Origin of the sequence: Paenibacillus allorhizosphaerae, assembly GCF_042659105.1 — a bacterium.
In the GTDB taxonomy this organism is placed as follows: domain Bacteria; phylum Bacillota; class Bacilli; order Paenibacillales; family NBRC-103111; genus Paenibacillus_G; species Paenibacillus_G allorhizosphaerae.
Genome location: NZ_JBHSRV010000002.1, coordinates 115,344 through 173,014, shown reverse-complemented (window position 1 = coordinate 173,014; position 57,671 = coordinate 115,344). Strand labels below are relative to the sequence as shown.

The 57,671-nt window shown below is 51.3% G+C and carries 41 protein-coding genes (1 of these 41 only partly in view); 15 read left to right on the top strand and 26 right to left on the bottom strand.

Features of this window, described 5'->3' with window-relative positions; translation table 11 throughout:
* The 8 genes from ACFQI7_RS09430 to ACFQI7_RS09395 all read right to left on the bottom strand — a co-directional run.
* Window positions 1-432, bottom strand: the start of a protein-coding gene (locus ACFQI7_RS09430; RefSeq protein ID WP_218099514.1) for a polysaccharide lyase 6 family protein. It extends 798 nt beyond the left edge of the window; 432 of the gene's 1,230 nt are visible here — the first part of the coding sequence; it begins with the start codon at window positions 430-432; its stop codon lies off the left edge, out of view.
* A gap of 189 nt (window positions 433-621) precedes the next feature.
* Window positions 622-2,037 carry an MFS transporter gene (locus tag ACFQI7_RS09425; protein ID WP_377516770.1) on the bottom strand — a complete coding sequence of 472 codons (1,416 nt, stop codon included), beginning with the start codon at window positions 2,035-2,037 and terminating at the stop codon, window positions 622-624.
* A 22-nt stretch (window positions 2,038-2,059) separates the two neighbouring features.
* Window positions 2,060-2,965, bottom strand: coding sequence for a Gfo/Idh/MocA family protein (locus ACFQI7_RS09420; protein WP_218099512.1), 906 nt, complete (start codon window positions 2,963-2,965; stop codon window positions 2,060-2,062).
* A gap of 205 nt (window positions 2,966-3,170) precedes the next feature.
* On the bottom strand, window positions 3,171-4,199 hold the full coding sequence (locus ACFQI7_RS09415; RefSeq protein ID WP_218099511.1) for a Gfo/Idh/MocA family protein: 1,029 nt from the start codon (window positions 4,197-4,199) through the stop codon (window positions 3,171-3,173).
* Window positions 4,200-4,209: 10 nt separating this feature from the next.
* Window positions 4,210-5,196, bottom strand: a complete 987-nt coding sequence (locus ACFQI7_RS09410; RefSeq protein WP_218099510.1) for a Gfo/Idh/MocA family protein — start codon at window positions 5,194-5,196, stop codon at window positions 4,210-4,212.
* A gap of 21 nt (window positions 5,197-5,217) precedes the next feature.
* A complete protein-coding gene (locus ACFQI7_RS09405; protein ID WP_218099509.1) occupies window positions 5,218-6,744 on the bottom strand; it encodes an extracellular solute-binding protein in 1,527 nt (508 codons plus the stop codon).
* A 74-nt stretch (window positions 6,745-6,818) separates the two neighbouring features.
* Window positions 6,819-7,685 (bottom strand): carbohydrate ABC transporter permease, encoded by an 867-nt coding sequence (locus tag ACFQI7_RS09400; protein WP_230415013.1) that lies wholly within the window; start codon window positions 7,683-7,685, stop codon window positions 6,819-6,821.
* Between the two features lie 18 nt (window positions 7,686-7,703).
* Window positions 7,704-8,675 carry an ABC transporter permease gene (locus ACFQI7_RS09395; RefSeq protein WP_218099508.1) on the bottom strand — a complete coding sequence of 324 codons (972 nt, stop codon included), beginning with the start codon at window positions 8,673-8,675 and terminating at the stop codon, window positions 7,704-7,706.
* A gap of 246 nt (window positions 8,676-8,921) precedes the next feature.
* On the opposite strand from ACFQI7_RS09395, the gene ACFQI7_RS09390 reads away from it, so the two are divergent.
* The 4 genes from ACFQI7_RS09390 to ACFQI7_RS09375 all read left to right on the top strand — a co-directional run bounded on the left by ACFQI7_RS09390 (window position 8,922) and on the right by ACFQI7_RS09375 (window position 15,084).
* Window positions 8,922-11,195 carry a helix-turn-helix domain-containing protein gene (locus ACFQI7_RS09390; protein WP_218099507.1) on the top strand — a complete coding sequence of 758 codons (2,274 nt, stop codon included), beginning with the start codon at window positions 8,922-8,924 and terminating at the stop codon, window positions 11,193-11,195.
* Window positions 11,196-11,409: 214 nt separating this feature from the next.
* A complete protein-coding gene (locus tag ACFQI7_RS09385; protein ID WP_218099506.1) occupies window positions 11,410-12,105 on the top strand; it encodes a response regulator transcription factor in 696 nt (231 codons plus the stop codon).
* Window positions 12,083-14,287, top strand: a complete 2,205-nt coding sequence (locus ACFQI7_RS09380; RefSeq protein ID WP_218099505.1) for a sensor histidine kinase — start codon at window positions 12,083-12,085, stop codon at window positions 14,285-14,287. The genes ACFQI7_RS09385 and ACFQI7_RS09380 overlap by 23 nt, the downstream gene beginning before the upstream one ends.
* Window positions 14,288-14,463: 176 nt before the next feature.
* Window positions 14,464-15,084: a hypothetical protein gene (locus tag ACFQI7_RS09375; protein ID WP_218099504.1), complete on the top strand. Its 621-nt coding sequence runs from the start codon at window positions 14,464-14,466 to the stop codon at window positions 15,082-15,084.
* A gap of 117 nt (window positions 15,085-15,201) precedes the next feature.
* Here the strand turns inward: ACFQI7_RS09375 and ACFQI7_RS09370 are convergent, their stop codons facing one another.
* Window positions 15,202-16,524: an ABC transporter substrate-binding protein gene (locus tag ACFQI7_RS09370; protein WP_218099503.1), complete on the bottom strand. Its 1,323-nt coding sequence runs from the start codon at window positions 16,522-16,524 to the stop codon at window positions 15,202-15,204.
* A gap of 402 nt (window positions 16,525-16,926) precedes the next feature.
* Here ACFQI7_RS09370 and ACFQI7_RS09365 point away from each other — a divergent pair, with 402 nt between their 5' ends.
* Entirely contained in the window at window positions 16,927-17,952 is a 1,026-nt protein-coding gene (locus ACFQI7_RS09365; RefSeq protein WP_218099502.1) for a LacI family DNA-binding transcriptional regulator, read from the top strand.
* A 4-nt stretch (window positions 17,953-17,956) separates the two neighbouring features.
* Here ACFQI7_RS09365 and ACFQI7_RS09360 read toward each other — a convergent pair whose 3' ends face one another.
* Window positions 17,957-18,847, bottom strand: coding sequence for an AraC family transcriptional regulator (locus ACFQI7_RS09360; protein WP_218099501.1), 891 nt, complete (start codon window positions 18,845-18,847; stop codon window positions 17,957-17,959).
* Between the two features lie 254 nt (window positions 18,848-19,101).
* On the opposite strand from ACFQI7_RS09360, the gene ACFQI7_RS09355 reads away from it, so the two are divergent.
* The 6 genes from ACFQI7_RS09355 to ACFQI7_RS09330 all read left to right on the top strand — a co-directional run bounded on the left by ACFQI7_RS09355 (window position 19,102) and on the right by ACFQI7_RS09330 (window position 26,425).
* Window positions 19,102-20,238: a Gfo/Idh/MocA family protein gene (locus tag ACFQI7_RS09355; RefSeq protein WP_218099500.1), complete on the top strand. Its 1,137-nt coding sequence runs from the start codon at window positions 19,102-19,104 to the stop codon at window positions 20,236-20,238.
* A gap of 31 nt (window positions 20,239-20,269) precedes the next feature.
* Window positions 20,270-21,589, top strand: a complete 1,320-nt coding sequence (locus tag ACFQI7_RS09350; protein ID WP_218099499.1) for a phosphodiester glycosidase family protein — start codon at window positions 20,270-20,272, stop codon at window positions 21,587-21,589.
* Between the two features lie 46 nt (window positions 21,590-21,635).
* Window positions 21,636-22,982: an ABC transporter substrate-binding protein gene (locus ACFQI7_RS09345; RefSeq protein ID WP_218099498.1), complete on the top strand. Its 1,347-nt coding sequence runs from the start codon at window positions 21,636-21,638 to the stop codon at window positions 22,980-22,982.
* Window positions 22,983-23,112: 130 nt separating this feature from the next.
* Window positions 23,113-24,585: an arylsulfatase gene (locus ACFQI7_RS09340; RefSeq protein ID WP_230415011.1), complete on the top strand. Its 1,473-nt coding sequence runs from the start codon at window positions 23,113-23,115 to the stop codon at window positions 24,583-24,585.
* A 188-nt stretch (window positions 24,586-24,773) separates the two neighbouring features.
* A complete protein-coding gene (locus tag ACFQI7_RS09335) occupies window positions 24,774-25,106 on the top strand; it encodes a PadR family transcriptional regulator (protein WP_218099496.1) in 333 nt (110 codons plus the stop codon).
* A complete protein-coding gene (locus ACFQI7_RS09330; RefSeq protein ID WP_218099495.1) occupies window positions 25,103-26,425 on the top strand; it encodes an FtsW/RodA/SpoVE family cell cycle protein in 1,323 nt (440 codons plus the stop codon). The genes ACFQI7_RS09335 and ACFQI7_RS09330 overlap by 4 nt, the downstream gene beginning before the upstream one ends.
* Window positions 26,426-26,449: 24 nt before the next feature.
* Here ACFQI7_RS09330 and ACFQI7_RS09325 read toward each other — a convergent pair whose 3' ends face one another.
* The 9 genes from ACFQI7_RS09325 to ACFQI7_RS09285 all read right to left on the bottom strand — a co-directional run bounded on the left by ACFQI7_RS09325 (window position 26,450) and on the right by ACFQI7_RS09285 (window position 37,721).
* Window positions 26,450-27,109, bottom strand: a complete 660-nt coding sequence (locus ACFQI7_RS09325) for a GTP pyrophosphokinase (RefSeq protein WP_218099494.1) — start codon at window positions 27,107-27,109, stop codon at window positions 26,450-26,452.
* 92 nt (window positions 27,110-27,201) lie between these two features.
* On the bottom strand, window positions 27,202-28,200 hold the full coding sequence (locus ACFQI7_RS09320; protein ID WP_218099493.1) for an SPFH domain-containing protein: 999 nt from the start codon (window positions 28,198-28,200) through the stop codon (window positions 27,202-27,204).
* A 20-nt stretch (window positions 28,201-28,220) separates the two neighbouring features.
* A complete protein-coding gene (locus ACFQI7_RS09315; protein WP_377516768.1) occupies window positions 28,221-29,021 on the bottom strand; it encodes a TPM domain-containing protein in 801 nt (266 codons plus the stop codon).
* Window positions 29,018-30,049, bottom strand: a complete 1,032-nt coding sequence (locus tag ACFQI7_RS09310) for a TFIIB-type zinc ribbon-containing protein (RefSeq protein WP_218099492.1) — start codon at window positions 30,047-30,049, stop codon at window positions 29,018-29,020. Before ACFQI7_RS09310 ends, ACFQI7_RS09315 begins: the two co-directional genes overlap by 4 nt.
* Before the next feature lie 27 nt (window positions 30,050-30,076).
* Entirely contained in the window at window positions 30,077-30,754 is a 678-nt protein-coding gene (locus tag ACFQI7_RS09305) for a PspA/IM30 family protein (protein WP_218099491.1), read from the bottom strand.
* 194 nt (window positions 30,755-30,948) lie between these two features.
* A complete protein-coding gene (locus ACFQI7_RS09300) occupies window positions 30,949-32,688 on the bottom strand; it encodes a hypothetical protein (protein WP_218099490.1) in 1,740 nt (579 codons plus the stop codon).
* Between the two features lie 34 nt (window positions 32,689-32,722).
* Window positions 32,723-33,979, bottom strand: a complete 1,257-nt coding sequence (locus ACFQI7_RS09295) for an efflux RND transporter periplasmic adaptor subunit (protein WP_218099489.1) — start codon at window positions 33,977-33,979, stop codon at window positions 32,723-32,725.
* A 47-nt stretch (window positions 33,980-34,026) separates the two neighbouring features.
* Window positions 34,027-37,143: an efflux RND transporter permease subunit gene (locus ACFQI7_RS09290; RefSeq protein ID WP_218099488.1), complete on the bottom strand. Its 3,117-nt coding sequence runs from the start codon at window positions 37,141-37,143 to the stop codon at window positions 34,027-34,029.
* A 29-nt stretch (window positions 37,144-37,172) separates the two neighbouring features.
* Window positions 37,173-37,721, bottom strand: coding sequence for a GbsR/MarR family transcriptional regulator (locus tag ACFQI7_RS09285; RefSeq protein WP_218099487.1), 549 nt, complete (start codon window positions 37,719-37,721; stop codon window positions 37,173-37,175).
* 244 nt (window positions 37,722-37,965) lie between these two features.
* Between ACFQI7_RS09285 and ACFQI7_RS09280 the strand changes: the two genes are divergently transcribed.
* Window positions 37,966-38,853 carry a TetR/AcrR family transcriptional regulator gene (locus ACFQI7_RS09280; protein WP_218099486.1) on the top strand — a complete coding sequence of 296 codons (888 nt, stop codon included), beginning with the start codon at window positions 37,966-37,968 and terminating at the stop codon, window positions 38,851-38,853.
* A gap of 81 nt (window positions 38,854-38,934) precedes the next feature.
* Here ACFQI7_RS09280 and ACFQI7_RS09275 read toward each other — a convergent pair whose 3' ends face one another.
* Complete coding sequence (locus ACFQI7_RS09275) at window positions 38,935-41,232, bottom strand: helix-turn-helix domain-containing protein (RefSeq protein WP_230415038.1); 2,298 nt, start codon at window positions 41,230-41,232, stop codon at window positions 38,935-38,937.
* A 226-nt stretch (window positions 41,233-41,458) separates the two neighbouring features.
* On the opposite strand from ACFQI7_RS09275, the gene ACFQI7_RS09270 reads away from it, so the two are divergent.
* From ACFQI7_RS09270 to ACFQI7_RS09260, 3 genes are all read left to right on the top strand, one after another.
* A complete protein-coding gene (locus ACFQI7_RS09270; protein WP_218099484.1) occupies window positions 41,459-42,799 on the top strand; it encodes an ABC transporter substrate-binding protein in 1,341 nt (446 codons plus the stop codon).
* A 216-nt stretch (window positions 42,800-43,015) separates the two neighbouring features.
* Window positions 43,016-44,536: an extracellular solute-binding protein gene (locus ACFQI7_RS09265; protein ID WP_218099483.1), complete on the top strand. Its 1,521-nt coding sequence runs from the start codon at window positions 43,016-43,018 to the stop codon at window positions 44,534-44,536.
* 101 nt (window positions 44,537-44,637) lie between these two features.
* Window positions 44,638-45,636, top strand: a complete 999-nt coding sequence (locus ACFQI7_RS09260; protein WP_218099482.1) for a DUF6528 family protein — start codon at window positions 44,638-44,640, stop codon at window positions 45,634-45,636.
* A gap of 64 nt (window positions 45,637-45,700) precedes the next feature.
* Here ACFQI7_RS09260 and ACFQI7_RS09255 read toward each other — a convergent pair whose 3' ends face one another.
* From ACFQI7_RS09255 to ACFQI7_RS09230, 6 genes are all read right to left on the bottom strand, one after another.
* Window positions 45,701-47,320, bottom strand: coding sequence for a type 2 periplasmic-binding domain-containing protein (locus ACFQI7_RS09255; protein WP_218099481.1), 1,620 nt, complete (start codon window positions 47,318-47,320; stop codon window positions 45,701-45,703).
* Window positions 47,321-47,356: 36 nt separating this feature from the next.
* On the bottom strand, window positions 47,357-48,244 hold the full coding sequence (locus tag ACFQI7_RS09250; protein WP_218099480.1) for a carbohydrate ABC transporter permease: 888 nt from the start codon (window positions 48,242-48,244) through the stop codon (window positions 47,357-47,359).
* Window positions 48,245-48,260: 16 nt separating this feature from the next.
* The gene (locus ACFQI7_RS09245) at window positions 48,261-49,226 is read right to left on the bottom strand and encodes an ABC transporter permease (RefSeq protein ID WP_377516766.1); all 966 of its coding nucleotides are present in this window, start codon (window positions 49,224-49,226) and stop codon (window positions 48,261-48,263) included.
* 211 nt (window positions 49,227-49,437) lie between these two features.
* Window positions 49,438-51,714: a helix-turn-helix domain-containing protein gene (locus ACFQI7_RS09240; RefSeq protein WP_218099479.1), complete on the bottom strand. Its 2,277-nt coding sequence runs from the start codon at window positions 51,712-51,714 to the stop codon at window positions 49,438-49,440.
* Between the two features lie 173 nt (window positions 51,715-51,887).
* Window positions 51,888-55,760, bottom strand: coding sequence for an S-layer homology domain-containing protein (locus ACFQI7_RS09235; RefSeq protein ID WP_218099478.1), 3,873 nt, complete (start codon window positions 55,758-55,760; stop codon window positions 51,888-51,890).
* A 129-nt stretch (window positions 55,761-55,889) separates the two neighbouring features.
* A complete protein-coding gene (locus ACFQI7_RS09230) occupies window positions 55,890-57,185 on the bottom strand; it encodes a hypothetical protein (RefSeq protein WP_218099477.1) in 1,296 nt (431 codons plus the stop codon).
* Between the last annotated feature and the right edge of the window lie 486 nt (window positions 57,186-57,671).

Sequence of the window (57,671 nt, the reverse complement as noted above, 5' to 3'; positions counted from 1 at the left end):
ATCGACCCAGTGATGGTGACTGTCCGCACCGCTGATGAGCAGCCACTTGAGCTCGGTTCCATCCTCCCGAAGCGCAAACGTGTTGCGGGTCAGACGGATATGATGACAGTTGTTCAAGTGAACGGCGCTATGCCCCGTATTCGCGAATGTTAGTCCTTCAATCATGACATAAGCCGATTCCTGAAGCTCGATACGCGCCTCTCCCGTGATGACAGCTTTGCCCCGGTTCGCTGCTTTTACCGTAATCGGCGCATCAATCGTCGCTTTGGCCCGAATCTTGAACGGTTCGGAGCCGTCATACTCGCCAGTCGCCATAATAATCGTTGTGCCGGGAACCGCGTTGCTGCATGCTTCAGCTAATTGCTGCGAATCGGATACATGAACGATGCCCGGGCCTTCCCGCGGTTCTTTTTCCCATCGATACGGATTCATAAGACCACTCCCTGTCTGGCTAACTTTTCCATGGCTTCATGATAACGCTTGCCGGGAGATGTTGTAAACGATGAGTATCGGACGAAAGTTGAGTTTCGGGCAAATTTGCAATGTTCGTTTCCGAAGGCTTTAACCCGCGTACGATGACGAGATATTTTATAGCTTCCAAATATCGGTTCGCTTGCCGGCTCACGTAGCTTTCGAGCTCGGATGATTCGTTCGCGCATCCGATAACTTCGGGGTCGGTCTCCTTCGGAGCAGCCCGATCGCTACCGCTCCGAGGCAGAGCAGGAAGCACACGCTGAACAACAGCCGGACCCAGGGGGTCACCGCCTCTGCGCTGACGACGGAACCTCCCATGTCGCCTACGAGCAGTGCTACGAGCGCTACCCCGCCGATCATGCCGAGATACCGGATTAAAGCGAGCAGGCTTCCGGTCAAGCTGACCTTGGACGACGGAGCGGCGCTCATCATTTCGGCGTTATTTGTTGCTTGAAAAAGCCCCATGCCGATGCCATACAGAGTAAGATGCAGCACGATGCCGGTCAGCGACACCGTCTGCGGCAGCACCATCCACAGCATGGACGCCGCGCAAAGCGCAGGCCCGAGCAGCAGCGGCGCCAACGCCCCGCGTCGGTCTCTATACCAGCCGGCCAAAGGCGCGGTGATGCCCATCGCCAGAGGCTGAAGCGCCAAGTACAGGCCCGTTTGTGAAGGCGCGAAGCCGAGCACTTGCTGCATATAAAACGTCAGCGGGAGCAGGCCGGCCATCTGCGCCAAATGGATAATAAAAGCGGATGCATTGCCGGTCCATATGGGCCGGATCGCAAAAAGCCGCCGGTCCAGCACACCGTAATCGATCCGGCTTTCGTACCAAAGGAAAAGGACAAGCAGGAATGCGCCTATGACCGCCGGTCCTGCCGCTCCCCATGATCCGCTTTGAAATCCGGTATCCGTGGTCGCCATCATCAGCAGAGCGACTGCGACGGAGAGCAATAAAGCTCCTCCGTAGTCCAGCCTCTGCTTGCCTCCTCCTGCTTCCGACTTTGGGAACCACCGCATCCCCAGTACCACAGCGGCCGCGCCGATCGGCACGTTCATCCAGAACAAAGCCGGCCAACCTGTCACGCCCATTAGCAGCCCGCCCAACGCAGGCCCGGACAAGGTGCCGATCGAGATGACAACGGCGTTCATGCCGAGTGCTCTGCCCCGTTCATTGTCAGGAAACACTTGCCGAACCATCGCCTGGCTGTTCGCCATAATCATGGCTGCGCCGAAGCCCTGCACGCAGCGGGACGCCAGCATGACCGCCATGCCGCCGGATACGGCCACCATAAACGAGCCGACGCCGAATACAAGAAAGCCGAGGCTATAAACGCGGTGCCTGCCGATTTTGTCCGAGACGAGCCCCAAAACGGGCAAAGCCGCCACCAGTATCAAAAGATACGAGGTGACGACCCATTGAACGATCGATAAGGGCGCTCCAAACTGGTCGGCCATCGCGGGCAGCGATACGTTGACGATGCCGACATCAAGCGTCGACATGAACGTGCCTGCATTGACGATGTGGATTATTTTCCAACGGTGCGGATTCGCCGTTTCCATCAGCCGTTCACATCCTCCGATTTTATATGGGGACCCGCTTTCCGGTGCTTCTGCTTTCATTGGCCGCTTCCATGAAACGGATGATTTCCACCGTCTCTTCCAGGTCGATGCCCGGCTGTCCCGTGCGGAACATCTCCATCACTTGCTCAAGAAGGCTCGCATAATAAGGCTTCGGATTGGCGTAAACGTCGATATAATCGGTACGCTTCACCCGATGCACGACACCGCCGAATTTATTGTTGCCCTTCCGGTTGCCGCGGATCGTTCCGATCCGGCCGTCCTTCCAGAAGCCGGTAATGACGTCGTGATCCTCCTGCGTCGCCGCGATGACTTCCACGCAGCCGCCGCCCATGATTTGATAAAGCATATCGACGGTATGTACACCGTACCAGAACAATCCCGGCTGCGTCGGCTGCAGCGCCAGCGGCCCGTAAAAGTCGGCGCCGATCACGTCGCCTTGATCCGTTACGCGCTTCGCGTCCTGCAGCGCTTCGGCAAACCGCAGCGCCGATGCACTCATCACCGGCACGCCGTGCTCACGCGACAGCTTGGCGATTTGTCTGGCATCCTCCGAGCTGACGGCAAACGGTTTATCGATGAAAACCGGTTTGCCGTACGGCGCGATTCGCCGAAATTGCTCCAGGTGCACCCGCCCGTCCACCGATTCCAGCAGGATGGCGTCGCAGCGTTCCGCCACCTGTTCAGGCGACTCGACGATTTGCACGCCGTATTTATCCCGCAATTCGTTCGTGTACCCTTCTACACGTGAGATGCTAAGTTCAAAGTCCGCCGATCCGCCCGGAAAGGCTACGACCACCTGGCCTCCGGGGATGTGGTATGGCGCTTCGGAATCGTTCAATAGCTTTGTAAAAGCGGGGACATGGGATGTATCCAGTCCGATCATGCCGATTTTTAATATGTTGTTCATGGTTTTAACCTCCTAAGAGCTTTCCTTTGGAAAGCTGGCATCGTAAGCATTTGCTGAGTTTTCCTTTGGAAAACTAGCATCGTAAGCATTAGCCGAGCTTTCCTTTGGAAAGCTGGCTTCGTAAGCATTAGCTGAACTTCGCTGGGGAAGCATGCATCATAAGCGCATACAGCGCCTTCCATCGAAATGCTGGCTTCCTAGCGCTTTACGCCAAAAAGACTTCCTTGCCGGTACGCGCCGACTCGTAAATCGCAAGAATGAGATCGACCGATTTTTTCGCCTCTTTGCCCGAAATGAGCGGCTCCCGGTCTTCGCGGATCGCTTGAATCAAATCCTCGCACAGCACATAATGGCCGCTGTCGGCAATTTTGCTCGGATCGCTGCTGGAGCTCACGAAAGCGCCCGCGTCCGGGGCGGCTTCGTCGCTGTTCGCGAATTTCCATTGCTTGATGCCGCTGTCGGCAAAGATGATCGAGCCGTTCTCCCCGTGAAGCTCGAAGCGGGTTTCCAGCCCCGGGTAAACGGAGGTCGTCCCCTGGATGACGCCAAAAGCGCCGCATTTGTATTTAACGACCGCGACCGCCGTATCCTCCACTTCGATATCGCGCACAAGCGCCGCCGACCGCGCGAAGACGGACTCGACGTCGCCCATAAGCCACTGGATCAGGTCGATGCCGTGAACGCCCTGGTTCATCAGCGCGCCGCCGCCGTCCAGAGCCCACGTGCCGCGCCAACCGGCGCTGCGGTAATATTCCGGGCTGCGGTAATATTTCAAGTAAGCGTCGCCCAGCACCAGCTTGCCCAGCTTGCCCTCCTCCACCGCCTTCTTGACGACAAGCGACGAAGGCATGACGCGCCGTTGGAACACGCAGCCCAGCTTCACGTTATATTGCTCGGCGGCACTGATCATCTGCTGCATCTTCGCCGAAGTAATCTCCAGCGGCTTTTCGCAGAAAATGTGCTTGCCCGCCTGCGCCGCTGCAATGGCGACTTCTCCGTGCAGGCCGCTCGGCGTGCAGACGCTGACGACGTCGATGTCCTCGTTCTTCAGCATCTGCTCATATTCGGCATAGACCGTCCCGACGCCGTGTTCCCCGGCCAGCTTGTTCGCTTTCGCCGGCTCCACATCCGCAATCGCCACCAGCTCGGCGTTCGGGTTATTCGTAATCGCTTTCGCATGGAACGGAGCGATCACGCCGGCCCCGACGATCGCGAATCTTAATTTATCCGCCATTCGATTCACCTCATTTACCGTTTTGTACGATGCAATACGACTTCTGTTCATGAGAACGATAAATCGCTTCCGTTACGGCGACAACGCTGCGCGCATAATCCAGTCCGCATTCCGGTTCCATACCTGTATCGATGTAGCGTGCCAAGTCCTCAAACTGCAGCACAAAAGGCGCTGCCTGCGGATCAACCGGGACTTTTCGGTATTCCCCGCCGTCGCTGATCCAGAGACTTTGCCCCGTCGCCACTCGAAGCATGCCTCTTGTAAACACAAATTCCGTCTCATTCCTTGAGGCACCCGGGTAGCCGGATTGGGCAATCGTCGCCGGGACGCCGGCGTCCGTATCCATAAAGACGAGCCCGCTGCCTTCCACGTCGCCCCTTGGACCGTAATGGGACAGCACCGCTTTGACCCCGGTAATCCGGATGGACGAAAGCCACTGGATTTTGTCAATCGAATGCGATCCGAGATTGAAGAGGATTCCGCCTCCCGCCTTCTCTTTCTCCAGAAACCAGCCCGGACGGTCATCCCGGTAATAATGAATATGACGCGTATCGTTAATCATGACTAGCGCGCCTAAATCGCCTTGCTCGATCAGCTGCTTCGCCTTCCGGTTCTCGGCGATATAGTGCTGCGTGTGGCCTACCAGCAGACGGACGCCGCTGCGCCTTACCGCCTCGGCAATATCGTCGCATTCCGCAAGCGTCAAAGCCAGCGGCTTCTCGAGCAGCATGTGGCAGCCCCGCTCCGCGCAGAAGACAGCGGCTTCCTTGTGCAGGAAATGGGGAAGCGTGATGACCGCAATATCCGGCTTTTCCCGTTCGATCATTTCCTTGTAATCGGTATAGGGCCCAATGCCGTACTGGGCCGACAGCTTCTCGACTTTGTCCCGGTCCAGATCGGCGGCGGAAACGGACCGAAACCGGTCCGTCTTCGCGAGCGCCTCCAGATGCCTGGCGGCAATGCCTCCTGCCCCTACCAATGCAACGCGGTAACTCATGGCCGAAGAACTCCTTTCCTGCTACTTCAGACTAACGTTCGACGTGCGGTCGTAGGCGGTTTTGTACGTGTCGAGCAGCTGCTGAAGTCCGAGCTTCTTGACGCCATCCACGTATTTGTCCCATTCGTCCATGCTCTTCGTTCCGAGAATGAACTTGGAAATCGTCTCCAGCCGGTTCTTATCGATCGCTTGACCGATCGTCGAGATCGTTTCCAGCTCCTTCTCGTTGAAAGCAGGCTTTTGGTTGTAAGGGCCGTCATATTTCCGCGACTCCGTGTAAGCCGCTTGAAGCTCCTTGGAAGCCAGAGACAAATGCGCGTCGTAATCGATCCATTGGTAAGCGCCGTTCGTTGCGAGCCCCGTCTTTTTGCGCAGGTCGGCGATATCAATGAACTCGGACTTGATCTTCTTCTTGCCATTTTCTACCGTATAGGTTACACCTTCTTGGCCCCAGCTGGCAATATCTCTTCCATTTTCCGTATAATAAAAGTCAATAAATTTCATGATGTCTTTAATATTTTTCGAGGTGGAAGAGACCGTCATCCCCGATTCGAGGTAACTGGTGAACGCGTTCACCTGCTTGCCGCCCGGCGATCCGGCCGGTGGCGCCATTAAGTTAATCGTAAATTCGGGATTATCTTTGCGCAGCGATGCGTTGAAGAAATCGATCCGGCTGATGTAATCGACCGTGACGAACGATTTGTTCGTTGACATAATATCTTGCCACTGCTTCGTATCCATCGTCAGCCAATCGGCCGGCATCAGTCCGTCTTTGTAAAACTTGGCGAGATACTCCACCATCTTCTTGTAGCCGTCCTCGATCGGTCCGTATTTGACCGCTTTCGTTTTCGGATCGACATAAAAGCCTTCATTCGTATCGAAATTGGCGGACAAGTTTTTCATCAAGGCCAGATCCATGCCGAAACGGGTGCTGAACGGGTACGTATTCGGATACAGCTGCTTCAACTTTTTAAGCGTCTCGTACAGCTCATCGTAGTTGGCGGGAACCTTCAAATTGTTCTTCTTGAAAATATCTTCCCGGTACAGCCATACCATCCGGTTCGTTTCGCCGAAGCCCTGGTTCGGGAACATGTACATTTTGCCGTCGGCGGCGATGGCCGAGCGGGTGTCGTCCGGATATTGGGCCATCCATTTTTTAAAGTTCGGCATCTGATCCGTATACTCCAAAATGTTGACGAGCGCGCCCTGCTGACCGAATTTGTTCGCCTGTCCGCGGTCGAGCATGAACATAATGTCCGGCATGTTGCCGGAAGCGACGTTCAGGTTGATGGTATCGGCCAGCTTGCCTGACGGCACCTGCATATTCAGCGTGACGCCCGTCTTCTCTTCAATCAGCTTCCAGATCAGCCAGTCTTTGTTGTACGGCCAGCTCGGATGCGATTCCGTCAGCATAGTGAAGGTCTTCTTGGTATTGGCCCCTCCGCTATCGCCTCCCGCTGCCTGCGGCGCCTTATCGCCCCCGCTGCAACCGACAACCGCTCCCAGCGCAAGCACTACCGATGCGGATGCGAATATCCCCTTTTTCATCCCAATCTCTCCTTTTTTTTGGCGGATTTATGTTCAAAGCTTTCAACACGGAATTTCCCCCACAGCACCAGGGCTTACCCTTTGACCGCGCCGATCATGACGCCTTTCACGAAATATTTTTGGAGCAGCGGATAGACGATGAGGATCGGTACCGTCGATACCATAATGGTCGCGAACTTGAGCGATTCCTCCACGACCATATTGTCGCCTCCGATGCTGCTCGCTTCCGCCGAGTTGATTTGGCCGGCCAATACGATGTTGCGCAGGATGACTTGCAGCGGGAACATATTCGGGTCCCGCAAGTAAAGCAGCGGAAGCATGAAATTGTTCCACATCGCCACGGCATAGAACAAACCGATGGTGGCGAAAACCGCCTTGGACAACGGGATGACGATTCGCCAAAAGATGCCTAGGTCGTTCAAACCGTCCATCCGGCCCGACTCTTCCAGCTCCGCCGGAATGCCGAGGAAAAAGGTGCGCATGACGAGCAAATTCCAAGTGCTGACCGCTCCGGGAAGCACCATCGCCCATATCGTGTCCATCAGCCCGTACGATTTGACGATCAGGAACGTCGGAATCATCCCGCCGCTGAAAAACATCGTAAATATTATCATCAGCGTAAAACCGCGGTGAAAAATCATCGTTTTTTTCGATAGCGCGTACGCCCCTGCGGAAGTGACCGCCAGCGAGATCGCCGTGCCGACCACCGTGTATACGATCGTATTGAGATAGGACTGGAAGATGCGCGGATCTTTCAGCACCAACTTGTACATATCCACATTGAACCCTTTCGGATACCATGTGACGAGGCCCTTCATCACGTAGACGTCTTTACTCAAAGACACGGCCGCCATATAAAGAAACGGGTATAAAGTGACGACGACGACGCCCAGCAGGATCAATCCGTTCACCACGCCGAATAAAGTCCATTTTCGTTTCACGCATCGTTCACCTCCTTCTCACCACAAGCTTGTTTCGGACAGCTTCCGGCTGAGATAATTCGCCGAGCAGATGAATATAAGGCTGACAACGCCGGTGAACAGGTCGATCGCCGCCGCATAGCTGAAATTGCCCTGCAGTAGCCCGATGCGATACACATAGGTACTCAAAATATCGGCGGTTTCATACGTTGCGGGGGTATACAGCAAGAACACCTTCTCGAACCCGATCTCCAGCACCTTACCGACGTTGAGCACAAACAAGATGACGATGGCCGGTGCGATGCCCGGCAATGTGACGTGCAGCAGCTTCTTGAAGCGCCCCGCTCCGTCCATCTCCGCCGCTTCGTACAGCATCGAATCGATCGACGTCAGCGCCGCCAAATAAATGATCGTTTCCCAGCCGATATGCTGCCATATTTCGGACGCTACATAGATGGAACGGAACAGCTCGGGCAGCACCAGGAAGTTGATCGGCTCCGTGCCGAACGCTCCGAGCAGCCGGTTCACGAGTCCGCCGGACGGCGACAGGAACATGACGACCATGCTGGCGATGACGACATTGGATATAAAATGCGGCAAATAGCTCGCCGTCTGCACAAACCGCTTGAAAAAGGCATGCTTGACTTCGTTCAACATGAGCGCGAGCACGATCGGCGCCGGAAAGCCGAAGATCAGCTTATACAGCCCGAGCAGAAACGTGTTGCGCAATAAAACGAAAAAATCGGGATTGGCAAAAAACATCTTGTAATATTTCAAGCCTACCCAGTCGCTCCCCCAAATGCCTTTATACAAGTTGTAATTTTTGAAGGAGATGACGATGCCGAACATCGGCATGTATTTGAATAAGATGAAGTACACCAAACAGGGCAGAAACAGCAGCAGCAAATATTTGCTTTTCTTGATTTTTTTCCAACCGGCCGCAAATGCGCTCCGGTTGCGAATTGTCGTTCTACGCGAATCGTCTACCTGAACACTTTCCGTGCCTGCCATAGCATATCCTCCTCCCTCCCCTTTTTTTGTGCAGCGATGTTTCCTGCTATGGGCCTATCATAAGCCGCAAAAGGGTTCGTCGCCTATCGCCATGTCTTGCAAACATTAGCCGTATTACGAAAACTTAAAAAATCGGTAACTAGTTAAAAAAATGGAGATCGGCCGATTGCGGCAAAACGGTTCCTCTGGCGAAAGCCCGGTGGTATAATTTTATTAATCGAAAGGACAGGATGAGGAGGGGCTCGGATGATCCAGGAGACGATACAGCGAACAGCCGCCAGCCGTTCTTTGTTTTTCAAACTGCTGACCAGCTTCATCGTCATCATTGTACTGCTCGTCTCTTTCAACTTCGTGTCGTACCGTTTTTTTCTAACCAACATCCAGGGTGAAATTATTAAGAACAACAGCCTCAACCTGAATGCGACGGTGAACAATTACGAGAAGCATCTGAACCTCGTACGGAATTTGGGACTCAGCCTTTATTTTAACGACAAAGCGCCGATTCTCAGCAGCGGTCAGGCGGATGGAACGTTCTACGACGTCGTCTACCAGGTGCGCAAAGATTTGCAGCAAATGCTCCAGAACCCGCTGCTGTTTTTGAACAATATGATTTATTTTTTTTCAGACCGGTCCGTTGTTATTGAGAAGGACGGTAGCAGCAGCACCGAGGCCATGTTTACCAAATTTTACAAATCGGATCAATATACGCCCGATTTCTGGAAGGCAGAGATCGGCAAGCCGCTCAGCTTCAAAGTTTATCCGTCGGCGACCTTTGTGGAACAAGGCTTGGAGAACCAGGTCGTCAAAGGCACCTTCATGCCTCTCCTGATCAAGAACTCCTACAACAGCCAGTTTGCCATTATCGCCTTTCTGGACAGCGCCAAGCTGTACGACGCGTTTTTCCAGCCGTCCCTGGGGAACCGGTTTTTTATTAGCAACAGCGACGGGCAGCTGCTGTTCAGCGCCTCCGGCGAGACAGACAGCCTTTCGTTCCCTTCGCTTCCCGACCATCAGGGCTTTGTAAAGAAAGGGAACAATTATTATTTTTACCAAAAAGGGGTCGAGAGCGGCTTCACGTATTTGAGCATTATTCCGAACGAACGGATCGCTTCCCAAATTGTGCGCATGAACATCCTGCTCGCCATGCTGCTCGTTGCCGCTATTGTCATCAGCATCGGCGTCTCCATCGTGTTCAGTCTGAAAGTAAACAACCCGATCGCCAATATCGTCAGGTCGATTCAGCAGCTCAATTTCTCGGCTTCGCCGCGCAGCCGGATCAAGGAATTCGATCTCATCAGCGATCAGCTCAGCGATATGTTCAAGCGAAATCAAGACATTAACACGGATTTGAACCAGAAAAATTCTTTCCTCAAGTACTACGCCTATATCAACAAAATCAAAATGATCCACACGCAGATGGGCGACGGAAAGCTGCAGCCCGAGCCGAACAAGCCGTTCATGCTCGTCCTGTTCCAGCTCAGCTTCCTGCAGCGGTTTCAGGAAGAGCTCGAGGTCGAACAAAACCGCGCGTCCTACTACATTCGCGAGTTCATCCAATCGCATTTCGCGGAGTATTACAAAGACTGTCTCACCTTTCAAGTGGAACGGGATCAAATATTGACGATGATTTTCCCCGAAGACGCCGGCGGACGCGATGTGACGGAAATTTTGCAGTTTTTCAAGCAAGTGTTCGATATGGACAAAAAATATTGCCTCATTACCGTCGCATTCAGTCCGGTTCATCGGGATTCCTCCGAGTTTACGGATGCATACGAATATTTGCTGCACCGGATCAAGCTGAGGAAACTGGGTGAAGAAACGCAAATCATTACCGAGGAGGACATCGTCCCGGAAAAGACCGGCTGGAGCCCGCAAGAGGAACAGGAGTTTACCGCCAATCTGCTCGCCGGGAACGAAAACGGCGTACTGCAGCTGGTGAAGCGGACGCTCCATTCCATGCACCGCAAGGGGGCGACCGCCGCTCAATTCGCCGGGTACGCCGCAGAGGTCATTCAGAAGGTCGACCGCGCCTTCGATTCGCTGCGGCTGGAGATGGAGACAGCCTTTCCTTCCTATTCCCCGTACGATCAAATTCGGGACTGCTATCAATTCGAGCATTATGAGCGGTTTATGTCTTACTTCCTGGCTTCGGCCTCCGCACTGATCAAGAAGAAGAAAGCGGAAACCGACTATATTACCGGCTTCGTTATTGAGTATGTAGAAGCGCACTACCGGGAGGATTTGTCTTTGGACCTGCTGGCCGACAAGCTTAATATTTCGCCCGCTTATTTGTCCACTTACTTCAAGGAAAAAAAAGGAACGAATTTCAGCGATTATGTCAACACGTTCCGCATTCGCAAAGCGCAGGAGCTGCTGCTGCAAACCGATCTCAAAATTCAGGACGTTTCCTTACTGGTCGGCTATCAAAGCGTCAATTCATTTATCCGCATGTTCAAGAAATCGTTGGGCGTTCCCCCGGGGGAGTTTCGCAAAGCCAACGAGGAGTGGGGCCAGGCGTAAATACGCATGCCGGTTGACCGTTAACAGCTTAGTCCGCTAGCCGCTCCAAGCGGCCGGGCTGAGCTTATTTTTTTCCGCGCGGCTAACACAGCCATCATCTTCATAAAGTTGTAAGATTTTTCATTGGTAATTTGTTAAACGTTTCTTTTAGTATAGATGTATGCCTTTCGCGAAAAGCGCACGAATCGGAATTCCAAGTTCAAGGAGTATAACCATGCCATCAACTTACAACGTCCTCGTTGTCGACGACGAGGTGGAAATTCAAGAAGCGATCGAAATTTATTTGAAGAACGAGAACATGAACGTGTTTAAAGCGGGGGACGGATTGGCTGCGCTCGCCGTACTGGAGCGGGAGGACATTCATCTGATCATCTTGGACATCATGATGCCCCGGCTCGACGGAATCAAGACGACTTTCAAAATAAGAGAAAGCCGAAACATCCCGATCTTGATGCTGTCTGCCAAAACCGAGGATACCGATAAAATTCTCGGCCTTACGGTCGGAGCGGACGATTACCTCGGCAAGCCGTTCAATCCTCTGGAGCTGACCGCCCGGGTGAAGTCGCAATTAAGGCGGTACAGGCACCTCGGCAATTACAAGCCAAGCGAGGACGAGCTGCGGGTCAAAGGACTGACGCTGAACAAGCGGACCAAATCGGTCACCGTCGATCAGGAGGAAGTTCGGCTCACGGCCACGGAATTCAAAATTCTCGAGCTGCTGATGGAGCATAAAGGACGCGTATTTTCGATTGAAGAGATTTACGAACTCGTATGGAAAGAGCCGTATATCAATGCGGAAAATACGGTTGCCGTCCATGTGCGGAGAATTCGGGAAAAGATCGAAATCAACCCGAAGGAACCGCAATATTTGAAGGTGGTGTGGGGCATTGGATACAAAATCGAAAAATAAACGATATCCTGCTCTAATCTGGGGTTTGGCGATTATACTGCTGCTGGTCGGTCTGCTCTCGGTCTGGGATGTGATCCGAAATCGCGCTTATTTGCAAAGCGACTATTACTTTCAAAGCGAACCGTTTACGTCGCAGCTCACGGTAGAATGGGATTTGCTCCAATATTATCATATCGATCTAAAAAATTATCCGGAGTGGGGACCCGCCGCCAAGACGAATACGGAATATATCCGCAAATTGCGGAGCAGCTACGAATCGATGATTCGCGAGAAGGAACAAGAAATTCGCCGAAGCTACGAAGCAAACGGCGCTTACGCACCGGTCGACGGGACGGCACCGCCGCAACCGCAGACCGGGGAGATGAACCAGCAGATCGGAAAAGCGGCCGCCCAGCTGAACGCCCAGCTGCAGCGCGATATTTCCGAGCATATCGCCTTTTTGGAAAATCAGTACAAAGACGTGAAGCGGAATGTGGAACGCCGCGACGGCATCTTCGGCTACTTCATCAAAAATAAAGGCACAGGCCAAATCTATACGAATTTATCGGGCGAGCCCGATCAAGGCTGGCTGAAAGACATGGCTCTGTATTGGCATGCTTTTCCAAGCGCCCCTGGAGAAGCCGAGAACCTGTTGTCCATCAGCCAGTATTTCAAGCAAAATCGACTGGAAGGCACGATTCTTGTATACAAGGAACCAAGAGAATTTAGCCAAATTCATGCCGATTACCGCTATTATTTGTCGATCCGGGAGCGACTCCTCAAGGAATGCGTTCTCGCCGGCGCTGCTTTGCTAATGGCTGCCTTAGCGCTTTACGGCACCCGCAAATTTCGAATCGGCCTCCCGCAATGGATCGAATCGATCATTGTGCCATACCGCCGGGTTCCGCTTGATATTCGGGCGCTGATCCTGCTGGCTGTCGTCTACCTGTTCTTCGTATTTGCGGATCTCGCATCGGTATTCAAGCTACCGTTTCGTTTTGACGCCGTTTTTCCTTGGTTTTTCCTCTGTTTATGCACGGCATTCATTTTGGTGCAAATCAAAGAGACCTTGTTTTTGTTCCGGACCAAAGGAGAGCTTCGCCGTCAATGGGAAACGTCATACAGCCGTAAGCTAAAAGTGCTGATTACACAAATCTTGGACAATCGCGGTTTGTTTTTCAAATCGGCCGCTCTGTTCGCTTTGACCGCTGTACTGGGTGTAACAGCGGTGATTCTCCCCATTGCTTTTGACGATGGGCTGGACGCTGCCGTCCTGCTCTGCACCGCTTACATCGCTTTCTATTTATTTGCGGTACTGCCCTATGTATTGAAACGGGTTGCGGCTTTCAATACCATCGTCGCCGGCTCCGAAGCGATCGCTGCGGGCCGCTTCGAAACGACGGTCAAACCTGCGGGCAAAGGCAACCTGTACCGACTTGCTCAACAACTAAACAGCATGAAGGACGGTTTCCAAACCTCGCTGCAAAACCAAATGAAGAGCGAGCGTTTAAAAACCGAGCTGATCACGAACGTCTCGCACGATTTGAAAACGCCTCTCACCTCCATTATCAGCTACGTCGATCTGTTGAAAAAAAACGACATTACTGAAGCGGAACGCGAAGCTTATATCGCCGTCCTGGATCGAAAAACGCAGCGCCTGAAAGCGTTGATCGACGATCTGTTCGAAGCGTCCAAAATGGCCAGCGGCGCAGCGGAGCTGAATCTGGAAACAGTCAATGTCGCTTCCCTGCTCAATCAGGCGATGGCGGAATTCAGCGAGCGCATCGAAGCGTCTTCGTGCCGGTTCAAAGTTTCCATACCGGAACATAAAGTGCCAGCCCGGCTCGACGGCAAAAAAATATGGCGCGTCTTCGAAAACTTGATTGGCAACGCCTTAAAGTACGCCATGCCGAACACGCGGGTATACGTCTCATTAACCGAGAATGAACATCAGGTGATGTTCACCATAAAGAACGTATCCGCCTATGAGATCGAGTTCGAGGTCGACGAGCTGCTCGAGCGGTTCAAGCGCGGCGATCAATCGAGACATACCGAGGGTTCCGGCTTAGGACTAGCGATTGCCAAAAGCATTGTCGACCTGCATGGCGGCGAGCTGCGCATCGAAATCGACGGCGATTATTTCAAGGTGACGGTCACGCTGGACAAAAATTTGGAGCCGATGGCCACCGCCGAGGGCAATTGAATGGATAAAAGCCGAACCGTTTGCAGATGCAATGGTTCGGCTTTATTACGGTTTACTATTAGTATGCAGAGACCTCATCTCTTAGAAAAACCCCCTCCTCTTAAAATCCAAGTGTCATATTCTTGCTAGTTTCAGAATAAAGATATACTAGATAAGTTGAGAGAGGGGATTTCACGATGATCGCCTTTAAAAAGTGGACTGGCATGTTCGGCGGCAAGACGAGCGACACCGGCCATAAAGTACAGGTTCGCGTTCCCCGAGATTATTTTAGACGGGCCGATGTATTCCTGGAGGACGTAAAAGTCATGACGAAGGAGCATCTGCCCGGGCTGAACAAAGCGTTTCTCGTGAAGCTGTTGTTCGATAACTTTCTGGAGAAAATCCGGCATGATATAGATCTGTATGACTACCTGGTGTTTCTTAGCGAATCCTACGGAAGCATTGTAACGGAAGCGGCTGGGCATGATTCCGGCGGTTATAAGGCCGGCTTGCCCAAAAAGTCGGTCGCGGCATCGGGTGTGTCCAGGTTCCGCTGGAGTTTGCCCGCGAACCAGAGCGGCAAAGCGGAAGAAGACGATTGCCCGACCTTATCCATCACGCTGCACCCGCGGGAAGTGAACCGTGTCGAAGTGTTTTTCGACGACCTGCGGTGGAAACGTCTCCCCATCGATATGGAGTTGGACGAGCTCGTATCGCTGCTCTTTATCGAATTCATTGTCGCGCTGCGCAATGGACTGACGGAAGAAACGAAGCAGGACATTATGGATTTCATCGTTAGCAGGTGGGAAGAACGCTAGCATGGTGCGCTGCGAATCTACCAAGGGGACGCGAACTCTACCATGCATTGAACAAAAAAACGAAAGCTCCAACACCGCATGAACCGCGGCATTGGAGGCTTGATTAGTGAGCTCGCCTTACTTATTTTCCGACTCGATCTTTTTGTTGACGGTTTCCTCGGCCGTTCTGAGCGCCGTATTGAGATCGGTTTCGCCCTTCAGCAGGCTGCTAATTTGTGCCTTTACCGCATCCTCCACATACGTGTCGAAGCGCGTTTTCGGCGCCGCCGGAGCCGCCGTGTTATAGAACACCGCGTTTTTGATGTTTTTGTCCTTCATCTGCGTCTCCTGGCCGAATACTTGCTTGATGGCGTCGTTTTTCAGAACCGTGATACCGCCGGTTTTGGAAAACTGGGTCTGGTATTCATCCGAAATGAACAGCTTCGCCACTTCCATTGCTTCATCTTTATGCTCGGACGTCGAAGTGACGAACATGTAGGTCGGATAAGCCTGGCTGCCTTGCTTCGGTTTGTCTTTGAACACCGGCAAGGACACGACATCCCAGTTCATTTCTTTGGCCCATGCGTAATCTGCGTACATAAAGGTGAACATGCCGACAGTCCGGTTCTTCGAGAACTCGTCGATATAAGGAATTTTATACCATTGCTTGCTCAACTCGTTCGCTACCTGCTTGTAGCCGTCGGCAGACATCGGATTAAGAATGGATTCCTGAATCAGCTTTTTCCATGCATCCGTACTCAGCGAAGCCGTCTTCGTCTTGGCGTCGACGTTGGCCAGAGACAATGGGTTTAAACGCAAGTAGTGGTTAATCGAGGTCGTGTAGCCTACGTACTGCGTACCGCCGTCCGATCGCGTCAGCTTGCGGGATATTTCCGAGATTTCATCCCACGTCATTCCGTCTTTCGGATAAGCCACTCCGAATTTATCGAAAACGTCTTTGTTGTACATTAACACGTATGCGCTGTTGCTGATCGGGAGGCCGTACAAACCGCCCATGACTTTAATCGCATCAAGCGTACTCGGCTCAAAACGGTTCAGATCGACATTATGTTTTTTGACGAGGTCGCTTAAGTCCTGATTCAGCCCGATATCGATCAGCGAGCCTTTTAGTCCGATTTGGCCGATGGAATCGATGAAGATATCGACTTTGGTCGTACCGCTCGTAATCATCTCCGCCAAGCTTACGCTTTTGTCTTTCGGAACGAATTTGACGGTGACGTTCGGGAGCTTTTCTTGGATGTATTTTCCGAACTGTTCTTGAAACTGCTCCTCGGTGATGCCCGCGTTATGATAAAAGGACAATTCCACCGGCTTGGTGATGGCTGAAGCGGAAGCGCCGGAATCCTTTGAAACCGCTTCCGGCTTGGAGCTGGAGCACCCCGAGAAAACGGTTCCACAGATGAGTAAAGAACTGAGAAGTGCGAGAGATTGCTTATTCATTGTTTTTATGCCCCCCTGGCAATCATTATGAATGCTGCAAACTAGCGATTGATCAATCTAGTTGTTGAAATCGATTTCAACATGAATTATAATCATCCTGACAAGCGAAAGTCAATCAAAAATTTTCCTTTTGCTCAAAAACACTTAATATACAAGGGCGTTTAACCGTTTCAATTCTCTTCCATTCATTCTAACAATTATTTTCGGAAACATCTGTACTTTTGCGCAACAAAATGAAATCGATTTTATTTTGTAGTAAAGGCTAACGAAAAGAAGTCGCCATCGCGCGATTTCAACGCACTTTCCAACGAAATAGATTGAAATCGATTTCCGAATCGTTTATTCTCTTTAGTAAGTTATTCAAATTACATTCATTCCCAATTCCGTATAAGGTTGATGAAAATGGACATTAAAATCGTAGACGTTGCCGCCAAAGCCGGCGTATCCCCCGCCACCGTCTCCCGGGTATTGAACAACAATTCGAATGTGACGGCGCGCACGAAAGAAAAAGTAATGAAAGTGATCGACGAATTGGGATACCAGCCGAACGCCGCTGCCAAAAACCTTCGTTCCCAGAGATCCATGATTATCGGCGTCATCGTACCGGAAATCAACAACTCTTATTATGCCGAAGTCATTAAAGGCATCGAAAACAAAGCGTACGCGCAAAAATATAAGGTGATCATATGCGATACGGGAAACAACAAGGAGAAGGAGCTCGACTTCATAAGCCTGCTGATGAATAAAACGGCGGACAGTATGATTCTCGTCACACCGCACTTATCCGACGAAGAGCTATGCCACATTGCCGATATGAACTACTTGATCGGCATCGTAGGCCGCCGTGTCGATCATGACAAAATCCCGTGCGTGTATACCGATAACGTGAAATTTTCCAAAGAGGTTGTCTCTCACCTCGTTGAGCAGGGGCATCGGAAAATCGCCTTTTTGAGCGGCTATGCGGATGCCGTTGACAGCTATGAGCGATTGGAAGGCTATTTGAAAGCGTTGCGTGAGCATCACATTCCGTTCCACCCCGAGCTTATCGAGAACGGGGACTTTAGCGAAAAGGGCGGCTACGAAGCGATGAAGCGGCTGATAGAGAAGCAGGCCGACTTCACGGCCGTCTATGCCGCAAACGACGAAATGGCGCTCGGCGTCTATAAGGCATGCGCCGAGCTCGGGATCCGCATTCCGGAGCAGCTCGCCGTCGTCGGCGTCGACAACAATCGCATCAGCCGGTATATTCAGCCGAAGCTGAGCACGGTCAACCAGCCGAAAATCAAAATGGGCCGCGCCATTGTCGAGAAGCTGATCAATCAGCTCGAACACGATGAACCTGCGCAAGAGCGGGTGCTCGTGCTCGATTCCGAGCTCATGATCCGGGAATCGTCGCTTACCCGTGCAGCGAAAATAGCGGAATCATAAACCGCTATCCCTGGCTCTTCAGCCTTCCTTTGACCGACCGCGCATATTCCGACGGGTTCATTCCGGTCGCTTTCTTGAACGCTTTGGAGAAATAGTGAACGCTGCCGAACCCGGTCATGCCGGCGATTTCGGTAAAATTATTCGGCTGCTCACGGATGAGCAGCTTTGCTTTTTCAATGCGCAGCTTGGCAAAATACTCCATGATCGTAAGACCGGTTCCTTTTTTGAAAAGCTCTTTCAGCCGGGTTTTGGACAAATGCAGCGAATCGCTGATATCGCCCAGCGTAACCGGGCTTCCCACCCTTTCCTCCAAATAACGCACGATCGACTTGACGACGGCCTCGTCGCTTTTTTCTTTGACCATTGAGGGCAGCAGGCTGTCCGAAGTCGGCGTACGGACCCTCCTCAGCAAACGGATGAGGAACATTTCCAAATACAGCTTAATCATCTGCTCGCTGCCGATCGGCCCGTTCGTTAGGCGGTGATCGCGCAGCGGATAACGGAACGGAAACCCGAAGGCATGCGTTCCTTCTTCAATAATGGACGCAAGCAAATTGCGCTCGTCCGCTTCCAGCCGGATAGCCAGGTTATGAAAATGCTTCATCGCCGGGGAATCGCAGTCGAACGTCATCACGATCACATTCGGCGCCTTTACCCGATTCGCATGAAACCGGTGAAACTCGTTCGGCTTATGAAATACGATCGAGCCCTGCTCCAGATGAAGCCGCCGGTCATCGGCAAATACTTCGATTTCCCCTTTATCGACATACAAAAATTCCCAAAAATCATGTTTTTCCCCTTGATATACGTATTCCTTCCCGAATTCGAAATAGTACATCGTAATCATCTGCTTGATCTCGATCGTTTTTTTCAATCGCGTTCGAAGATGTGACATCGCCGTCTCTCCCGCACAGGATCTATTATCCCTTCATCATACCGTAGCCGTTCTTTGCTGAAAAGTGCGAATTTTCGTTAGACGTACTGGTAAAATTACCGCTTTGTTCCGGCATTTCGCTCGCTCTTCGTTCCGTCCGAAAAAGCAAAAAATATGGCTTTTAGAACAAAGCCTTTGGACCGTGCGACTCTCTATAATGTAACTAAACGCAATCATATATGCCGACATGGCAAACAACAGGAGGAGATTCAATCATGAGAGTAGGCGTCATTGGATATGGAAGCCGCATTCGAAGCGTCTTGAACGAAGTAAAGAAGCAGGATCCGGCGTTGGAGCTGGCTGCCATCGTCGATATCCGAAAGGAGAAGATTGTGTCGGAGATTACCGACGGCCGGCTGGACGGGACGCAGTGGTACGACTCGCCGGAGCAAATCATGGACGAGGGCCGGCTGGACGGCATCCTCATCGGCACGCGCTGTTCGCTGCATACGGAGATGGCGCTCAAGGTGCTGCCGCGCAACATCCCGCTGTTTCTGGAAAAGCCGGTGTCCACTACGCTTCATGATTTGCAGCGGCTGAAACAAGGCGGCGAAGCGCACAGCGACAGGGTCGTCGTTTCCTTCCCGCTCCGCACTTCCCGCATGGTCCGGCTCGTCAAAGAAATTATCGACTCCGGCAAAATCGGTACGGTCGAGCATGTGCAGGCAATCAACAACGTGACGTACGGCGGCGTGTATTACCATAACTGGTACCGCGACGAGAACGAAACGGGCGGACTGTTCCTGCAAAAAGCGACGCATGACTTCGACTACCTCAATTATGTGCTCCAGCAGCGTCCGGTCAGCGTGTGCGCCATGACATCAAAGCAAATCTTCAAAGGCGACAAACCGGCCGGCCTGAAGTGCGTCGACTGCGAAGAAAACCGCACTTGCGAGGAAAGCACCGCATTCGCTGAATCGGAAGCGACCCGGAAAGCATGGACCTATTGCAGTTTCGCCGTGGATACTGGCAACGAGGATTCGGGCAGCGCGTTGGTGCGGTACGAGAGCGGAATGCATCTTTCCTACTCGCAAAACTTCTTCGTGCGGCGGAAAGCGGGAGCGCGCGGCGCGCGGTTCATGGGATACAAAGGAACGGTCGAGTTCGACTTTTATTCCAATGAAATAAAGGTCATGATGCACCACACCCCGCTCGTGGAAACGCACCGCTTCGATACGGAGAAAGGACATTTCGGCGGCGACGCGGCGCTCGCGGCGAATTTCGTCCAGCTCATGCAAGGGAAAGAAACATCCGTAAGCACGCTGAACGACGGGTTGATCAGCGCCCTGCTGTGCTTGAAAGCGCGCGAGTCGGCGCAAACCGGTACGTTCCAGACGATCGACTGGTCGTAAGCAACGTTCCATATCGAAAGGGTGAGTCAGCGTGTTCGCTTTTGCCAAAAAACAAAAGGTTGCGATTATATCTACCCTTCTGCTAGGCACTGCACTCATCATCCCGGTTGCGGGAGCCATGGTTCACGGCGAGGACAAGACCGCCAAAGATTCGAAAAGCGGATTTGTTGTCGCTCGCGGCGTAGAGCACGAAACGAAGACTGTTCGGTTCGAAACGATGTTCCGGTTCACCGAATCGCCGGATCAAGATAAAGCCATCCGCGGCAAGGGAGGCGCGAACGACGGCAGCTCAATAACCAACAAAATCTTCGCTTTGAAGATCGACGCTGCCAATCCGCAAACAAGGCTGGAGATCGTCTCCGCAGCGCCCCATGTGGCCGGCAAAGACACCGTCTCGAACATTGCCAAAGCAAACGACCGCGCAGGACACCGAGTGCTCGGCGCGTTTAACGCCGATTTCTTTCATGTACCGACCGGCGTCCCGCTCGGTTTGCAAATTACGAACGGCGAAATCGTCACATCCCCCGGCCCAAAAACGGATACGTTTCTTGCCGTGAAAAAAGACGGGTCGTTCGCGCTCGGCAAAAGTATCGCGATTCAGCTTGTCCTTACCGCCGAGAACGGACCGCAGCTAACGTTGAACGGCATCAACAAAATTCGCGCGAAAACGTTGACAAACCATAGTTTTCTGCTGACGGACCGATACGGCGATACAACCTTATCGGAAGGAACTGGAGTTGAGGTCATCATCGCTCCTTCGACGCCCAATGCCAAGCTCGTTCCCGGCCAACCGGTTAACGGCGTTGTAGAGGCGATCCATACGACGGCAAACAATCCCATCCCGCCCGGCAAGTTCGTCCTGACGGCGACCGGAAGCAAAGCAACCTGGATCAAGCAAAATGCGCCCGTCGGCAAAACGGTAACGTTCAAGGCCGACTTTGATCAAGGTGTGAACGAAGCGCTGTACGCGGTAGGTGGGGCGGATCACCGCTTTGCCGACGTGCTAGTGCAGCAAGGACAGGTTCCTCCGGAAGTGCTAGATATGACGGACGTTAACAACCTGGAGCACCATCCACGGACGATTTTCGCTTCCAAGGGCAAGACGCTGTACGTATATGTCATTGACGGCCGGCAAAAGGGCTACTCCGACGGCGCATCCGTTCTCGAAGCCGCCCGTTATTTGCAATCGCTCGGCATGGACTATGCGATCAATGTGGACGGCGGCGGCTCTTCGACCTACGTACTGCGCAAACCGGATGACAGCCGGCTGACCGTGCTCAACCGCCCCTCCGATAAAGAGGAGCGGCCGATCGCCAACGCACTGCTCGTCGTTTCCACCGCATCGGAATGACCTTGTCCCACGGACGAGCCATAGATAAGATAGGGGGATGATATCGATGAATCGGAAACAAATGAATCGTATTGTTTGCTCATTACCACTCGTCGCGTTAGCCGTCAGCGGCTGCAGCGGAGGGTCCAATCAAGCGAATCCTTCTTCCGCCCCCACTCCCTCGGCCTCCGGTGATGCCTCAGCCGCCAAACCTATTGCGGACGGCAAAGCGGTTACGCTGAAAGTGTTTCAGATGAATGCCGGCATTACCGACCAGGAATTTCAGGAAAATTTCGTCGACGCGGTCAAAAAGAAGTTCCCCAACGTGACGATGGAGCTGGTTCGAAGCGGCAAAGGTACAACGAAAGAAGATCTTATGACCACAGGGCAATTTCCCGAAATCATTTTGACGACTTCTTGGGACATGGTGCAGTTTCAAGACGCAAGCCTGCTAACCGATTTGAACGAATACGTCCGGAAATCGAACTTCGATCTGAACCAATATGAAAAAAATACAATCGATTCGATTAAGCTGTACTCGGACCGCGGCGAATTGTTCGCCCTGCCTTACAGTTTTAACTTCGAAGTGCTTTATTACAACAAAAGCATTTTTGACAAGAGCGGCATTCCGTACCCGAAAGACGGCATGACTTGGGAAGATGTGATCGCGCTCGGCAAAAAACTGACAGCCGCCGACCCGACGATCCGGGCGATCGACCCGAACGGACTGCGCTGGATTGCGCAAAGCTTCCTCGTGCCTTTCGTTGATCCGAAGACGGAGAAAGCGGCCGTAAGCACCGACGATTGGAAATATTTGTTCGAGATGTTCAAAGCGATCGAAGACATTCCGGACGACAAAAAGACGAAGAAAGGCGTAGCCGGCTTCGAGAAAGACCAGACACTCGCGATGTATGCTTCGTCGGGCGGACGGATCGGCGAAATTGAAGATTTGTCCAAGCAAGGGATCAACTTGAACTGGGATATGGTGACGTTCCCGCTGCGCCAAGGACATCCTTCAAAAGAAGTCGCGACCCAAGCGCACGTGCTGGCCGTCTCCTCCACCGCCAAGAGCAAGGACGATGCTTTCCGGGTCATCTCGTACTTGACGACGGATAAAGAAATCCAGACCCGCCTGGCCAAGGGCGGCGCCGTTCCGGCGATTAAAGACGCGGAGGCGAGAAGCCAGTTCGGCAAAGACTTCAAGACGCTGCAGGGTAAAAACGTTCAAGCCATCTTCAAAAACGTTTACGGCACGATGGGCAAACCGACCCGCTATGACGATGTCGTCAAAACGGCGGTTCAAAGCGCGTTGGACAAAATGATCAAAGAGAAGCTCGACGTGAATACGACGATTCGTTTTGCGCAGGAAACCGCAGATAAAGCGATTGAAGCGGAAAAAGCGAGAAAAAAATGATCTTGGCACATTCGGCGGCCCATAACAAGATGCGGGACCGCCTCTTCATCAAGTCTCTGAAAATCAGAAAAGTCCGGAACGTCCGGAACTTCTCTGGAAAATGGCCCGGATAACAAGGAGGACTCAGACGTTGAAACGACCTAACATTGTGCTTATCATGACGGACCAGCATCGTTCGGACGCGCTTGGCTGCTACGGCAACCCGATCATCGAAACGCCGAACCTGGATTGGCTCGCGCAGGAAGGGACCGTGTTTACAAGCGCCTACTCCTGCACTCCGTCCTGCGTTCCGGCGCGGACGACGCTGATCTCGGGAATGGACCCGTGGCATACGGGAGTACTCGGAACGGGCCGCGGGCAAGGCCGCATGGGCGGCGGCTTCCCGCATACGCTGCCCGGGGAGCTGGCCAAAGCCGGCTATTACACGCTCGGCGTCGGCAAAATGAATTTCGATCCGCAGCGGGCGCTCAACGGTTTCCATCAGACATCGCTTGACGAACAGGGCAAGGTCGAATCGCCCGGATTCGTCTCCGATTATATCGCTTGGTTCGAGAAGAACAAAACCGGCGATTACGGGATGACCGACCACGGCATCGACTGGAATTCGTGGATGTCCCGCCCGTTCCACGCTCCGGAGTTTTTGCATCCGGTCAACTGGACGATAAATGAATCGATCCGACTGCTGGAAAAGCGCGACCCTTCGATGCCGTTTTTTCTCAAAACGTCATTCTCCCGCCCGCACTCGCCTTACGATCCGGCGCCCTTTTATTTTGATCTGTACCGGCAAAAAACGCTCCCCGCTCCATTTATCGGCGAGTGGGCGAGCATGCATGATCAACCTAAGGACGCACAGAAGCCCGATGCCTGGAGAGGAAAGCGCAAGGACGAAGAAGCGAACCGGGCCCGGGCCGGCTACTACGGGCTCATTCACCAGATCGACCAGCAAATCGGCAGGCTGTTCATGTATTTGAAAAAAATCGGGGTGTGGGAACATACCGTCATCATCTTCACCTCGGATCACGGTGACATGCTCGGCGACCATTATTTGTGGCGCAAAACGTATGCCTACGAAGGCTCCGCCCACATTCCGCTGATCGTCAGACTGCCGAAAGCGATGCGCTCATCCGAGGTAACCGATAAGGTGGCAAGCCCGGTATGCCTGCAGGACATCATGCCGACCATCCTCGATGCGGCCGGGGTTCCCGTCCCGGAAACCGTCGACGGGCGAAGCACCCTGCCGCTCATCCGCGGAGAACGTACGCCATGGCGCGAATTCGTGCACGGCGAGCATTCGCTGTGCTACTCCGAAGAGCAGGAGATGCAATATTTGACGGACGGCCAATGGAAATACATCTGGTTCCCGCGCCTCGGGACCGAGCAATTGTTCAATCTCGGCGCGGATCCTGGAGAATGCCGGGATCTGTCGGGAGAAGCAGCATATGCAGGAGAACTCGTGGCCTGGCGCGAGCGGCTCGTTCACGTACTGGACCCGCGCGAGGCTGGCCTGACCGAAGGCGGCCGGCTCGTCTTGCAAAAGGACCGCCCACCTCTCGTATCACCGCACTACAAAGAGCGCATCGATCGCTGGAAAGCGACGCTGTAACGGTTGCCCACTCTTTTTTACAACCGTTTGAGCATTACCTCCCAACCGCACACCAATCGTGCGGTTTTTTTCTTACTGGACAATGGAGGCGCATCCTCCTATAATTATACATAGATTTACGATGCATAGATTTACAAAGTATACCCGCGCACCAGTTTGCCACATTTCTTACGAAAGGAGAGCCGAGCATGCACAAAAACAAGGAGCTGCTCAAAGGAAGCACCGGAACGATGATCTTGAATCTGCTTGAGCGTCGCGAGCTATACGGCTATGAGCTGATCAAAGAATTGGAACGAAGCTCCGGCGGCGCATTTCAATTAAAGGAGGGCACGCTGTATCCGATTCTTCACGCGATGGAATCTGCCGGCACGGTGGAAGCGTACTGGCAGGAAGCGGAAGGCCGCAAGCGCAAATATTACCGGATTACGGATCAGGGAAGACAGCAATTGAAGGAGAAAAAAGCCGAATGGCGCTTATTCCGCAATGCCGTCGATTCCGTGCTTGGGGAGGGACAGGCATGATACGCGATCACGAGGAAGTGCGCCGTTTTCTCGGCGAAGTCTGCTTACATATTAAAGCAAGAGAAGTGCATGCCGACATACGCAAGGAACTGTTAGACCATATCGAGGAGCTGACGGTGGAAAAGGAAGCGGAAGGTTTCAGCCGCGAGGATTCGACCCGTTGGGCCGTATCGCAGATGGGAGATCCGGCCGCCATCGGAAGCGGCCTGCATAAGGTGCACCGTCCCCGCATGAACTGGGGGCTGCTGCTCGCTGCGCTTGGCTTTGTGTTGCTGGGCATCTTCGTGATGTACATGTTCGAATTGAGCGTTGCATCGGAGCCATCGCCTTATGCAAGCTATCATTTCTTCCTTAGCAAAACGGCGGCCGTCGCCTTGGGCCTGCTGATCATGAGCTTCTTTTATTTCTGGGATTACCGCAAGTTATACAAATGGTCTTGGCCGATCTATGGTATCGTCGTTACGGGGATGCTGTATGTCCTCGTGTTCGGCAATCCAATCAACGGCGCCCGCAGCTATATCAGCTTCGGCAGGTTCGCCGTAGATTGGATGGGCGTTAGTCCCTACTTGCTGATCATTTCTGCGACCGGAATTTTGTTAAGCTGGCGCGGCAAACGTTCATTCTGTCGCAGTTACCTTGCGTTTGTCATCGTGCCTGTGTTCCTACTGCTGAGTTCGCCGAACCTCGTTGCCGCCGTTCTTTATTTGACGGGATACACGGCAGTATACGGCGCTGTATCGCGGCGTTGGTTCATTGCATTCGCGCAAACCGCAGGAACCTTCTTGGCTGTCGCGATTCCGGCTGTCCTGACCAAACAGTACATCATCAAGCGCCTCGCAGCTTACTGGAATCCGGAAGCCGATCCGACGGGGGCCGGATACGTGGCCGTGCAGATGAAGAGTGCAATCCAAACCGGAGGTTGGCTCGGGCAAGGCTTTGCATCTCCGCTTTCCCGACTTCCATCCATTCCGAACGAGCTCGTGTACGTGTATGTCATGTACTGTTTCGGATGGCTGGCGGGAGCGGCTGTGGCCGTCGCAGTCGTCTATTTCATCGGACGTGTAGTGCAATCGAGCAAAGCGGTTCACGAACCTTACGGCAAAACGATGATCATCGGGATCACGGCACTGCTCGGATTCCAGATGGGCTATTCCGTACTGATGTCCTTCGGCCTCGTTCCGTTGACCGGCATGCCGTTTCCGTTCCTAAGCTACGGCGGCAGCCACCTGCTTGCAGAGCTCGCGGCCATCGGCATCGTACTGGGCATTTACCGGCGCAAGGACCTCGTACGCATAAAACTGGAGGAGCAGCCGTACTAACGGTGCTCCCCCCGATTGCATTGCCTACTTGTACGACTGCACCTCCAGATGCAGCTGCAGCATGCGTTCATCGAGCGACGAAATGATATGTGCGGTTTCCCGCAGCTGCTGTTCAATATGATCCGGAATTTGCTTATCGAATTTGTAGTAGATTTTATGTTCCAGACTCGCCCAAAAGTCCATCGCGATCGTCCGGATCTGGATTTCCATCAGAACCCGCTCGGCCCGGTCGGTTAAAAACACCGGAATTTCCACAATCAGATGCAAGCTTTGGTATCCGTTCGATTTCGGATGCTTCACGTAGTCTTTTATTTGCACGATCCGGATGTCGCTATGCGCGCTGATCATGTCTACCAAGCGATAAATGTCCGAATTGAACGAGCAAATGACGCGGATTCCGGCGATATCCTGAATATGCGTCTTTACATTTTCAATGGTAAGGTCGAGCTGTTTTCTTTTAAGTTTGTCCAGTATGCTTTTCGGCGTCTTGATTCGGGACTTGATATGCTCGATCGGATTGTATTGTTGAACGAACTGAAGCTCTTCGTTTAAAATATTGAATTTCGTTTCCATTTCGTCAATGGCGAATTTGTAGGTTAGCAGAAACTTTGCCCAATCCTTCAACTGGTTCGCGTCGACGAGGTTTCGGGTTTCTCTGCCTTCGGCTTCTTCGTATTCAATCATGTCTAATCAGCAACCTTTGTGTTCGATTTCGCGTTCCCAAGCTATGTTTCCCATATTTTACATAAACATGAAAAATAACGGAGAGGCTGTTCTTAGTTCAGTTTCTGACCGCAATTCGAGCAGAAGTTGGCCCCGTTCGTTTTCTCACCGCAGTTCGGGCAAAAGTTGGGCTTTTTGCCGCCTTCTGGAGCCTCGGAAGGAGGAGTAGATGCAGATTTGGTATCAGCCGCAGACTTTTGGTCCTGGTTCTGGTTCATCGTTTTCATCATTTCATTCGCGACGTTCATGCCCATCATCATGCCGGCCATGTCCGCGGCGCTGCCGCCGCCTTTCACGTTGCCGGACGCAATGCCGTCCGTCATTCTCACTTGCTGGTACTTTTGCAAATTGCCGATCATTTCATGAGATGCGGTCCTCGTAATCATGTCTTGAATTTCCTGAGGATAATTGAAGCTCATCACCTGAAACCCGGTAATCGTCATGCCCATATCGTACATTTGCATGTCGAGATCTTCGCGGATGCCTTGGGCAATCTCAAAAGCATTCGCCTGCAGATTGAACATGTCCTTCCCTTCTCTGCTGATCCACTTCATTAGCAACTGATCGAGCGCAGATGTGATCCGGATTTTCACGTCCTCTACAAGATAACTGTCTTTCACCCCGGCAATCTTATCGATCAATGTAACGTAATCGTTCACTTTAAAAATGAATGTGCCGTTGGCGCGAATAGGCATGCCGCCCGGGAGCTGAGGCGTCGGGATCAGAATCGGATTTTGCGTCCCCCATTTGACCGTAAACTCCTTCGTATTGACGAATAAGACTTCTACCCTCATACCACTGTTAAAGCCGAATTTGAACCCTTTTAGCGTCGACAAAAACGGGATGATCTGCGAATCGATGCTATACTCCCCTTCATCCTCGAAAATCCCTTCGATTTTGCCGTTATTGACGAAAATCGCGTCTTGGCCCGGACGAATGATGAGCTTGCTTCCTTTTTTAATCTCGCGGTTGCTCCACTTCCAAAAAATCATATCATCCCTGAACTCTTCCCATTCCACCACAGTGGCAAATTGGTTTCGGAAAAACGCCATCGTATACCCATCCCTTCCGGTTAAAATGACCCTCTGCTGCCGCTGTGAGAATGGCCGCCTCCGGTAACTCCGCCGCCTCCCCTGCCGCCTTTGCCTCCACCGTTATTCTTTGGAATCCTTTGTTTCGTTGTCGTGGTTCGAATATATTGGTCTCTCCTGTCGATGACCCTGGAAGTGCTTGTATCCTCATAGGTTCGTCGATGCACCGTCACACGGCCTCCCGAGTGGTAGGCCATCGTTCCGACGATGATCCCCGCAATGCCGAGCGAGGCTGCCAATTGAAACCACATATTAAACAATATATTGTCCGGATTCACTCCCGGGCGGATGCCCATATACTTGTACGCGGTTTTCACGTATTTCTGAAAAGCGAGCTCATAGTTGCCGTTCGATAAATCCGGCGTCATCTTCGCGCGTATTTTATCATGCCTGCGATCATCCAGGTATTGCTCCGCTTTATAAAATCCCGCCAAATACATCTCTCGATTTTTTAAATCCAGCGTCATGATAACCGCATTGCCGTGCGGCTTATCATATCCGGGTGCATGCTCGTCGTAAAAATCTTCCGTCAGCTTCTGGACATCGATATTCCCAGTATTCTTCGTCGTAACCATAATAATGTCCGTTTCTCGTTTAGCCCCATATTCCTTCGCCATCGCTTCCAGCCTATCGGATTGTTCCGGATTCAGAACACCTGCATCATCATAAACAAATTTCTTCGTTTCCGCTGCAGCCGCTTCCGCTATCGCAGTTTTCAAGGGAAGGGTTATAAACAGAGCGATGAATAGCAGTACGAATACGATCGATCCCATTCTATTCACCAGAATCCGCCTCCCATCGTCCAGGAGATTAGCTTCAGCGAGAGCAGCGACACGCCGGCAATACCGGCAAACCATGCGGACACTTTCGCCTTGCTAATAGGGGGCTTGCCGACCACTTTTCCCGTCTGGCCGTTCATCGCAAACGTGTATTTCTCTTTTTTGTAATCATATTGTACCATCCAAACCGGGAGCAGCACATAATCCGCGCGTTCTAACATGGTGTCGATCTGCTTGGTTGTATAATTAACGGTCGTATACCCAGTCATCTCGGATTGAATGTAAGAATCAATAAATGGACTGATTTTGTCTTTCGCCCTCGGGAGGAGCTCCTGATCGTCATAATTGTATTTTTCGGCTATGTAGCCGGCAAGATAAGGCGTTTTGAAGCTTTTTAGCTGGTCGTAAGGAAAAGGCTCCATTTTATCCATCAGTTCGTCATTCATTTTAGCAGATGCATCGATCGGGACCTTCACATAATTCAACACGATATCCCGGTACACATCAAAATGCTGCGTTTCCGTATAGCGGTACTCGCCTCGAGTGTACGTTCTCACTCTCGTGCCATGCGCATGAACCTCGATTTTATTATTCAAATTGTACAGCCAAAAAGGTACGTACATCCCAGTGATGCTCTGAATTCGATCCGCCGTCATAAACCCGTCCGGCGTGAGCCTGCCGTTCTTGCACCATTTCCGGAACGCCCGGATCGCTTCTTCCTTGCTAATCTTAAAGGGGAGGACCTTCGCCGGAGCCAGTTTCCCCGTCAACCGATCGCCGATGGCCACGCCCGAGCCGCAAAAACTGCAGGTTGTCGCCACCGTATCCGCATCGGTCATAATGATCGCTCCGCAGCTTTTGCAATGATACTCTATCGCTTCCTCTTCCGAGAAAGTATTCCACGTCAAAGGATCGCGAATATCCTCGATGTTGTCTTCTCTTCCGCAGCTATGACAGGACAACATGCCTGTCTCACTGTCAAAGACCATCCCGCTTCCGCAGTTCGGGCATTTATAGTCGATAACCGGCATTTGCTCACCTCTTTAGCGAAGAAACGGTTATTCCTTCTTTTTCATGTTCTCCTTGATCACGGCCGTCGCATCTTCGGTATTCTTCTTCGTGTCGATGTCCAATTTGGCCAGTTCCTCATCGAGATTGCCCTTCGCACCCGCGCGCAATTCCGTAATGGCCATCGCTTCGTTATACGTGCTCTCGACCTTCTCTTCCAACTCTGCGAAAACGGAATCGTTAATTCCACCCAGCGGTGAGCCGATACGGTTTAATCTTTGCTGCACTTTGGTTGCCGCCATTTTTCCTTTCAGCTCAGCGTAGCGCGCCTCAAGCTCCCCGATATCCGATACAAGTTTCTCTTGCATCTGCCTCATACTTGCGGCATTCGAAGAAGCGAGGTCGTAAGCCGCCTGCAATGGAGCTTCTTTCGCAGCCAGCGCCGCAGCTTTCTCCAGAAACTTCCCGGCATCATCCTCATTGCCGGTTTCCACAGCCTTCTCTGCATAACGCCGCAGCTTCTTGATCTCCGCCGCGCATTCATCAAGCGTTCGCTTCGCCCTTCGCTCCTCCGCCAGCACCGAGGCCGTCTCCGCTTTCACCTTGCCCAAGTCGCTGTTTAAGCTCCGCATGTAGTCGCCGATCGTCTTCTCCGGATCTTCCGCCTTATCCAATAAGGCGTTCACGTTGCTCACCATAATGTCCCTGAACCTCGATAAGATTCCCATGAAAGCCTCCTTCGCGAAAAATACTTTACTACTATAATACTTTTCATTTGCGGAAAAGGATTCACTTTTTGGTGGTTTACCATTTTTTTCTACTTTTCGAGAATGTATTTGTTGCTCAGTGTCCCTTCTCCGTGTGATGAAAAATCCCCGGGAGAATGTCTCCCAGGGATCTCGATCAGATGATGGATTTATAATTACTTTTGCGTTAAATCGGCAAGCAGTCGCTTGGACTGTCCGTTCTTCGTCTTGAACACTTCATAGATTTTTAACTTCACGGTAGGATCGAACTGATCCGACGTTCCGGTAAAGTTCAAAAGGTTTTCACCGGTTGCCAGTCTATTTTGACCGAGCAGCGACTTTTCAATTGTGGCAACCATACGCCCACCGTCGTCATAAACCTCAAGCAGTATCGCCGGAGAGTTCGAATCGATCTGTACATCGTTTTTCCGTTGGATATCCAAGTAGAGCTTGCCTTTGTAGCTGTACGCTTGGCCATTGAACGCCAAGCTTACGCTCCAGCTGTTCAGCTTAATGTCAAACGGATAAACGCTGAACGTATCCGTCGATTTATTTTTCTGCAGTTGTACCGCATAAGCAGCGATCGGCGTCTTATATGGTGCAGCGATGACAGCGTCTTCGACCTTCAACGTCAAGTTTTCGCCTGTCTCGGATACTGGCAGTGTGAAGGCGTAATTCACGGTCAAGCCGGAGTTCGGAAGCACCGTAGCCGCAGTAGCCGCTTGGCGATTTCCGTCGTATTGATAGCCATCCGAGCTGATCAGGCTCGTCTGGAACACCGGCACGTTCATCGGACGGTCGCTTCCGTTTTTCAACAAAAATTTCGCGGTAACCGTCTTGTTGCCTTCCTCGGCATTGTCGTTCATATTGAACTCCACGACCGACACTTTCAGATCCGGATGGATCAGCTGGCTGTTCGCATCGAACGTCATGGTCTCACCTAGCGTATACGGAGCAGAAGCGACGCCGGAGGCTTGATTCGGCAGCAGGATGTTCAAACGTCCTACTTTGTATTGCAACACGGTAGAAGCGGCAGCGCCGGCTTGAACGAATTTTTCCGTTGTCAGTACGTTCAGGCTGGCAAGTACAGTATCTTGATCCGTCGGGATCGCGTAATGAATATATTTTTGCTCGCCCGCTTCAAGTACGACGGCATCTTTCTCTACGCGCTCGCCGGCAAATACTTTCGCTTCGGTTTTGCCGTCGACCAGGAAGTCCGGAGCGGTCTCCCTTTTGTCCGAATCGTTCTTAGCCAGAACTTGCACCACATATACCGCGCCTTGATCGCGCAGTTCTTTCGTTATGCCCACCGGCGTAAATTGGATCGGCGAATTGGAATAAGGGATCGTGAACGAGTCGGACCATTTCTTCACCGCAGCCGGGTTCGTGATCGCCATGTCGCTGCCTTTCCAGGATTGCTCGCTAACCGGCACGGCGACGACAAGCGTCTCCGTCTTTGGATATACGTAATAATCGACATCAGTGTAATTGACTTCACTTAATGTAAAGTCGTCGGTCCGGTCGATGACTGACATGTAGCTAAGTTCGGTATCCGCCTTCGGTTGGATCGATTTCGGGTTGGATGCGCTCGGCTGCAGCGTGTACGTAACGCCGTCCGATGTCGTCACTCTTAATTCATATTCAGGCACGCGGGTAATCTTGCCGCCGTTGTTCCTCACCTTGACGACAATACCGAGCCGCGTACCGTCAAGTACATGCTCGTTGACAACGCTCTTTACCTGTACGTCCAGCGTATCGGTAAGCGTGTAGTATGCTGCAACGGCCGAGCTGCTTACTGTTTCAGCCGTTGCGGAAGGTTCGGGAGCATCTGCAGCAAGCACAGGGTAAGCGTAGCTGCTCATCAGAGCAGCCGAGATAGCGACGGAAGTCAATGTGCGTCTCATTTTTTTGTTCATGGCTAATTATCCTCCAGTTAGTTAAGCATTTGCTTTATTGGCCAAGTTTGACTTTTTCTTTGTCTTTCAGCTGATGTTGCCCCGTGGTGACGAGTTGCTCACCTTCTTTCAGGCCGGAGATGACCTCCTGATCAGCCTCGTTCAATCGGCCGAGTTCGACCTTCCGCTTCTCTACCAGATCGCCGACAAGCACGAATACAAATGTGTCGCCGCCTTCACGCACGACGCTCAGCGTAGGAATCGCTACAACGACTTGATCCTGCTCTTCCGACAGCAGTACTTGCGCCTTCATGCCAGGCTTCAGCTTCCGGTCCTGGTTGGCCACTTCAAGCTCCAAAGCATACGATTTGGACTGGGTGCTCATGACATCCGCGATATAATTGACCTTGGCTTTCGTTTTGTCTACCGTTCCCGGGATGTAGAACGTAAGCTCGTTCTTACCTCTGATCAAGGCGGCAGATTGTTCCGTCAGTTCGGCCTTAATCTTGATCGGGTCAAGCTGCTGCACTTGCGCAGCCTTGAATCCGGCCGAGATGGTCATGCCCGTTTCCACCGGCAAATCCGTTAGCACGCCACTGACGCTAGCTTTGACATCCAGGTTCTCAAGCGTTCGGTCCAGTTCCTTGATCGATACCCCGGCGGATTGCACCGCTTGTTCCAATTGCGCGAGCGAGTTTGTTTTTTCCATTGTTTGCAGCTTATTACGTGTGTTCTCCAGATCAAGCTTCATGTTGTTTAACTGCGTTTCCGTTTGTTCCAGCTGAATTTTCTCCACAAGCCCCTGATCGTAATCGTTGCGCATTTTGCTGTAATTTTTCTCGGCATCCTTTAAAGAAGATTCCAGCTTGGCGATGCCGTTTTTCAGCTCCTGCTTGCCGTCTTCGAGGTCTTGTTTCGCTTTTACAAGCTGTTGCTGCGAGCCGGCTACGCCAATCTGCGCTTTCTCTTTCTGGATTAAAACGTCCGTCGGGTCGAGGCGGAGAATGACGTCGCCCTTCTCCACCATATCGCCGCGCTTCTTCAATATTTCCTTAATGTCGCCGCCGGCTTTCGTAATAATATCGATCTGCAGCGAAGAGACGACATCGGCTACTTGCTCGAGAGGCTCGCTAATTTTTTTCTTCGATACTTTCGTGACCTTTACGGTTTTCGTTTGCACTTCACTTGTATTCGCCTGCGAGGTTTTGGCATCCGGGGCTGCGGTACAGCCCGTTATAAGGGCCGCACCGAGCATGACCGCTCCTGCTAGCTTCGCGCTATGTTTAAGCGTACGTGAATTGATAAGCTTCATTGGACGATTCTCCTTTTCCCTTGTTCTCCATAAGGTGGTTTCACGGATTAATGCGCAGCGGGAGCCGCTTTGGAATCCGCAGGGGTATTCGCTTTTCGCTTGAAGAGACGGGCAATGCGATTGTTCATTCGGTCGATGCTTTGGTATACAACCGGTACGACGACCAAGGTCAACACGGTCGAAGTGGTCAAGCCGCCGATTACAACGACCGCCAATCCTTTGGAAATAAGCGATCCTTCCGATAAACCAATCCCTAACGGGAGCAAGGAAAACACGGTTGCACCGGCCGTCATAATGATCGGACGCAAGCGCGACAGTCCTGCGGAGATCAACGCCTCCTGCACTCCTGCTCCTTCTTCGCGAAGCTGTTGGACGCGGTCGATCAAGACGATCGCGTTCGTAACGACAACGCCGATCAGCATAAGGAAGCCGATCAATGATGTAATGTTGATCGATTCGTTCGCAATAAGCAGTCCCAGAAATCCTCCGATCGCGGCAAGCGGCAAGGAGAACAAAATGACGAATGGTGCGCTTGCATTGCCGAAAGCGATAACCATGACGAGATAGACGATGAATATCGCGGCCAGCATCGCAATAGCCATTTGGCCGAAGCTTTCCTGAATATCTTCGTTAACCCCTTGAGCTTGCGTACGCACGCCGTTCGGCAGCTCAACCGCTTTGAGCGCCTCCGTCACTTTGGTGCTGACGCCGCCTTTATCCTTGCTGTCGATTTTTGCGGTAATTTTCACGAACTGCTCCTGCATTTCTCGCGTAATGGATGCCGGAGCATCGACCTGGCGTACTTTGGCGACTTCGTTCAAATTCACCATCGTGCCTGTCGGTGTTTTAATGTGAATGCGCCCGAGCTTATCAAGCGAATTTTTGTAATCATCGTCCAGCATCAACTTGGTCGCATAGGTGACATTGTCGAATTTGACTTCGCCGATGTCCGTCTTCGCGAGCCAGCCGCTGACTGCTTCCGTTATTTGTGCAGAGGAAAGTCCGTACAGACGCGCTTTGTTCTGATCCACGCTAACGGTGACCTGCATTTTCTTCTCGCTCAGGTTGTCTTTAATCTCCTGCATTTCCGGGAATTCGCGCAGCTTCGCTTTCACAAGCTCCGCTCCTGCCATGAGCTGGATCAAGTCATCGCCCTTCAGCAGGTAAGCAAAATCTTCGCCCGTGCCGCCCATCGAGCCCGACAGCAGCGATCCTTCCACTTCAGAGCCTTTCGGAAGCAAATACAACATTTTCTCTTTGTAGGAAGCGGCAAGCTCTTTGGCATTGGAAGCTTGCGAAACCGCGGCCATAATCATCGCGCGGTAAGAGGTTCGCTCCCCGCTCATATTGTTCTGGTCGTAGCCGACCATCGATTCGAAATAATCGAATTCCGGCTGGCCGGTCGCATCTTTCGCGTTGCTCATCATCTCTTCGATTTCTTTCACTTTCAAATCCATCGATTCGAACGATGTTTCCCGAGGCAGCTTCAAAGTGAATTGAACTTGTTTGTCCGTCGCGCTCTCCGGCATGAAGGCAGCGGCCAGGAAAGGCACGGTTCCGCCGATCGCCAAGATAAAGATCAGAAACGAAGCGAACAAAATTTTCTTCGGGTTATGTAAAGAATAGTCCAAAACCTTCTTGTAGCGAAGCGCAAATTTGCCAATATGCTCTTCGTCATGGTACTTGATCTTGTTATTGTTGAGCACAAGCAGTTTGCAAAGCATCGGAATGACCGTCAGGGCTACAATAAGCGAAGCCATGAGCGAGACGATCAGCGTGATGGCGAAAGGTCTGAAAATGTCCCCCAGAATGCCGCCGACAAAAGCGATCGGAAGGAACACGCCGGCCGTCGTGATGGTGGAAGAAGTGATGGCCGATGCCACGCGCGAGGTCGCCATCTTGATGACCGACTCGTTGCGCTCCTGCGCTTTTTGCAACTCGCTGTAAATATTTTCGATAACGACGATACTGTCATCGACGACCCGCCCGACCGCGATCGTAAGTCCGCCCAAGGTCATGATGTTCAATGTAATGTCAAGGGATGACATGATACAGAGCGTTGTCAGAATGGACAGCGGAATCGACACGAGAACGATCAGTGTCATCCGCACGTTCCGCAAGAAAAGAAGGATCATGATGGATGCGAGGATGGCGCCGGAGGCCCCTTCCTTCAACATGCCGTTGATTGATTTCTTAACATCGGTAGCCGAGTTGTAGACGGTCGTGAACTTGATGTTCGGGAACTCTTTCTCCCAGCCTTTCATCAGCTTCTCAACGTCGTTTGCGAACTGCACCGTATTGGAGTCCTTCGCTTTATAAAGGGTAATGCCGATGGCAGGTTCTTTGTTGAGGCGGGTAATGAATTCGGAATCGGAGATCGCCTCCACCTTGGAGATTTGCTTCAGAAGCAGCGTATCTCCCGTAGGTGTCGAAATCTTCATATTCTCTAAATTATAAATCGTATTCAAGTCGCTTTCCACACGAACCGACTGCGTCGTTCCGTTGAATTCGGCCGTACCGGCCGGACTTGTCGTCAGCGCGGCTTGAATGCTTTGCGTAACGGTTGCCGGCGTCAGACCGAAATTGGTCAATGCGTTCAAATCAAGCTTCAGCTTTAATGTCGAAACTTCCTCGCCGACGGAATCGACGTGATCGATCCCCTTCATTGCGCTGAGCGTCGGCTCGATAACGTCTTTATAGATCCGATTCAGTTCTTCGCGGTTCATGTTCTCATTGCCGTGCACCGCTGCGAAATAAACCGGGAATTCGTTGCTTCCGAACTTGGAAACTTTAGGCTTGCTCGCCCCAATTGGGAGCTTGACGTCCGAAATCGCCGCTTCGATGTCTTTTTTGGCATCGTCAGGGCTACGTCCATTCACCAGCTCGACCGTAATCGCTGAATAGTTGTCGTTTGAAGTGGAGCTGACTTTTTTCACCCCTTCGATCCCGACAACCCGTTTCTCCAGCTTTTTCGTCACATTCTCCATGACGTCTTTCGGCGTCGCGGGATAAATCGTACTCACGAAGACAACAGGCAGCGAAATGTCAGGCATTGCCTCCTGCTTCAACGTCGTTGCCGAAAAAGCGCCGGCCATGAACAATAGGGCACTGATAATAATGATCGCCGCTACGTTCTTTAAAGAAAACCGTGTTAAATAGTTCATCGTTCTATTCCTTCACTCCATTCCGTGGGCTATATATATTCGGGTGAACGAAAATCGAGTTCTCCCCGGGAGTTGGCCCGCCCTTGCAACCACTCCTTCTCCACTCCTTGCAGTTTGCCTGCAAGCAGATGGTAAAGCATCGATAATTCACTGTATCTTTCCTTGAACGCGGCATACGACGCCTCGTCCTGCGGTTCGACTGCGCTGCACTTCACAAGCGCGTCCAAAATGCCGTCGACGGTATCGCGAAATTTCCTAACCTGCTCCAGCTTGCTCCGAATGATGGTTGCGCATAGATCGCCGGAGATGCAATAGTAATCTCTGCGGTCTTTGCCGCTTGGCACTTTGCGGCACAGCGACTCCCGTTCGAGCGAGCGGATTTGTACGCTGACCGCCGCCTTGGAAACTTCCAGCTTCTCGGACATTTCCTGCAAACTGAGCGGTTTATCGGCAAATAGCAGCAGCGTAAACAATCTGCCGGTGAGCGGGCTGAATCCGTGATCTTCAAACAATAACGACAAATAGTGACTGACGGACATTTGCAATTCGGTATATGTATTGGGCAAAGCGCGTATCATCTCCCCATTCATCCCGCCATATATCGTCGTGGGAACTGCCCCAGACAGCGGGAAACCAAAAATGACCAGTCGGTCATACCAAGTAATATAATGAAAAATGCTAATATTTTCAATCATTTTTTTTGTGAACCTTTTCAGAATGACCGGTCAGTCAATAGCTTGACGAACCGAATTTCTGATTATACAATGTCGGTAATATGAATCTTCTGCCTACCCAGGACAGACATAGGACGTGAATCTGGCAATGAATGACAAAAAGATGCAGCTGATCCACGCCGGTATGCGGCTTTTCGGCGAAAGAGACTATCACACCGCTTCCGTTCAAGACATCGTAAGCTTGGCGGGGGTGTCCAAGGGAGCCTTCTACCAGCATTTTCAGTCCAAAGAGGAGATGCTAGTCTCCATTTATCGCCATTATTTCGAAAGATTCCACGCCGATCTTCACGAGGCGCAGTTCAATCAATCGCGAACCCCCAGAGAGCTGCTCATTATTGCGATTCAGCTCCAGTGCAAGCTCGTATTCGAAGACAAGGCTTTTCTTTGTATGATCGTAAAAGGAATCGCTTTCTCCCATAACCAGGTGCTTTCCGATTTGTTTTTGCAGGAATCGGTGCGAAGCTTGAAATGGTTCCAGGACCGGATCACCGAGCTGTACGGCCCCGACATTGCGCCGAATTCGCTGGACTGTGCCGGCATGCTGAATGGTCTGCTCAAGGAATACTTTTTTTTCGCCATCTTTCATAACCATCCGATCGACAGCACCAAACTATCCGAGTATTTAGTCGAGCGCCTGGACGATCTCGTGCAAGGCATATTACAAAAGCAAACCAAGCCGGTTCTTCAATCATCGTATCTCCATCATGAACCAACGAACCTATCCGATCCGTATACGCTCGAAACCAGCATCAATCGGTTGAGAAACTGGATCACGACGCGAGTGGACGACAAGCAGTGCAGCCGGGCCTTGCTTCAGACGCTTGAGGCGCTCTCCGCCGAAATGGGCAAAGAGCAGGCGAACGGAATCATTATCCAAGGAATGTACAATTACTTCATAACGCTCGCAAAAGAGAACAAGCCGCTCATCGAGCAATTTGAGCAGCTGTTCCGCTCTAAAGTGCAGCATACCCAGTAATACGATGGAGACGAAACAAAAGTTGCACTTCCGCCGAGCTGCAGATGGGATTCATCATGCAATGCTCGGCGAATCCTAGTGCTAATGCGGCGTTTCCGCATGTTTCTCACGGTACTGTCCTGGCGTGATGCCCTCGTATTTTTTGAAAATCCGCACCAGGTACGGCGGGTTGTAACGGAGCGTTTCGGCGATATCGTTGATTTTCAAATTCGTCGTCACGAGCAGATCTTTGCATTTCGCCAGCCGCAGACGCGTTACGTAATCGATGAAGTTTTCCCCGGTCACTTGCTTGAAGGCCCGGCTAAGTTTGTACACGCTTATACCCGATTTCTCCGCGAAATATTCGAGTGAAATGTCCGTCAAATATAGCTCATGAATTTGCTCCAGCACATCCTCTACCGTTTCCTTCATTTGCGAGTTGTAGCTTCTGGGAACCCGCTGAATGAAAGGCCGGATCACTTTGCCTTGAAACCAGAGGATCATCTCTTCCGGGTCTCGGATTTGCAACAGTTCGTCGTACATATGCTCTCCGTTGAACAACACGGAAGGATTCATCTCCGATTTGAGCACCGCTTCATGGATGCTCCCGAGCAGCTTCATCATCCCTTGTTGAATCCACAATTCCGTACCTCCATCGTCCCGCAGCGTAGACAAAAACTGCCGCAAATGGATATTCGCCTGCTCTTCCAAGCCCATGCGCAAGTCGTGAATCAATTCTTTCTCCAATATAAATGGAAATTGCACCGTCTCTTCGCCTTGCAGCTGCAGCTCATGGACATCCACCATTTGGCACGCTTCGCCGATTTGCCGGTAACGAAGCGCTTTGCGGGCTTCCTCCAATATTCCCGGCGTTTCCAGCACCGCGTCCTTCAGCCTACTAATGGCCACCGTCACCTGCAGTCGCAGCAGCTGGCTGACCGTATTCAAAACCGTGTGCGCGAAGTCGACCGCATGACGACGCGCTTCCTCATACGACCGATCCGGCGGCAGCACAATCAACGCCGCAATGGACGAGTCGTGGAACGGGATAACCTGCCCGTGCTCCGCATGCGTTTCGGCGAGCTCTTCCAGGATGTTGGCGGCGGCAAAGGCGACCAACCGGTTGTCTTTATCCGTCATTTTGCGCTCCGGCGCAACCGCGCCGTGCAGCTGCAGCACAAGGAACGCGAATTTGCGGCGCTCCACATTCCACCCGTATTGCTGCAGCTTCTCCCTCATCTCTGCTTCCGTCAGACTGTAATATTTCCCTTGAAAAAATTGCAGCAGAAACACTTCCCTTAACGAGGGCAGCGATTTCTCGATCCGCGTCTGCAGCGCCATCCGTTCTTCCATTTGCCGCTCCCAGTGGGTTTCAATCCGGGCGATTTCATTGTTTTGCCCGCTCTCGGCTTCTTTGCCCGGCTGCAGCCGGCTGATCAACCGCTGAATCGGACGGTACATCCGGTTGGACGTAAACCACGCGATCAGCAGTACGACGATAAGCCCGCATGTGCCGATGATCAGAATAATCCGGGACAATGACGTAACCGGAGCCGTAATTTGGCTCAGCGGCGTCGCCGATACGTAAATCCATTTACGCCCCAGCCTGGACAACTCCTGATGGGAAACGGAATAGGAGTCGCCGTCATACGTATAAACAAACGTATCATCCGACGACGCCCCAGTAATGACCGCGTCCTTAAGCGCCTGCTGAAACCGCGGATCGGCAGCCGAGCCGTTCGTAACGAGCCGACCGCTATCGTCCATCAAGAACGCAGAGCCGCCTCCCGTTGCGGAACTGCCGACGAGCCGATCGAGCATCGACTGATTGATAAAGATGAAGAACGCCCCGAACGGCGCCCGGCCGCTTTGGTCGGACAATTTGATTGCGACGACCTTCGACGTATCGGAGAGCGCGTCAAGCTGCAGATCGGTCATAAACGTCAGCTTCTCGGTATTAAGCAGCGAGCCGGCAAGCTGCCTGTCTTTGGCCGTTTGCAGCGTTCTGACGCCCAGGTAATCGCTAATGATGCTGTTCGATTCCTTCAAATATAAGGCGACGTCTTTGATCAAAGGATTGGAACCTTTCATGAGCATTAACGTTTTGAACAAGTTTCTCGTGCTCTGATACTGCTGGGCGAAATCCATTTGATTCAGCGTTGGATCCACACCGGGATTAAAGGCAAGCAGCGCGCAGTAATTTTCCAAATTCGACAAATAATCGTCAAACCGCTGAATCGTTTGCGTCATCTGAACTTTGTGTGCGCTGTTCAATTCTCTCACGATCGTATGCGCGCCTACATAATAAATGCTTATTCCGATCAGCATTGCAGGCAAACATATGGCAACAAGTACGAGCATCAAGCTCTTCCAGTAAAAGGTGCCTCTATAGCGCAGCATCGCTTTCAAAGTGCCGTTTCACCCGCCTTGCAGCAATTATGACTCCCTTTTATTGTAAACGTTCCCCGCCCGATTGTCACGAACTGCCGACATGATTCGACTTCCTGCAAAAAAAGACAGCGGCCGGAAATCGCCGTGCAAAACGTTCTTATTGACCGGAATGGATGCCGGACATACGATTACCGTGCAAACGGCTCGATTCAGAGCGACATTCTAGGAGGTACTTATGAGATCGATATTAGGGGTTCAAAAGAAAGCAATTGTGTTTGCAAGCTTGGCATTGCTATGTTCATCGATGTTTGTCGGCTGCAGCAAAGGCGAACAAAAACCGTCCGCTGCGCCGACGCCGGGAACGACCGCATCCCCGGACACCGGGCCGACCGAACCGGTCACGATCAAGGTGTTCCAACAGTATGCCGGAATTACGGATTTGGATTTCAATTACTGGATGAAAGAACCGGTAGAGAAGAAGTTTCCGAAGGTGACGCTTGAGCTGGTCAGAGCCGGCAAAGGGACCATGCCGGTGGAACTGCTATCGACCGGCGAGTACCCTGACATCACGTTTACGAGCTCGCTCAATATGCTGAACTTTACCGATTTGAATATTCCCGCCGACGTGAGCGAGCTGATCAAGAAATATAATGTAGATTTGAATAAGTTTCAGCCTCGCGCCGTCAACGAAATCAAATCGTTTTCGAGCAAAAACGAAATTCTCGCCATGCCGTTTTCTCTTAACTTCGGCTTGTTGTTCTATAACAAAAACATTTTTGAACGGTACGGGGTCCCGTATCCGAAGGACGGCATGACGCTCGAAGAGACGATTGCGATCGCCAAAGTGCTGGGCGCAGCCAGCGAAGGTAAAATTGCCGCGCTCGAACCGAACTCGCCGTCGCGATTGGGCATCTCCCGCCTGCTCCCGAAGGTAGATCCGAAGACGAACAAATCACTGCTCAACACAGAGCCGTGGAAAGAATATTTTGACCTGTACCAGCAAATCCGCTCGATTCCCGGCAACGCCACGTCCGGCAATCTGGTAAACCGCTTCTTCAAGGACCAAAATGTAGCGATGACGCTCACGTACGGCGGTACCTTCGGCAACAGCGAGGCGTACCATCAGGAAGGAGCCGACATGAGCTTCTGGGATGTCGCAACGTTCCCTATCCAGTCCGGATCGGGCCCCAAAGGCATCGAAACGGAAGAACGCCTCCTGCTGTTGTCCTCCACAAGCAAGAACAAGGAACTCGCCTTTAAAATCATGAACTTCTTGTCGAGCCAGGAAGTCCAGGAGCTGGTCGCCAAACGGGGTCAAGTGTCGGTGCTGAACGATACGAAAACGAAAGAATTGTTCGGAAGCGAGCTCCCTTCGCTCAAAGGCAAAAATATTCAGGCTGCGTTCAAAAATGTGTACAACGCCAACCCGACGCCGACGAGATATGACAAAGAAGTGGAGCTGATCGCCGAAAAAGCGATGAACACCGGCGTGCTGAAAGATAAGAAAGATATCAATACGGCGCTTAGAGAAGCGGATGAGGAAGCAAACAAAAAAATTGCCGAACTGATGAAATAACAGGCAGCGATTAACAGAATTACGCAGCGGCTGCCGGAAACGGGTTTGTTAACAACGACATAGTGCCGGTAGCTCGGACAGCAGGAGTGGACGAGGTAAGCTTATTCCCGGGGGTACACGCGGCTTGCAAAAGGTTAATATTGACGGAAACGGGCAAAACGAATACGCTTAGCTCGCACATTCCTCACGATTCTTATCGCTATGGAGGACACCGTCATGTTGAACCCCAAGCCGCTTGTTCGCCTCCTTTTTTGCTTGCTCCCAGCGTGCGCCTTCATGCTTGCTAGCTGCAGCAGCGGCGTCAGTCTGCTGAACGGCGACCATTCGACCAAAGCTACCGTGATCACATCGCAAATTATGAATTATGCGCAAACAATGGTCGGCGAAGATAATCCGTTGTGGAACGAATTGGAGAAACGGACACATACCGATCTGAAAATCACCTGGATTCCCTCCACTTCTTTTGACGATAAAATCCGCATGCTGCTTGCTTCCCGGGACTTGCCGGATTTGACGTTTGTCATCAACCTGAACATGCCAATCCTGAAAGACCTGGTCAAGGAGGGGTTATTTTGGGATTTAACTCCATACATCCATGAATTTCCCAATTTAGCTGCATTACCCGATTATTCATGGGAAAACTCGAAAATATTCGGCAAGCATTATGCCGTTCCGCGCTATTACCCGGTTGTCGGGGGTGAACAATTTCCGATGCTGCGTCTCGACTGGCTGGAACGGATGAAGATGGAACTTCCGGAGACGATGGACGATTTATACCGGGTACTCTATGCTTTTACCTATCAAGATCCGGATCAAAACGGCAAGCAGGATACGATCGGGTTCTCCGGATATTTCAGCGCATTGCAGTTTGTCTTTAACGCGTTCAATGAAACCGGCGGCGCCTGGAAGCTCCGGGACGGAACGCTGCACCCGCTTATCACCGAAGATGCGTCCAGGGATGCGCTGCTGTGGATCAAAAAGGCGTATGACAACAAAATCATCGATCCGAACCTTCCGATTCTTAAGCTGACGCAAATGGAAGAAGCGGTCAAACGCAGCGAAGCTGGCGCAACATCGCTCTCGATGGGTTATGTTTGGAAGTTCATAGAAGAACTGCGCAAAACGAATCCGAAAGCCGACATCCTGCCGCTTTCTTTTCTTAAAGGACCGAATGGCGTCCCGTATGTACCAACGACGGAAGGGGGCTACTTCGGCGCTTACCTGATCCCCAAGAGCGTGCCGGAATCGAAGATGAAAAAAATACTGCAGTTTCTCGATTACGGTTATTCGCCGGAAGGAAACGACCTGGTTAACTTCGGTCTGAAAGGCATTCATTATACGGAACGGGACGGCATAAAAACGGCAACGGAGCAGGCCAAAAAAGATTTGATCATCATCGGCGACAATCTGGGATCAATCTGGAGACCGCTAGGCGATACGCAGGTCGTTTCGGCTATCGGCATTTCCCCGGAAATAAATGAGCGAAACAAGCGAATTGTAGAGCAAAGAAGCAAGTCTCTTCCTCCGAATCCGGCTGTCGGATTATATCCCGAAAAATATTACGATGCATGGGCAAGCCTTACCAGCTCGGTAAACGACGTTCGGATGAAAGTCATTATCGGACAGATGACAATCGAAGCGTACGACGAATGGATTCAGAAATTAAAACAAGACGATCGCTATAAAAAAGTGGTAGCGGAAATGAACGAAGCGTATCGACGCAAAATGACGCAGTGAGAAAACATTTTCCAATAATTACAAAATTAAATGTATCGTTGGAAATTATCCTTGTATAATGAAATCACGAAGCTTAAGTACTTATCGAAAGGAGCAAAACAGTGATAACCGGCCGCTTCAGACACGCAAGCTTCCTCTGCCTGTTCCTTATTTTGATGACCGCGGTCATCGTCGCAGGCTGCAACAGCAAGACCGCCGCAACGGTTAAAGCCCCCGAGCCGGAAAACGGCAATCTCGTCGCCGTGACGGACCAGGCCTCGCAAAAAATTATCGTGTTCGATCCGAATGCGGAGGATTGGAACAGCGAACAGGCGATCAAATGGTCTTGGAAACCGACTTCTACGAACGGATTCAGCGGGATTACCCCAGGCTGGGGACTCCCGTCGGGCGTCAAGCTGCGAAAGAACGACACGTTTGGCGGACTATGGATGGTCGTCACCGATTCCAAGGGCCTCGCCGCCATCGTTCCTTATCCTGCGGGGGACAGCAAGAAATGGGCGCTTCATGTTGGGGGCAACCCGCATGAGGCGGAGCTGCTGCCTAGCGGAAATATTGCGGTTGCCGCAAGCACAGGCGGCTGGGTCAGAGTCTATACGTCATCTCAAGGACCCACATCCTCAAAATACGCCGAATATCCGATGAAGACCGCCCACGGCGTGCTCTGGGACCCGCAGAAGAATGTGCTTTGGGCGCTAGGTCACGATCATTTGGTCGCCCTCAAGGTAGAAGGCACGCCCGAGGCTCCCACGCTGAAAGAAGAGCAGAAGGTCGACCTCCCTTCGGCCGACGGGCACGATCTTCAGCCGGTATACGGAAACACCGACCGGCTCTGGGTCAGTACAGGATCAGGAGTATATCAGTACGTGAAATCGGAGAAAAACTGGTCCAGAGGGTTCCCCGATGCGCCCAAGATCAATGTGCGCGGGATCAAAAGCGTCGGCAATCTGCTGACGGGCCAGGTGGTGCTGACTACGCCGAAGAAAGGCTGCCAAAGCGATTGGTGCACCGATACGGTCCGGTTTGTAACGCCGGATACGTACCGCAGCCGAACGGGGGCTGCCTTCTACAAGGCGCGCGTCTGGAATCCGAATTATCAGTAGTTCCGATTCGATTGCATGGTTTAAAGGGCAGGCAGCGTACAATTCGCTCCCTGCCCCTTTTATTTTATTTGATAGCCTTATACCGGTTGTAAGCGTCTTGATACACCTTGACGAGCTTGTCGAGGTTCATATCCTTCAGCTTCTTTACATATTCGTCCCACTCGGCGTCAATACCGCCCTGCATAAGCCATTTGGCCTGCATTTTCTTGACGTATGCGTCAATATCGGTCAAGTAGCGCGTGCGGGCATCCGTTTCCTCGGAACTGAAATACATGTTCGGGAATATGTTTTTGTCCAGGTACGGGTCATACATTTTATCCAGATCGCCTTTATCGTTCGGTTTCCCCGTCACGGCCGGCGTGCGGCTTGTTTTCGCGAAGACGGAAGTGGAGCCCGGCGCCGTTGTATGCCTGAATTCGTTCGCATTCATGCCGCTCGGAGGATCGATGTAGCTAAGCGTCCCGTCCCCGTTCTCCTTCATGACGGTGCCGATCGTTCCGTTCACCGCCTCCAGGCTCACCTTCGTATCGTACATATAGTCGATCCAGCGCATCGTGATTTCCGGATTTTTGTTCGCCGAAGTGATCGCAAATGCGCCCTTACTCAAAATGCCCGACGGGTAACGGTTCCACACCCGCGATCCGTCCGGCGCCTTGAGTGGCATCAACGGTACGAAATCGGCCGCCTGATCCGGATCCATGTACGTAGCGGCCGTCCAAGCGACGAACGCACCGACATTTTTCTCCTTGCTCCGCAGTTTGGAACCGTACACTTTCTCGTCATGCGTCAGCGATTCCTGATCGACCAGGCCTTCGGCGAACAGCTTATTGAAATATTTGGTCGCTTCTTTATACTGCGGCTGAACGGCCGTGTAGATCACCTGATCGCCCTTCATAATGATGTGATCCTGCTTATCGAGCAGCCCGAACGAGCCGTACATGGAATAAATGCCGGTAATCGCATGAACGCGGAACGTGAACGGGACTTCGTCCTTTTTGCCGTTGCCGTTCATGTCATTGTCTTTGAATGCCTTCAGCGCCTTGTAAAATTCGTCAGGCGTCGTCGGCAGCGGCAAGCCTAGCTGGTCCAGCCATTTCTTATTGATGAACAGCGCGTCCTTGGACTTGGCGTACGAAGCGTCAATGGTCGGCAGCGAATAAATATGGCCGTCCGGCGCGGTCAAATCTTTGCGATAGTCGGGGTTTTCGTCCAATATTTTTTTCAAATTCGGCGCGTATTTGTCGATCAAGCCTTCAAGCGGAATGAACAAGCCCTGGTAGCCGTATTTCACGACTTCGTCCGTGTCCAGAATATAGTGGCCGTAAAAAGCGTCAGGCAAGTCACCGCTCGCAAACATCAAATTTTTCTTTTCCTTGAATCCGTTCGAATCGTTCATCAGCCAGTTGACGTGAACGTTCGTTTTCTCCTCGACACTCTTGAAGAACGGCAGCTCGCCGAACGGCTTTTGTCCCGCAATGCCGTAAAATCCGGCGATTTTCAGGTTTACTTTGTCTTTGACGATCGGCAATCCGGTTGCGTTCATGTTCGCCGGCGCTTGGGATTGCTGCGGCTTGTCGTTCGTCTTCGTTCCGCTTCCGCCGCCATCCCCGCCGCAGCCGCTAAGTCCGACGGTCATGACGAGTGCGGTGGCTATCCCGCCGTGTACCCACCATTTTTTATTCATCTTACCATTCCCCCAACATTCATCGTTTTTGAAAGCTTATCCTTTCAGAGAACCGATCATAACGCCTTTAAGGAAATATTTTTGCAGGAACGGGTACAGCACGAGCACCGGAAGGCTCGACACGATAATGACGCCGTACTTCATCGTTTCGGCCATTTTGACAACTTCCGCCTGGTTCACAAGCCCGTCCACCATGCTCTCCGCCGCTTCGCCGCTGATCAATATTTTGCGAAGAATGATTTGCAGCGGTTGAAGCTCGTCGTCTTTCAAATAAATGAGCGCCTGGAAGTACGAGTTCCAATGCCCGACGGCGCTGAACAGTACCATTACGGCGACGATCGGCAGCGAGATGGGGAGCACAATTTGCAGGAAAAAGCGGGTATTGGAGCTCCCGTCCATCTTGGCCGCCTCAAGCAGTTCTCCCGGAACACTGCTTTGAAAAAACGTTCTCGTAATGATGATGTTGTAGGCGGAGACGGCATTCGGAAGAATCATCACCCATATCGTGTTGACGAGTCCCAAGCTTTTGACCAGCAAATAGGTCGGGATCAACCCGCCGCCGAAAAACATCGTAAATACGATAACGAACATAAACGCATTGCGTCCGGCCAAATCCGTTCTCGACAGCGCATAGCCGGCGGTTATCGTCAACACGACGTTCAAGCTTGTACCCAGTATCGTGTACAAGAACGAATTCCGAAACCCGAGCCATAGACTCGCGTCGGAGAAAATGCGTCGGTAGCCTTCCAGCGTCACGCCCCGGGGATACAGCGTCACCTTTCCCAAATTGACCAAATCCGGGTTGCTGATCGACGAAATGACGACGAAATAAAGCGGGTACAGCACGACTAGCAGAAGAAGGGACAAAAGCGCGTACGTGAAAGCGTCGAACGCTTTATCCGTTCGGGTGCGGCTTGCGATCATGTTGAGCCTCCTCCTTTTACCACAAGCTGGCCTGCTTCGTCTTTTTGGCCAATTGGTTGACCGAAATCAGCAGTATGAAATTGACGATCGAATTGAACAGCCCGATGGCGGCTGAATAACTGAATTGCGCGTTCATCAGACCCGCTTTGTACACGTAGGTCTGAATAATTTCCGAAGCGTCGATGTTGAGCTGGTTTTGCAGCAGATACACTTTTTCAAAACCGATGCTCATCAGATGCCCGACGTTCAAGATGAGCAGGATGACGATCGTCGGCATAATGGTCGGCAGGTCGATATGCCGGATGCGCTGCAATTTCGTTGCGCCGTCGACGACAGCGGCCTCGTGCAAATCCGGATTGACGCCGGATAACGCCGCCAAGTAAATAATCGCCGCCCAGCCGATGTTTTGCCAAATGCCGGAGAAGACATAAATGGTCTTGAACCATTCCGGACTGGCCATAAAAAAGACCGGATCGACTCCGAGCAGCACTAGAATTTGGTTCACCAGACCGTGCTTGGGCGATAAAAACAAATACAGCATGCCGGCGATGACGACGACGGAAATAAAATGCGGCGCGTACGTGACCGTCTGCACGATTTTTTTGAACCGTTCGCTCGTGACCTGATTGAGCAGCAGTGCGAGCAGAATCGGCGCGGGAAATGCGACAAGCAATTCGTACAGGCTGATGCCCAGCGTGTTGCGCATGACCGTAATGAATTGGTACGATTCGAAAAACCGTTCGAAATGCTCGAATCCGACCCACGGGCTGCCGGCAACCCCTTTTACCGCGATGAAATTTTTAAACGCAATTTGTACGCCGTACATCGGAACGTAGTGAAACAAAATAAAGTAAGCCAGCGTAGGAAGAATAAACAAATACAGCTCATAGTTGTGCAAGACGCGTTTCCAACCCGGGCTTCGCCGCAGCGCCTGCTTCTTCTGTGTTACCGGAGCCGAGTGCTCTATAGGTCTCGCTGCCAATCTTCCGCCTCCCTTCTTCCGTTGTGGATGGTTTCCGTTTCGCTTCTTATTGTAAAAAAGTTCCCGGCATCGCGTATATAAGCGCTTTCAACTGCCATATGCGAAATATGACCTGCGCATGAAGACAGGCTTGATGCAGTCCGGAATATGTCGGATTTGACCAGACCATATGCGATTTATGAAGCAGCGGAAACGCGAAAAAACCGGTCATTCAACCGGTTGGCGGGCTGCCCGCTTGCTGCCGCGTCATTTTCCTGTGTTCGCCCGGCGTCACGCCGACTTCCGTCTTGAACTTGCGAATAAAGCTCGATGTATCAAAATATCCGACAAGCTGCACAATCTCTTTAATGGAAGTATCGCTCTGCTCGAGCAGCTGTTTGGCGTTATGGATCCGGATCGTATGGACATAATCGGAGATCGTCTGTCCTGTATTTTCTTTAAAAAAACGGCTCAAATAAGAAGCGGATATCGCAAAATGACCGGCCATCGCCTGCACGGAAAAATCGAGGTGACGGCAATGATTGTGCAAATATTCAATCATGCTTTCAAGCAGACGCTCGCTCGGATGGCCCCGATGCTGCTGGACGGCTTGGCTCACATCGATGCAAGCTTTCGTAATCAGCTCGGCGAGTTCCTCAACGGTATGGAACTTCATCAGCGTCAACACGTCGGGCATCTGCCCGGTCAATTGCGGGAATTCGTTCTTCATCTCATCCACTGTCTGCATGACGGTATGGATGATGTCGAAGCATAAGCAGCGGGCTACGAACAAGGTCGTTCCGCCTTGCTTAATTTTATGGGTGAATTGCGCCAGCGTCTCGGCGATTTGCCGCGTTTTTCCTTCGCGCAGCAAATAGCTTAAGTGCTCCATTTCATAGCTGGAGTCAAACAATGTGGAAGCGTGGTCGGAAGCAACCTCGCGGAAATGAATGATTTTACCTGTCCCTTTAATGAACTTGTAATCAGAAGCCGTCGAAGCTTCAATAAACGAACGACCGAATTGCTTGAGCTCGCGGTACGGCTGTCCGACGCCGCATGTCAGCTTGACGCCGAAGTCCTGGAACACGGCTTCATGCCATTCCCCCATCCAATCGGACAACTCCTCCTCCGACCGACTCGTCGATATAAGAAAAATCATCATGTCGTTCCCGATGCTTTCTTTGCCGTAGACCGCAAGACCTTCACCCGACCGGCCGGTTATCGTGTCCGCTATCTGCTGCATCGCCGCGGACGTTATACCGGCGCCTTCCACCACAAACACCGCATAAGCCGGGTATTCAAGAGATACGCCGATTTCTTTGCCCCGTTCCTGCAGTTGTTCCTGCGTTTCAACTTCGCCTTTTAATAAATCGAGCAGCAATTGCTGGCCAATGGCGGAGCGGTTTTTTTCGAACTTTTGCCCAAGCTCGTCATTGGACAGCATGATCTTGTCAATGAGCGTGCGGACCGTATCGAGCTCATTGGTCTTCGCAATCGTCTTGCCCAGATGCATCTCCGCTAACTGAGCCAGCTTCTTGATCGGATTGTAATTGTAACGAAGTAAGGCATAAATGACGAGGCTGCCGAGAAGCAGTATGAAAAACAACGTGCGTAGCCATTTCGACACAACGTCATTGATCGGCTTCATTACATCGGCGACAGGCAGCACGTTGACGTAAGTCCATCCGGTTTGATCCGATTTCAGACGGGAGACGAAATATTTGTCATGATTCAGCTCCAGCACGGAGAACATGCTGCCCGTCGGCTCCAGAGCGCGGTACAGCTCTTCGTCTTCCGAATGCCCCTCCCCTTTGTAGGAAGTAACTACCCGGTTCTTCTCGTCGTAAATGATCGTATTGCCGGCGCGGGGATACGTTTCGTATTTCAAAAAATTCAGCAGCGAGCTTTCCTTAATGAGAAATAGGACGGTACCGTACGGATGAAGGCTTGAGGTCGGAATTGGAAGTAAGTAGCTGATATATCTTTCGTGCGCGGATGACATGAACAGGACGTCCTCCGCCGGCCGAAGCGTCGGTTTCGTAATCGAGTTCAAGTCGTGGCGAAATTGTTCCTCGGACCAGTTCCGGAAATGGTATATATCGTTAATGAAGTTCGGGAGACGATACGTGCTGACGGAAGAATACAGGCTCGGCTGTTCTCTGATGTAGAACAGAACCTCCTGAATAAAATCGTTGGATACTTTGTAATCGAGCAGCGGCTTGGTCTGGTACGCGCTGTAAAAGTCTTTCGTTACCGCATAAGGGGTTAAATCCGGATTGGCCGATATGCGGGCGGCGATCCGGTTCATTTCGAGGATCTTCGTGTCTACGCTCTCGCCCAGTTGGCTGAGCATTTCTTTGTTCGTCCATTCGACGTATTGATTGACAATTCCTTTCAACTGCATCGATCCGTTCACGCCGAGCAGCCCTACCGGGATCAGCAAGACGATGATATAGGAAACGAGATACTTATAAAAGACCGGGGCGATTGTTATCGATCTTCTCTGCATAGCTCTTCCTTCGCTAGTGGATTGGTTGATAGTCCAATTTTATCAAATGCCCCCGTTATTGTATATGCAAAGCGTAAATATATGTATCTGGAATGTTTCATATGGATAGAAAAGACGGGAAGCCCCGCTCATCCTTTACGGAAGGTCAGGGCTTTCCATGGCTTTATAGGCGGTTAATTCATAAATTTCAAGTATTGCAGCATGCGTTTCAGCATCGTGGCCGCCTGGGCACGCGTTGCATTTTGCCCCGGTTCAAAGGAGGTATCCGATACGCCTTGGATAATCCCCGTATCCACGGCCTTGGCGACCGACGCGCTTGCCCAGCTGCTTATCGACGTTCCATCGCTAAACTGAATAAGCTTTGCCGTAGGGCCATTCTTCTTATCAACAAGCTGGAGCGCCCTTGCGATCATCACAGCCATCTCTTCACGCGTCACATTCGCATTCGGCCGGAATTCATTGTTCTCGTAACCGCTAATCAATCCTTTCTCGGAAGCGACGGCGACAGCCGAAGCGAACCAGTCGCTAGCAGCTACATCATTGAATTTCGAAGTAACTTTTGCGTTATCCGCAAGTCCGGAAAGTCCAAGCGCCGTGACCAGCATGGTCGCGAACTGGGCTCTGGTGATTTGTGCATCCGGCGCAAAATTATGGTCATCCACTCCGCTCACTACCAGCTTCGTCGCAAGCAGCTCGACTTCGTTTTGTGACCAGTGGCCTTTCAAGTCGGGAAACGTCCTGCTCAGTTCTACGACGGTGTAGATGCTGTTGCTTTGGCTCATGATAGAAGCTTGCGTCTTGCCACCGGTTGTCGTAAATATCGTAGGCACGAAGTACATCGTTCCCCGGGCCGGATCGATGAGTACGCCGGTCGATTTGGATGGATCCACATTCCCCGTGACTTCTAACGTCCTTATTGCATATTCGCCGTTTAATTGCTTCACTTCGACTGTTTTGCCGGCTGCCGTGATTTGAATTGCGAAGTCATAACCCGCCGTTAACGGTTTGGCATTGCGCGCTGCGGCAATCGCTTTGACGCGGTCCGCTTCTTGACCGGATTGCGCTGCGAAGACGAAGGTGATGTTCATTTTCTCGACTTTCGTCCCCAGTTCCTTGGCTAGCGCTTCGAAGTTGAATGCTTTGAGAGGTATTTCGTAAGATACGCCGCCCACCCGCAAGGTGAGCTTGGAATCCGGTTTGTTTTTGCCGCCTTGCTGTAATGCTTCTGCTGGCAGCGAAACTTGAACAACAGGCTCGTTGCCGCTATATTCAAGCGTCACTTTATTATTGGTGTCATTCAAAGCGCTGAACGCGCTTGACAATCGGGATGCGTCTACTTCGAGCTTGGTTACCGTTCTCCCTGCTGCATCCTTGGCAGCAGACGTTTTGAATGCGTCGCTGCCGAGCGTGGCCGAACTCGCAGAGTTCGTTCTTGGAGCGGAACCGTAGAACACGCAATTCGAGCAGCTGTTGTTCGTTCTATCGGTTATCGTCACCTTTGTTTCTACTGATTTGTTTCCATAGGCGGCTGTAATGTTTGTTTCGCCTTTCACTTTACCTTCCAACAGACCTGAAGAGGAAACCGCCACAATATCTGGGCGACTACTCGTGTAAACAACACTTGCCGTTACATCCTTCGTAGTATTATCGCTGTACTTGGCGTTTACTTTTAATTGCACCTTGTCTCCCGCATAAAAAGTTGTCGGTATGCCGGTCATTTCAAGAGATGAGACTTCTGCTGGTTTATCGCTGATTGATACTCTGGTTGTCACCGATTTACCGCTTAAGCTTGCTGTAATGCTTGCTTCCCCTTTCGATTTCGCTTCCAATAAACCCGCGCTTGATATGTTTGCAGCACTGATTGGCGTAACCGTTAATGTAGCCAATGTTGTCACATCACTTATCGCATTGTCGTTGAAGGTAGCGGTTATTTTGAGCTGTGCTTTATCTCCCACAAAAAAGGTGCCTGTCGGGATACCGCTGATTGCCAATGAAGTTAATTCTGCTTTAACCTCAATATCCTGTTTTGCACTAAATCCCCCGTGCTTGGCCTCGATATACGTTTTCCCCGGCTTTAAGGCCTTCGCTTGCCCCGAAGTGTCAATAGAGACGATCGAGGGGTCACCGCTGGTATAAGTGATATTTAACGTCACTTCTTCTTCCGGTTTGCCATCGTATAATGCCTTCACAACAACTGTAGCTCCAGCACCTACGGACATTGTGGATGGAACATCAACCATTTTGATACCAGTGAAGGCGAATGGCGTAAGTTCAATTGTTGTAGATTTCGGTGTTTCGCTCCGATCTTTCACACCGGTTACCGCGAAATTGTATTTTGTTCCATTCGTCAAGCCCGCCACTGTATAGGAATAAGTGCTGTATGTTACTGTATACACCGAAGCAGAAACGGGGACATTGTTTTGGTATACCTTATATCCCAGTAAATCAATGCTCAATGGATTCCAACTTAAGGTAACCGACTTGTCGCCTGCGATACCCTTGAATCCGTTCGGACCTCCCTCATACTTGACTGAGACAGGCGCTGATTTCTCAGAGTTCAAGCGGCTTGTGTCCACAGCACTAAGTGTGAACCGATACGAATATCCATCTTCAAAGTCCGAGAATCTCAGGTGGATGCTTGTTTGTGTCGCATCAGCATCGATTCGTTTATCCGATATCGGCTTGTCCTCTTCTGTCGGCTTGGTTGCATCACCAAAATAAATTTTATATCCAGCCAAGTCTGCGTCCGTATTGGCTGTCCAGTGCAATATAATCTCCCCGTCCACAGAGCTGCCTGTTAAACCCGTCGGTTTCGCTGGCGCCCCCCCGTCTGTCGGGTATCCCGTCTTCATTACTACTCCGCTGCTTTCCCGCCCCTGACTTGCAGTAGTCAACTTAAATTGATAATCCACACCGTTTTCAAGCGCTGTTACATTAAAGCTATTCGTCCCTTTGGAAACGGTACCGATCAATGTACCATTCATATCGTAAATATTGATTTTGAAATCATTGTCGATATTCGGTTCTTTCCAGCTGATTAACACCTGCTTGTTTCCCCACACGGCCGTTGGATTCTCCACTTCGGTTAGCGGGATAGCGGATGGCTTTCCTACCGGTAAGGTTACACCAAAGCTGATTCCTTCAGTGATCTGATCATTTACCGTTTTCACCGTGAATGTATAATCATTTCCGTTCACAAGATCGTTAATGACCGCAGATGTCGTATCCGTGATCGGTCCAGCAACTTTTGTCCCTGATTGATCATAGATATTAATGTGTGTATAGTTGCTTGTTCCTCGCACAATCGGCGCTATCCAACTGATTGTCGCTTTACTATCCCCCCATGCCACGGTGGGATTGTTTATTTCAGGCAGTGGCAATTGCCCGTCACTCACTTGTCCAGGAGTGGAGGCGACTTTAACTGAGATCTTCTTCATAGCAATAGAACCATCTTTAGGGTATGAGTAATGAATCGCCTTATCGTCTGCTGTATCCTCACTGTTAAGACCAATGTAACTCGCTTTAACAATTCTTATATTGTTTTTATAAATAATAAGTGTTCTATTCATCGTATTATGCAAATTAACGCCAGTCCCAATCGCGACGGCAACAAGTTCTCTTTTGAGATCCGGATTTTTCGTCAATTGAAAATTGTAAAAATCGTCAAATGTGAACGGATTCGTCGATTGCTTTAACCATACCACCATGACTCCATAAGGAGGAATGGTTTTCTCAGCTTCAACCGCATCATACGTCCACGGGTTATCTTCTTTGTCCGTTTCGTTAAGTCCTTGTTGGTTAACGATCTTTAAATCTCCTAACCGTACAGTTTGATCGCTATTGTTGAACAACTCAATCATTTCGTAGGCTTCGTCATATTTGGGAGTTGCAATATTCTTCGCATTCGGAATGATCTCCGTAATGAATATCTCAGGAAGTGCAGCCGCCTTTGCAGTCTGTGGAGCAGCTATAAAGCCAAAACTTGATAATATCAATGAAACAAGTAAAGTGTGAATAATTGCGCGTCGTTGTTTAACTGTAAACATCGAGTTCCTCCTAGTATGGATAAAGAATGATAACTTTCGTTTAATTCGCCGTATAAAGCCCAAATAACAGAAACGTTCTATAATATATTTATTGTCAAACAGCCGAATGGACCATTCTTGCGATTTGCTTTAATTCAATCCTATTGATTTGGCCACATCAGCACTTATCGCCTTTTGCTCGACTAGCATCTGTGCCAGCGTCTTGTCAGAACCTTTCACCTTCGTCATCAAAGCTTCCAACGTTGCCGTCGCCAGCTCCGACATCGTAAAATCGACTTCGCTTGCCGCTTTGCCTAAGCCTATGGATGCAGCGAAGTCGAAGGTTTGCTCCCAGGAGAAATCCGTGCCGTATTTGTATCCGAGCGCCTCCAGCATCATTTTATAGTAGGCTTGGGCCGAGATAACGGTATTCGGGTCAAAGCGGTTGTCGCCGACGCCTTCCATTCCTAGCTCGGGATGGGCTTTTACATAAGCAAGAATAGGTATTGCCCACGAAGCCGATGACGCATCGCTGAAATTGTCTTCATCAGTAAACTTGGCGGCTTCCACCTCCAAGCCTTTCAAGCGCAAGTACATGACAGCTGCTTGAATTCTCGTCGGTGTTTTGGCCAAATATTCCGGCGTCACACCGTTTCCGTCACCTGTCAGCATACCGAGCTTGGCGGCTATTTCCACTGCATTGAGCGAAGGTTTCGCATCCGTTTTGTCCGCCGGCTTATCGTTAGGAACCGTCTTGGCCGGTGCTGGCGGCACCTGTTGCGCACTCAGCTTGCCCGGTGTGGATAAAGAATCCTTACCGGAGTCGATTTTTCTCATGTCAATGCTTCCGTCCGTCGGGTAAGCGAACTGAATGGCCCGGTCGTCTACAGTTTCCGTTGTACTGCCTTCGTAGGAGGCGCTGCTTATTCTCGTCCCATCCGCTTTGGCGACGATCACCGTTCTTTTCCCGGTATTCACAAGCCCCATACCTGAAGCAACCGCGATTTGCTCCGCCTTTAGATCCGGATTTTTTTCCTTATAAAATTTATAAAAATCATCGAAGGAAAACGGGTTTTTCTCCTGCTTAATCCATACGATCATAATACCGGAGGGAGGGATCACATTACTTGCATCGCTGCCCCAGTTCCATGGCGTATTCACTTTGTCTTTATCAGTAAAGCCATCCCTAATAATGATTTGTAAATCTCCCAGCTTCACATTTTGACCGCTATTGTTATACAGCTCGATCATTTCGTAAGCTTCGTCGTAATTGGCCGTAGCGCCTGGAGGTTTTACATTTTTTGCGTTTGGAATCATTTCGGTGATCATGATCGACGGAAGTGCAGCCGCTGCATTCGCCGGTTGAGGCACAGCCACAAAGGCCATGCTCGATGAAACGAATGTCAATACCAGGGCAGATGTGAACCGTTGTCGTAGTGTAGCCATCAATATCGATACCCTCCAATGGTCATTGCATATAAAAAAACAAAACGCTTGCATTTTTCCAACGTTTTGAGGCAGGGTCGTGCTTTATAAATATGTAATCGTTTAATAAAAGGAGTTGCCAAGAAGCATATGTACGCAAATCGTTTTGAGGAGGTGTTTGGAAGAATTGCAAGGAGAGCTTGATTGAATCCATTTAAATCATATCTAACAAAAATGCTGATCTGACTGCAATGTGCTGTATGTTTTTATCACCTCCTCCTATTTACACCCAGTATGTAGAAAAACGGCGGTCGAATATCCGGACATTTGATTATATTTGAACATATAATTGGAATATCCTTCCGAATTATAGCACGACCATTTCTTTTTTGTAAACGCTTTCTAAAGTCAAAAAATGTTAAATTTTGTTAACAAATGCTGTCGGCTTAACCCATTTATTTGATTGATGCAATCAAAAAAAGAAAGTCCCCCAACCTAATGAAAAGC

Coding starts and splice junctions, on each gene's coding strand:
- ACFQI7_RS09405 (WP_218099509.1), bottom strand. CDS start 6,744: ATGAAAAAGGGGATATTCGCATCCGCATCGGTAGTGCTTGCGCTGGGA.
- ACFQI7_RS09235 (WP_218099478.1), bottom strand. CDS start 55,760: ATGTTTACAGTTAAACAACGACGCGCAATTATTCACACTTTACTTGTT.
- ACFQI7_RS09305 (WP_218099491.1), bottom strand. CDS start 30,754: ATGGGAATCTTATCGAGGTTCAGGGACATTATGGTGAGCAACGTGAAC.
- ACFQI7_RS09335 (WP_218099496.1), top strand. CDS start 24,774: ATGCACAAAAACAAGGAGCTGCTCAAAGGAAGCACCGGAACGATGATC.
- ACFQI7_RS09325 (WP_218099494.1), bottom strand. CDS start 27,109: ATGATTGAATACGAAGAAGCCGAAGGCAGAGAAACCCGAAACCTCGTC.
- ACFQI7_RS09415 (WP_218099511.1), bottom strand. CDS start 4,199: ATGGCGGATAAATTAAGATTCGCGATCGTCGGGGCCGGCGTGATCGCT.
- ACFQI7_RS09345 (WP_218099498.1), top strand. CDS start 21,636: ATGAATCGGAAACAAATGAATCGTATTGTTTGCTCATTACCACTCGTC.
- ACFQI7_RS09265 (WP_218099483.1), top strand. CDS start 43,016: ATGTTGAACCCCAAGCCGCTTGTTCGCCTCCTTTTTTGCTTGCTCCCA.
- ACFQI7_RS09355 (WP_218099500.1), top strand. CDS start 19,102: ATGAGAGTAGGCGTCATTGGATATGGAAGCCGCATTCGAAGCGTCTTG.
- ACFQI7_RS09385 (WP_218099506.1), top strand. CDS start 11,410: ATGCCATCAACTTACAACGTCCTCGTTGTCGACGACGAGGTGGAAATT.
- ACFQI7_RS09275 (WP_230415038.1), bottom strand. CDS start 41,232: ATGCTGCGCTATAGAGGCACCTTTTACTGGAAGAGCTTGATGCTCGTA.
- ACFQI7_RS09255 (WP_218099481.1), bottom strand. CDS start 47,320: ATGAATAAAAAATGGTGGGTACACGGCGGGATAGCCACCGCACTCGTC.
- ACFQI7_RS09420 (WP_218099512.1), bottom strand. CDS start 2,965: ATGAACAACATATTAAAAATCGGCATGATCGGACTGGATACATCCCAT.
- ACFQI7_RS09320 (WP_218099493.1), bottom strand. CDS start 28,200: ATGGCGTTTTTCCGAAACCAATTTGCCACTGTGGTGGAATGGGAAGAG.
- ACFQI7_RS09360 (WP_218099501.1), bottom strand. CDS start 18,847: ATGTCACATCTTCGAACGCGATTGAAAAAAACGATCGAGATCAAGCAG.
- ACFQI7_RS09240 (WP_218099479.1), bottom strand. CDS start 51,714: ATGCAGAGAAGATCGATAACAATCGCCCCGGTCTTTTATAAGTATCTC.
- ACFQI7_RS09330 (WP_218099495.1), top strand. CDS start 25,103: ATGATACGCGATCACGAGGAAGTGCGCCGTTTTCTCGGCGAAGTCTGC.
- ACFQI7_RS09370 (WP_218099503.1), bottom strand. CDS start 16,524: ATGAATAAGCAATCTCTCGCACTTCTCAGTTCTTTACTCATCTGTGGA.
- ACFQI7_RS09390 (WP_218099507.1), top strand. CDS start 8,922: ATGATCCAGGAGACGATACAGCGAACAGCCGCCAGCCGTTCTTTGTTT.
- ACFQI7_RS09300 (WP_218099490.1), bottom strand. CDS start 32,688: ATGAACAAAAAAATGAGACGCACATTGACTTCCGTCGCTATCTCGGCT.
- ACFQI7_RS09395 (WP_218099508.1), bottom strand. CDS start 8,675: ATGGCAGGCACGGAAAGTGTTCAGGTAGACGATTCGCGTAGAACGACA.
- ACFQI7_RS09250 (WP_218099480.1), bottom strand. CDS start 48,244: ATGATCGCAAGCCGCACCCGAACGGATAAAGCGTTCGACGCTTTCACG.
- ACFQI7_RS09375 (WP_218099504.1), top strand. CDS start 14,464: ATGATCGCCTTTAAAAAGTGGACTGGCATGTTCGGCGGCAAGACGAGC.
- ACFQI7_RS09365 (WP_218099502.1), top strand. CDS start 16,927: ATGGACATTAAAATCGTAGACGTTGCCGCCAAAGCCGGCGTATCCCCC.
- ACFQI7_RS09230 (WP_218099477.1), bottom strand. CDS start 57,185: ATGGCTACACTACGACAACGGTTCACATCTGCCCTGGTATTGACATTC.
- ACFQI7_RS09425 (WP_377516770.1), bottom strand. CDS start 2,037: ATGGAAACGGCGAATCCGCACCGTTGGAAAATAATCCACATCGTCAAT.
- ACFQI7_RS09280 (WP_218099486.1), top strand. CDS start 37,966: ATGAATGACAAAAAGATGCAGCTGATCCACGCCGGTATGCGGCTTTTC.
- ACFQI7_RS09270 (WP_218099484.1), top strand. CDS start 41,459: ATGAGATCGATATTAGGGGTTCAAAAGAAAGCAATTGTGTTTGCAAGC.
- ACFQI7_RS09295 (WP_218099489.1), bottom strand. CDS start 33,979: ATGAAGCTTATCAATTCACGTACGCTTAAACATAGCGCGAAGCTAGCA.
- ACFQI7_RS09285 (WP_218099487.1), bottom strand. CDS start 37,721: ATGATACGCGCTTTGCCCAATACATATACCGAATTGCAAATGTCCGTC.
- ACFQI7_RS09290 (WP_218099488.1), bottom strand. CDS start 37,143: ATGAACTATTTAACACGGTTTTCTTTAAAGAACGTAGCGGCGATCATT.
- ACFQI7_RS09310 (WP_218099492.1), bottom strand. CDS start 30,049: ATGCCGGTTATCGACTATAAATGCCCGAACTGCGGAAGCGGGATGGTC.
- ACFQI7_RS09410 (WP_218099510.1), bottom strand. CDS start 5,196: ATGAGTTACCGCGTTGCATTGGTAGGGGCAGGAGGCATTGCCGCCAGG.